This is a genomic window from Anaeromicrobium sediminis, assembly GCF_002270055.1.
Lineage (GTDB): Bacteria > Bacillota > Clostridia > Peptostreptococcales > Thermotaleaceae > Anaeromicrobium > Anaeromicrobium sediminis.
This window is the reverse complement of record NZ_NIBG01000009.1, coordinates 115,343-173,013: the sequence shown is the minus strand read 5'-3', so window position 1 is coordinate 173,013 and position 57,671 is coordinate 115,343. Positions and strand designations below refer to the sequence as shown.

Genomic DNA, 57,671 nt, shown 5'->3' with positions numbered 1-57,671 from the left:
ACAGAAATAAAATACGGTGAAATAAAAAGAATATGCCTTGAAGATAGTGAAGCCACTAGAAAATTTTACTTTGTTTATCATAAATCTAAATTTCTTTCTCCTACAGCTCAAAAATTTAAAGATTTCATATTAAAAAACAGCGTAAATTAAAACAGCATGGATTAAATCCATGCTGTTTAATTTATGCCTTTAAAAAGGCTTTATATGCTTTATATGCCATATATATATCCATTTTACTAGCAAGTTCCACAGGAGCATGCATGCTTAAAAGGGGCACTCCACAATCTATAACTTCTGCTCCACAATTAGCTAGTATATAGGCTATGGTTCCACCACCACCTTGATCCACCTTTCCAAGTTCTCCTACTTGCCATACTATTTCATTTTCATCAAATAATTTGCTTATTTCATGGATAAATTCTGCACTGGCATCATTAGACCCAGATTTACCCCTTGCACCAGTGTATTTACATACTAATACACCCTTACCAAGATAAGCCACATTCCTTTTGTCTACCACATCTGGATAGTTAGGATCAAAGGCACAACTCACATCGGCAGATAATACTTTTGAATTTCCAAAACTTCTTCGAATTTTAATATCTGTTAGTTTTTCATCTTTTAAAGCTATTAATTCTGCAATAATATTTTCAAAGAATCTAGACTGCATTCCCGTATTTCCCATGCTTCCTACTTCTTCTTTATCCACAAATAAGGCCACTGCCGTATTAGTTGGATTTTTAACCTGTAAAATAGCTTCTAAGGATGTATAAGCACATACTCTATCATCCTGTCCATAAGAGCCTATAATAGATCTATCTAGTCCAACTTCCCTAGCATCTATTGCTGGTACTGCTTCTATTTCTGCTGTTAAAAAATCCTTTTCTTCAATATTATATTTTTCCTTCAATATCTTTAATACATTATACTTTATAGGATCTTTTATATCCTTATCATTAAATGGTATACTTCCTATTATAATATTTAAACCTTCTCCTGTGATTGCTTCTGCCAACTTTTTTTCATTTTGATTTTTAGATAAGTGAGGCAATAAATCTGATATGTAAAATACAGGGTCATCCTTATCCTTACCTATATTTATTTCTATTTTTTCTCCACTATTTTTTATTACAATACCATGTAGAGCTAATGGTATTGCAGTCCATTGATATTTTTTGATTCCTCCATAATAGTGAGTCTTTAAAAGAGCCATGTTCCCATCTTCATATAAAGGATATTGTTTTAAGTCTAATCTTGGAGAATCAATATGAGAACCTACTATATTCATGCCCTTTTCTAAAGGTTCACTGCCCATTACCATAAGTACAGCAGATTTTTCCTTGTAATTTACATAAATTTTACTTCCTTGTACTAGTTTTTTCTTCTTACTTAAAAACTGATCTATATGTACAAATCCATTTTCCTCTGCAGCTTTTATTATTTCTTTTACACATTCCCTTTCAGTTTTACCGTTATTAAGGAACTCTATATACCTTTTGTTTAATTGTTCAAGGTCCTCTTTCTCCTTTTCCTCAATACACTTCCAACCATTTTTAAATTCAAACCCTAAGTTTAGTGTCAATGAAACCACTCCTCTTTATATTGGTTTTATATTGTTTTTATATGCATAGATTGCAGCTTGAGTCCTATCATTTACTTCTAACTTCTTAAATATATTAGATACATGGTTCTTAACTGTTTTTTCACTAATAAATAAATCCTTTGCAATCTCTTTATTATTCTTACCATCTGCTATTAATTCTAAAACCTCATATTCTCTTCTTGTTAATTTATTTTTCTTACTTTCTTCATATTTTTTATCATTTTCTTTAAAATGAATAACCTTTGCTAAAGAAGGGTGAACATAATTATACCCTTTAGATACATCTCTTATAGCCTTAACTAATATGTCAGACTCAGTATCTTTAATCATATATCCAGAAGCACCCATGTTCATTGTTTGAAATAAATATTCCCTCTCTTCATGGAATGTAAGTATTATTACTTTAGAATCAAGTCCCATATCCTTTAATCTTCTCAGTGCTTGAATACCATTCATCTTAGGCATATTAATATCTAATAATACTACATCTGGCTTTAATTTTTGAACTTTTGATACAGCATCCTCTCCATCAACAGCTAGCCCAATAACATTCATATCATTTTCTAACTCAATAATTTGTTTTAAGCCTTCACGCATAAGAGCATGGTCATCTGCTATTAAAATATTTGTTTTAGTTTTCATTAAATGCGTCACACTCCTTGTTTATTGGTACACAAACTTTTATACTAGTTCCAATTCCTACACTACTACGTATATTAATTTTTCCATTTAATAGTTCTACTCTCTCTTGCATTATAAATAGTCCAAAGCCGCCATCTTTCTTATGTTTATTAGCCTCAAGCTTTTCCTTTATATTAAATCCATCTCCATCATCAGTAATTATCAAATTAATCACCTGATCTGTAAATTCGATTTTAACCACTGCATTTTGAGCATTCGAATGTTTTCTTATATTATTCAAAGCTTCTTGTACTATTCTAAAAACTACTAATTGAACAGTAGAATTCACTTCAATAGTATCACCCATATATATAAAATTTAAATCCACAGGAGAATCCTGTTTATACTTTAATATGAACTGTTCTAAAGTAGGAACTAGTCCTAAATCATCTAGTGCCATAGGCCTTAGGTCATATATAATTTTTCTAATATCCTTTAAGGAATTTCTAACTACATCTTTTAAATTATTTATCTCTCCCTTAGCCTTTTCCCTGTCTCTATCCATAAGTTTATTGCATATTTCCGCTTTTATAACTGCATTTGCCATAGACTGGGCTGGTCCATCATGAATTTCTCTAGCTATTCTTTGCCTTTCATCCTCTTGAGCCTTTATTACTTTTACAGCTATTGCTTGTTTATATTCCACATCTTCTAAGTGTTCAACTACATCTTGTAAATTGTCCGATAAACATGACATGGCTAAGCCTACTTTTGATATTAATTGGTCTGCTTTATTGGCGATTTCTTTTGTGGCCTTTAATCTTTGTTCAAGATTAGTTCTTTCTTGTATAAGTTCTTGTTCTTCTTTCCTTTTAACATAAATTTCCACCTGTAGGTTTTTGGCTTCTTCATAAGTTTTCTTTATGTCATCTTCAGTATATTCCCTAAAGTTTTTACTTACATATAAGAGCCTTTTTCTACTATTCTTCTCTGCTACTTCTAGGCCATCCACCTCTTTTATAACTTTCATTGCCTTATGTTTTACATTCTCTAGTTCATTTTCAATATTCTTACATTCGGTTCTTACAGCTTCTGCTATATCAAAAATTTTATTTCTTCCATCTTCAATAGAACCTATTGTCTGTTTAATTATTTGATTCATCTTTTTTGCGCTAAAGCTAGTTACATCCATACAAGCACCTCTATTTTACTCTTTTAGACAAATATTCTACAAATTCTATTCTATCATATATACTTTAGTTATTTAGGACCATTTTATCAAAGAATTGTGTGCTTACCTACAATATAGGTATTTTAACATGGGACCTTTGTAGGAATTTTTGTTTTTGGGGGTAGAATTATACTTTGAAATTCACTCATTTGTCCATGTAATTATGGTTTATTATGTAATCAAACCCAACAAATGTAAAATTATCCTTTAAAAATAAATAACAGAAATGGATAAACCATTTCTGTTACTCATTAACTTTATAATCACTTATCTTCCATGTAGAATTTTCTTTTTTAAGTAAGATTTCATATTCTATATTCTCTATATATGTTCCATTTTGTCCTTCCATTGTCCATACTGCACATATTATAGCCCTTATTGTATCTTCTTTTCTATCCATTTTTTTTATTTCTTTTATTTCCACATCAATTACTTTGTCTATGTCAGTAGGATTTTTTGTTAGCTGAATAAATGCATTTACATCATACTCAAGTAGTGGATTTGTAACATATTGTTTTAACTCCTCTACCCAGTTTGACTTGTCCACATTAGAATCATATATATTGTTCCAAACTTTTAACCTAGATTTAAACAAAGACTCCATCAATACCTTTTCTTCTGAATTGTAATCTATGGCCTTTGCATTAATAGTGTTATTATTGAACTGTACAATTATAGCAATAATAACTAAAAAAAACAATAAAGCCTTTTTCATCTGCATCCCCCCATAACTTGTATACACTAGGAATTATACACTATATATGGGGTAATATTTTAGCTTATACTGTTGTCAAATCATATTTCTTCTCAACATTTAATACTATATTTTTTTTAAATAGTATTAAAAAATACATTATTCACTTCTAATTTCTCCTATTTTAGCTTTTTCATCTTCTGTCAGAATAAATTCTAAGTCTAATAATATAACTATTTTGTCTTCTAATTTTCCCACTCCCATAATATATCTCTTATCAATTCCTGCTATTAACTCTGGGGCTGGTTCAATATTTTCTTCACTGATTCTTATAACTTGAGAAGCCTCATCTACCATAAAACCAACTTGCCTATCTTGAATGTTTATTACGATTACCCTTGTATCGTTAGTAACCATAGTATTTCCAGTCTTCAATCTCTTTTTCAAGTTTACAATTGGAACAATCTCGCCTCTTAAATTAATAATTCCTTCAATAAAGTTTAGTGCATTAGGTACCTTTACTGTTTCCTTGTATTCTATTATTTCTTTTACATTCATTATATCTACACCATATGACTCGTTGTCTAACTTAAATATTACATATTGTTTCTCCGCCATCTTTCTACCTCCGTTGACATTTTTTTATCTACTTTTTTCCTATTCTACAAAGGCTTCCTTTTTCCTCCTATAAATTTTAAAAAAGTATTGATTATAAAATATAATCAATACTTTTTTAATAATTCACATTAATCTACTATTTCAATATTCTCTAATTGCTGTCTAAAATTCTTTTTGAAGGCCTTTATATATTCTTCTCTTAATTTTTTTTGTTCTATCTTTTCATCTTCCGTTAGACCTTCACCTTTAGACTTCTTTGATAAAGCATTAATTCTATCTATCATTTCCTTAGTTATCATCATTTTTCCTCCCTAGACTATACTTACTTATACAAGTCTACTAAATTCTTTATTATAAATCAAATTATCTTTTTTTCTTCCTAGCTCCCTGATTTTTTCCCCTTGTAGTATTTTTTCCTCTTTTATTTCTATTATTTTCATTTTTCCTTTTATTTCCTTGATTTGCCCTATTTCCTTTATATGATTTCCTATCTTCCCTTGGTCGAATCAAACACTTTGGGCCATGACCTATTAGATCTAATCTACCTGCCTTTTCTAAGGCTTCTTTTACTAATTCATAGTTTCTAGGATTTCTATATTGTAACAATGCCCTTTGCATTGCCTTTTCCCTTCTATCTTTAGGAACATATACTTTTTTCATATTTCGTGGGTCAAATCCTGTGTAAAACATGCAAGTGGATAAAGTTCCTGGAGTTGGATAAAAATCTTGTACTTGCTCAGGTTGATATTTTATATCCCTTAAATATTCAGCCATCTCTATTGCCGCCTTTAAGTCACTACCTGGATGGGATGACATTAAATATGGCACTAAAAACTGTTTTTTTCCTAACTTATCGTTTATTTTATAATATTTGTCTACAAATTTGTCATACACATTTCTTCCTGGCTTGCCCATTAATTTCAATACCCTTGGAGATACGTGTTCCGGTGCAACCTTTAACTGTCCACTTACATGATGCTCGCATAATTCTTTTAAGAATTTATCCTTCTTATCAGCCATTATATAATCATATCTAAGGCCTGATCTTACAAATACTTTTTTAACACCCTCAAGACTTCTCAATTTTCTAAGTAGTTCTAAATATTCATCATGGTCCACTTTTAAATTATTACAAGGGTTAGGAAATAAGCATTGCTTACTTTTGCATGTACCATGTTTCTTCTGCTTCTCACAAGCCTGATGCCTAAAGTTAGCTGTAGGCCCACCTACATCATGTATATATCCTTTAAAGTCTTTATCACTTATTATACTTTGTGCTTCTTCTATTATGGACACTTGACTCCTAGGCTGAATTACTCTTCCTTGATGAAAAGTAAGCGCACAGAAGGAGCAACTTCCAAAACAACCTCTTTCACTTATAAGGCTAAATTTCACTTCCTTAATGGCTGGTATACCACCATCCTTTTCATATATAGGATGATAGGTTCTCATGTATGGATAACTAAATACCTTGTCTAGATTTTCCTGATTTAGAGGTTCAGTAGGTGGATTTTGAACGATATATTCGTCCTTATGCTTTTGTACTATAGTCTTACCCCTTATATGGTCTTGTTCTTCATATTGAACCTTAAATGCCTCTCCATACTTCATTTTATCTTCAGAGACATCTTCAAAGGATGGTATTTTTATATAGTCATATACATTTTCTAATGTATCAGTTTTGTATACAGTTCCTCGTATATGGTTAATGTGTTTTATATTCACTCCACTACTTAAGTATTCTGCCAATTCTAATACTTGATTTTCTCCCATTCCATATATTAATAAGTCCGCTTCACTATCATAAAGCATTGATCTTCTTACCTTATCATCCCAATAATCATAATGGGCAAATCTTCTTAAACTTGCCTCTATTCCTCCTAATATTATAGGAACTTTTTTATATGCTCTTTTCACCATATTTGTATATACAATAGTGGCTCTATCAGGCCTTAATCCCATTTTACCACCTGGAGAATATAAGTCCTTATCTCTTCTTCTTTTACTTACACTATAGTGATTAACCATAGAATCTATATTACCAGCTGTAATTAAAAATCCAAGACGAGGTCTTCCCAATTTCTTAAAGTCATCTATTTTTTTCCAATCCGGTTGAGCTATTATACCAACTTTATACCCTGCACCTTCCAGAGTTCTCCCAATTACAGGACCTCCAAAACTAGGATGATCTACATAAGCATCTCCCGTAACTATTATAAAGTCCAAGTAATCCCAACCTCTTTTTTTCATATCTTCTTTACTTATTGGTAAAAATTCATTTTTTGTCATAATTCACACTCTTTCACAGTTTATGTAAATATAGGTATATTTCTTCCAAACTCAACAAACTCTAGCCACTTACAAGGGAATATGACTGAAGTAAGTTCATATACATTCAAGTTGGAAGTAGTTTATCTCTATATATAGTTTAATAATACTACACTATTTTATCAGAATTTTGTTTAATAGCAACTCAAAAATTACTAAAAAAGACCTCATCCGAGGTCTTTTTTTAACTAAAAGTATTAGTTAATTGGTTTTTAATGTCTTCAGGTGTACATCCATCAGCACTTATAACAGGTGCCTTAGTGGTGGTATTTTGCATTCCTAAAAAGTTATTACTCTGCCCTGTAACTACTACTGCATCTAGATTTCTTATGTCACTATTATTGTTTTCAAATTCAACTACATCATATCCTTCATTAGATAAAAAGGTCTTCACATTTTGTAAAGACTTTTCAACGCCAACTCTCTTCATAGTTAAAAGCCTCCATTTTCATAAATATAACTATACAAAAATAGTATTCCTTATCTATGAAATATTTATACTATTACTTTATGGACTTAACACTTTCTCTTTCTATTAAGTCATGGGGAAGTTCAACTATATTGCAATCTAACTCTTCTTCATTTATTTTCTTTATTATCATTCTAATGGCAACAGCACCAATATCATATATAGGCTGATGTATTGTGGTTAATTTAGGTCTATATATGGAAGATAGTTCAATATCATTAAAACCTACAACAGATACGTCATTAGGCACATTATATCCATTATCAAACAGAGCATTTATGGCACCAATGGCCATTACATCATTTGACGCAAATATGGCAGTAGGCACATTTTTGCCTTCTATTAGTTTTTCAGTTAATTCATATCCCTTTTCAATTTTATATTCTCCTTCGTATACAATATTTTCATTTAATGGGATATCATTATCTTCTAAGGCCTTTTTATATCCTTCATAAATTCTCAAGCTAAATGCATCATGTCCTTGCCTTCTCATAAGGGCTATTTCTTTATGTCCCTTATTAATTAAATACTCTGTAATCTCATAGGCTGCTTTAAAATTATCTATGGATACGGAAGGAATTTCAAGCTTATCAGTATTTCTATTTATTAATACAACGGGAGTATCTATGTTTGATATATACTTAATAAGTTTCTCATCTAATTCCCATGTCATAAAAACAATACCTTCCACTTGCTTAGCCTTTAATAGATTTAAATATCTTAACTCTTGTTCTTGATCTCCGTATGTACTACATAATAAGATATCATAATTATACATTCTTCCAATTTCTTCTATTCCACTTAGTATTTCATTTATAAAGGTGTTAGAAATATCAGGTACTACTACACCAATCAATTGGCTCTTTTTCATTACTAAACTTCTTGCTATGGGATTAGGCATATATCCAGTTTCTTCAATTATCTGCATTACCTTTTGTCTAATCTCATTGCTTACAGGTTTAGATCCATTTATAACTCTAGACACTGTAGAAATGGAAACACCTGCTTGTTTTGCTATATCTTTTATGGTTATACTCATTTTATTCACTCCATTTTTATTATATTTATTTCAAGAAGCAAAAATAAATAATTAGATTCTTAATAGGTCCTTCTCATGAAATTTACTAGTTCTACATTTAATTTAAATTTCCTTCTTATTTTTACTTTTTTTTAAAGGATTTTTATTTTTTTTGTAGAATATACTAACCAATAGCGTTTTAGAAATGAGGAAATTTAATATGAAACTCAATTGTATCATAAAAAAACTCAAAAATGAATCTGTATCTATTATGATAGTTCCCCATTCTGGAGAAAATGTTAAGCAAATTAAATTTAAAAAATCTTTTTTATACACTTTTCTAGGTTGCTCATTCATATCCTTTATTATAATTTGTGCATCATTGGCATTTTTAATAAGTGGTAATGCTTCTTTATATAAAAATTTAGCCGCCAAAGAGAAGATGATTAGTAATCTAACTGTTGAAAACAGTGCTCAAGCTGAGGAAATTGCTGAACTTAGGGATAAAACAAAATTAATTAGTGAAAAACTAGAAGCTTTAAATAAATTAGAAGAGCAAATTCGATCAATGGTGGGATTAAAAAAAAACATTGATTCCATAAAACCAAGAGAAGTTTCAAGATCTATGGTATCTAGAATTAACTTAGATTCCACAGATGAAGAATTAGACTCTCAAATATTTTCACTATCTAATAGTATGGATCATAAGAATGATAATTTACAAAAATTAATCACGGATGTAAATGACAGATTAGAATTTTTAAAGTGTAAACCTGACAAATGGCCTACTTACGGAAAAATCACTTCAAAATTTGGCTATAGAATATCTCCATTAACAAATAGACGACAATTTCATAAGGGTCTTGATATAGCCAACAAAACAGGTACAAACATCCTATCTGCAGCTGATGGTATTGTTGTTTTCTCAGACAGAATGTCTGGCTATGGAAACACTCTCATTATATCTCATGGATATGGTTATAGGACTGTATATGCTCATAATAAAAGTAATTTAGTAAAGGTTGGGCAAAAGGTGACCAAAGGACAGTTAATAGCAAAAATGGGAAATACAGGTCGTAGCACTGGACCTCATGTACACTTTGAAGTTCATTATAATGGTAAAAGAATTAATCCTATTAAAATTTTAAGTAGCAAATAATTTTCAGGTCTACATATGAGAATTTTAATTTTATAAAAAAACACATGGGGATAAAATACTTTAGAATAAATGGAGGTTTAGTATGTTTGGAAAAAATACTAGTTCAGAAAATACTAATGGAAATATCAATACTTTAATTGGTCAAGGTTCCAAATTTGAAGGAAAGTTAAATGCCCAAGGTACCGTAAGAATAGATGGAGAATTTTTTGGTGATATAGTTATAAATGGAAATCTAATCTTAGGAGTTGAAGGTAAGATTACAGGAAATATACAAGCGGATAATGTTATAGTTTCTGGTTCTGTAAATGGGAATATTACTACAAGAGAACAACTTAAGATAAATTCATCTGGTAAAGTTACAGGTGACTTAAAAGTAGATAGCCTGGTAATAGAAGACAAAGCTATTTTCGATGGAAAATGTAGTATGAAAACTCCTTCTACGCAAGTTATTCCTATAGAAAAAACTGCTGAGAAAAAATAATTTTAAGGGAGAGTCTAAACTTAGTCTCTCCCTTTTTTACTTACTATGGAATTACCACTTCTATTGCCTTTGGAATTGTTAATATGGTAGCTGGTAACTTTTCACCCTTTTCCCCATCTAAATCTAATATTATCTCTTCATCCTTAGACGTAGGTGCTATTCTTATTTTGTTAGATTGAAGATACATAATTTTAGGATGGTTTATATGCTCTCCTGCAATTACTTGCAAAAACAATGTGACAAAATCTTTTATATCACATTTTTCTATTATGCATACATCAAGTAATCCATCATCTGTTTTTGCCATGGGAGCAACCTTCTTAAACCCACCAACCATAGGTGTATTAGATACTATAAACATAAAAATTTCTTTTTTTTCTTTTTTTTCTTCATACTCTATCTCTACTTCTATACTATTAAAAAGGTTCTTAGGAATTTCCTTCACACCTTCTACGTAATAGGCATACTTGCCAAATGTAGTTTTAAAATCTGATGATGCTTTGTAGCCTACATCTGTAAACATTCCACCGGCAGCCACATTTAAGAAATACTTTTCTCCAACCTTTCCCACATCAATTTTTGCCGTATTCATATTCTTAATCATTTCTATAAAAGATTCCACATCATTAGATATTTTGTACCAATTGGCAAAATCATTCACCGTTCCACTAGGAAGTATGGCAAGGGGAACATCTATATTATATTTTACCATTCCATTTATCACTTGATTTACAGTTCCATCTCCACCTACCGCCACTATTAAGTGAAACATTCCTTTAGGAATATTTTTTAACTCATTAAAAGTTTCTTCTTCATTTACCGTATAGTATATATCTACTTCTTTTATAATTTTATCCAATACTAATCTTCCAATTATCCTATCAAGGCTTTTTTGAACTATCTGTTTACCTGATGAAGGATTTATAATGAATTTTACATTCATAGGCTCACCTCACCTTATATTTTTTAGAACATACCTAAAAGGCTTCTTCAAAAGTAGAATATTCTACATTTAATAATTTAGCTGTTTTTTTATCTAATAAAAATCCATCATACATACATAAACCGCTTCTTAGCCCCCTATTATTAAACATACTTTTTTTCAATCCCTCATTTGCCACATACTTAATATAAGGTTCTATGGTTTCTCCTAATAGCTTCGATGCAGTAGCAGGTACTATTCCTGGCAAATTTGAAATAGCACAATGAATAACTCCATCTTCCATATAAGTAGGTTCCTTGTGACTAGTTTTCTTAATGGATTCTATGGCTCCATTTACATCACAGGCCATATCTATTATAACACTCTTTCTTTTCATATTCTTTAACATTCTCTTTTCTATTATATGTTCCTTTTGTTGTCCTTTTAAATCAATAGTATTTATTATAATATCCGCTTTTTTTATTACTTTATGTATGTTTTCTTTCTTCAATTTTAAGCAAGTTATACTTGACATTCTATCCTTAATATATTCTAATCTACTCACACTTCTATTTAAAACAGTTACATTGCAGCCTAGTCCATAAGCTGTCTTAGCAGCTGCATAGGCTCCACTGGCTGCACCTAATATAACTACTTCCGTATGAGGAGATCCCAAAGTATCTCCTAATAGTATTCCCATTCCTCCATAATTACTTTGCAAAAATTTCCCTGCAAATAATAGGGCTATTTTTCCAGCTAAGGTACTCATGTGATTTTTTATTATTGCTTCTCCCTCTATACTTTTAATATTTTCATAGGCAATGGCTGTGACCTTTTTATTTAGCATATTCTCTACAAATTTAGGATTTTTATAAGGTAATATGAAAGAAAATAATATATGCTCTTTTCCTATATATTCTTGCTCTAATAAGGATGGTATTTTCACCTTTACTATTAAGGTACTTTTATTATAAAGTTCTTTTATATCTTCTACTATTTCAGCTCCGGACTCTTTGTATATATTATCACTTATTCCCGCATATATGCCAGCATTCTTCATCACATAAACTTTATGGCCCGCAGCTACTAGTTTATTAACTTCACTATTAGTAATTGAAACTCTTCCCTCTCCAATACCCGACTCTTTTGGAATTCCAATTCTCATAAAAAGTCCCCCTTTAAAGGCTTTTTATTATCCTATGCCCTAAGGAGGAATAATATTAGGTATAAGAAAAAAATCAACAAGTCCTATTAGGAAATGTTTTTTTCACTATTCCTTATAATAATGGAGTATAGGAATCCCTTATATGTTCCTTATTGTATCCTTTGATTATGTTAGCCAATATCCTAATACCCTCTTCTATTTGTTCAGGATATACGGCTGCTATACTTAATCTAAAATAACTATTCTCATTTACTATAGGAAAAAATATATTTCCTGGTATTATTAGTACATTTTTTTTCACTGCTTTGTCATATATATCATCAGAGTTTAATCCCTCTGGTAGTTTGAACCAAAAGTTTAAACCTCCATTTGGAATATTGTATTCTAAACCTGATTCGCTAAAGTACTTACTAATACTTTTGCACATAACTTCAAATCTTATTTTATATATTTTCTCCATATGGTGTATATGATCTCTCCAAATATCTCTCCTTAAGTACAAATCAAATACCCTTTGATTTAAACCAGAAGTGGAAATGTCGGATGTATGTTTGGCTCTTAATATTTTATGATACACCCTTGGAGGCATGACTAAGAATCCAAGGCGCAGTCCAGGCATGAAAATCTTAGAAAAACTCTTTATATATATTACTAAACCATCCTTATCTAAACTCTTTAATGTGCCATTTTCCTTTTTATTAAATACTAAATCACTTAAATAATCGTCTTCTACTATTAATACATTATATTTTTTAGCTATTTCTAATATTTTCTTCTTCTTTTCTAAAGAGTAGCTATACCCTGTAGGATTCTGAAAATTGGGCATTAAATAAATCAATTTTGGCTTATTGACCCTAACTGATTCTTCTAATTTTTTTATATCTATACCATCTTCTAAAATAGGAATAGATATTATTTGGGCTCCCCTTGATCTAAATGTTCCAATTGCGCCTGTATACGTGGGACTTTCTACAATTACCCTGTCATTATATTCCACTAGGGCCTTTGCTATTACATCTATCCCCTGCTGAGCTCCTGATATTATTTGTACATTTTCAGGTTTAGTTTCAATATTGTAATTTTTCAGATATTTAGTCAAAGACTCCCTTAATGGAAAATATCCTTGACTTTCTTGATATCCAAAAACTTCACCCTTGTCCCTATCTAATACTTCATTTAGCAACACCTTAAAGGCTTCCACTGGAAATAAATCCGGTGTAGGCGTTGCACTAGCAAAACTTATCATATCTTTTCTAATCTGTATTTGCCCTTGGTCCATTAACTTCAGATCATCTTTAGCAGGATATTTTTCTAATATTACATCTTCATTATCATATTCAAGTCTAGGAGATACAAATGTACCACTTCCTATTTTTTTATATACATAACCCTCTTTTTCTAACAATCTATATGCATTTACTACAGTACTATTATTCACTTCCAATCGACCTGCTAATGATCTTATAGGTGGTAACTTATAATGATCCTTTAGTTCCCCTCTTATTATAATATCCCTAATTAGGTTAAATAATTGAACATATAAATGTTGAGGTTTTCTTTTGTCTAAAGTGTTCTTGTTGAATTTTTCCATAAGACCCTCCTAAAAACAACTTTATCCGATGACTAACAATTCTAATCCTCCATCCGAATTAAGTTTTACTTTATACTTACCTCTAATTTTACTTAAGTTATTTAGTAATTTTCATTCTTCCTTTTATATTAATTAGTCTTTCCTTTTAAAGTTCCTTTCTTTATATTTGCAACGATTTCAAAATTATGGAAACTGCCCATAGAGCGAAAATCTTTGCCTTTTATGGTGACTTAACCATTTTCCCATTAATAATGTTCATTAAACTCTTATAAACACTACATATATTATAATTATACAAAAACTCCGTTTTAGAAGTCTAGTTAAATCCTCCTATTTTTGAATAAAATTCTATATGGAATTTCATTTTTTTATATTTCTGTACATTTTTCGTCAAATTTCTACACAGGGGTTTCAATATGCATAAGACCTTTTTATTTAAACTATTTAAACAAAAGAAAATACAGTTTAAAAAACTGTATTTAAAATGTTAAGAAAGTCTAATATTTATTTATACATTTATATGTATCCTTAATGAATAGAAACATAATTTTGTCCGTATTCTAATTGACTTATAAAATTCTTTAAAAATTTCTTAGTTACTTTATTGTCTTTAAGACTTATATTTTTTAAATAATCATCCTCTATTTGAATTATTTCATCAGTTTCATTGTTTTGTGCATATTCAATATAATATTTTATGTTCTTATTATAAGTTTTACTACATACATTAAATCCCTTTTCAATTAACTTTTCTTCTATGATTCTTCTTTCCTTTTCATTTTTCTCAGTAGTTAATATCATATAATCATACTTTTGTCTTTCCACCCTTATCCCATCCTCACTTTTATATTTTATCGCTTTAAAGTACTAAAGTTATTTATATAATAATAGTATTCTTCCTTTCTGTCAACTATATTTTAAAATTTTATTCTTTCAATTTTTACTCTTTTATCGTTACGACATTTTTCACAATAAAATAAATGTACACAAATATTGCTACTCGCTCCATCTACCTTACTTGTCAATTCAATAGGCAAATATGGGCTATATTCATCTAAAAAATCTGTTATTGGCCCTTTATCCACCATAACACTTTCACACTTTTCACATCTGCACAAATATTTAGTTAGACCATTACATAAAGGACATACCAATTCCAATTCATATACCTCCTTATATCATTTCTCTTTTTTAATATTCTACACCTATTCATTATTTATTCTACTTATCTGAGACTCATATTTTAACTTGTAAAGAATATGATTATTATAGGTTTAAAAAATTTAGTATGAGAAAATTAAACCCAGATTATTCATAGCAAATTCAAACTTTCTATGAATAATCTGGGTTAAAGGAGGTTATCCATGAAAAAAAATTCTTTTCTTTACGGCACACTTCTATTAGTAGTTGTAAATTTCATAGTAAGATTTTTGGGCTTCTTTTATAAAGTAGTTCTTTCTCGTATGATAGGGGCAGAAGGCGTAGGCTTATTTCATTTAGTTTTTCCCGTTTTGATGATATGCATTACTTTCACCACTGCGGGACTACCTGTGGCCGTATCAAAATTGGTAGCCCATCATATGTCTTTAGGTAACAAAAAAAGTAGCTATAGGGTCTTAGCATTAGCTACTATAACAGGTGTTATTATAAGCACTTTTTTTGCTTTTCTCTTATTTAAAAATGCCAGATTTATAAGTGATAAATTATTAAAGTCCCCAGATTCTTACTATAGCTTATTAGGAATTTGTCCTTCTATTGTTCTAATTACTTTATCCTCCATATTCAGAGGATACTACTATGGCATAAAAGAAATGAAGCCTGCAGGAACTTCTCAGGTGTTAGAGCAACTTTTTAGAATTACATTCGTTATCGGTACATTATATCTATTAGGTCCTGTTGAAACAAAGTATGCTGCTCTGGTAGCTGTAATTGGTATTTCAGTGGGGGAATTAACAGGATTTATATGGTTAGTCTATAATTTTAAAAAAACAACAAGATTAAGAAGAAACTATTCTCCTCTAATGAATAGACCTCTGTTTTATATAGGTGATATGCTAATAATAGCTACTCCCATAACAATTACTCGATTAATAGCAGTCCTTATGCAATCATTAAACGCCCTATTAATACCTCAAAAGCTTCAGCTTGCTGGTTATTCTTATGTGGAAGCTATGAAAGTTTTTGGTAAAATTACAGGAATGGCCTTTCCTCTATTATTTTTACCATTTATAGTAACATCTGCTTTAGTAATAAATATTATCCCTAACGTGTCTCAGGAAATGGCTTATAAAAATCTTGATAATATTAGGTTAAAATCAGGTTTAGCTATGAAAATGACTTTATTCGTATCAATTCCACTCTTTGCTTTGTTTTTAACTTTCTCAGAGCCTATTTGTACAGTAATATACAATGAACATGACGTATCCTTCTATCTATCTTTTTTATCTTATACTGTTATACTTTGGAGTCTTCATCATACGGCAGCGGGAGTACTTCATGGTATGGGTAAGCAGGTAGTTACTACTATTAATTACTTAATAGGAATTAGCTTTCAGCTATTTTGTACTTTTTATTTAGTACCTAATCCACGTTATGGTATTAAAGGATTCCTATATGGATTTTTAATATCCTCTGTAATAATATGTACTTTAAATGTCATATCTTTAAAATTTTTCATAAAAAAAATGTCTATTAAATTTATTAACGACATTTTAAAACCTATAATATGTACTTGTTTAATGATTACATGTGTAAAATTTGCATATTCTAACTTACAAATGGGCCTTGTTCTTAATACAACAATAAGTATTTTATTTGGATTTTTAGTATACATGGCTTCCATATTAATTACTGGTAGTGTAAAAATCAGTACTTTAAAATATGTCTTTACAAAAAAATAAGTCCCAGAATGCCGTTTTGCTTTATAATTCACACCCGCGTCTCAACCAAGTGGGTACCTGCCTCTTATTTCTGAAGTCCTATTTAAAGGCATTTCATAGATAAGAGAACCCGAGCTCCCGGATGTTATTTGTCGGTTGAATTATGAAGCTTATACGCACATTCCAGGTACGTTTAATTATATTATACAATATTACAATACAGTTTTAAAGGGAATGGAATTGAAAACTTATAATTTATAATTATTTTTAGTAATTTAATAATATTTTATTCTCCTAAACTGTATTTTGACCTATCTTTCTTGAAAAAATCTCACATTTTTTACTACTATATTTACAGTTCCATCACCATTTCTCTTAATTTCAATTTTAGAGTCATCTTCAAAATCTTCATATTCTCCTTTAATTTCAATACCTGTATTTGTCTTCATAACCCTTCTTTTCATCTTCTTCTCTACCCAATTTTTGTCTATGTCAAATCCATGTATCTCTATTCCTTCATTATTCATATGTTGTATAAAGTGATCCTTTTTATCCCTATCATCACCTAATACGGTTCTTGCAAATCCATCTAGATCTACTTCTGCTGCGTTTTTAAGAATACTTATGGTTCCCTCTCTTACTTCTTGGGCCTTTTCTATGTCTTCTCTTAAATTTTTTCTTGTCCATTTTTCAGCTGCACTTTTAAATATTTTTGTCTTGTCCCTACTGTCTAATATCATATTGCAATTTAAAAAGTCATTTATAAAAAATTGTGCTACACCTGCGTCATCTTCTTTATTGAACATTTGCTTATCCAAAACTATTAAATCATATTCAGCATCTTCATCATATCTTTTTATAAAAGCACATTTCTGTATCTTTTGATTTAGTCCTGGGAGACCTATAGCCTGAGGCATTATGGATATTTTAAATTTTTCCTCCACAAATTCCACATGATGTATAAAAGATGTGCTGTAATCCAGCTTAAGAACAGCTACATATTCATTATCTTCAAAGGAATATAGGGCTATAACCAAATCACAAGAAGATATATTATTATTACTTTTCATTACTTTAAAAAGTTGCTTTGCAATCCTTTGAGAGTTTTCTACAAAAGTATCACCATCATCAAATATCTCCTCACAAGAATTTAATACTACTTGATTTCCTGACCTAAAATTAGCTTTCTTATTAGTTTCATCTTGTAGGCACTTTATAATATGTTTCTCTAAAAATTCATGGATAACCTCATCTATTTCCTGCTCGTAATCCGTTAAAATTGGCATATCAGAATTATTATCTAACACATGAATTATTGCTTTTTTTATTAAAATAGAATCTGTATTTCTCATTGTCTATTACTCCTTTGTTCAATTATTTAACTCTAGTATTTAACCCTAGATTTTTAAGTCTAAAATCTATTATACTATATAAGTTCATCTTCTTTAAGTAGTTTCACTACTTTATTATTTTCTAAACAAATTTGAAAAACTCCTCTTTTTTCAAGAGGAGTTTTTCATTATTTTAACTTTTTATTTAATTTATCTAACATATCCTTAGTCATGGAAGATAAGTCATATTTAGGATTAAATCCCCATTCTTCTTTTGCACAGCTGGCATCTAAAGAATTTGGCCAAGATTCTGCTATGGCCTGCTTCACTGGATCAACCTTATATTCCATTTGGAAGTTTGGTACATGCTTTTTAATCTCATTATATATTCCCTCTGGATCAAATTGCATTGCTGTAATATTAAATGCATTTCTATGCTTTAATTTAGATGGATCCGCTTCCATAAGCTTTACAATTGCATCTAATGCATCGGGCATATACATCATATCCATATAAGTTCCCTTTTGTATATTACACTCAAATTTTTTGTTCTTTATAGCATCATAATAAATGTGTACTGCATAATCAGTAGTTCCTCCACCAGGTAATGCCGCATGGGAAATTAGACCAGGATATCTCACCCCACGTGTATCTACTCCGTACTTTTTGTGATAATAGTCGCACAATATTTCTCCACTAACCTTAGTCACTCCATACATGGTAGTTGGTCTTTGAATAGTATCCTGTGGAGTATGATCTTGAGGAGTTGATGGACCAAAGGCAGCAATAGAACTTGGGGTAAATACAACGCATTTGTTTTCTCTTGCCACTTCTAATACATTAAACAATCCTCCCATATTTATTGTCCAGGCCAGGGTAGGATTACCTTCAGCCACTGCTGATAATAGGGATGCTAAATGAATAATAGTATCTGCCTTGTATTTCTTTACTACCTCTCCAATCTTTCGTCCATCTGTAACATCTATTATTTCAAATGGTCCTGAGTTTACTATTTTAGAATCTTTCGAAGGTTTAATGTCACTAGCAACAATGTTATCCTTTCCATAATTATTCCTGAGCATGCTTACCAATTCAGTGCCAATTTGTCCAGAAGCGCCCGTTACCAATATTCTTTTCATCATATCTTCCTCCTAGTACAGAAATGGGTATATTACTATCATATTCAGATACAGCTTATTTTGAAATACATAAAAAACTTTCCAAAGCCTGTATTCACACCACCTACACCTCATAGATTTTGGTGTTTCGTTTCTAGTATAGTTTTTGTATCCTAAGCAGATTTTATAGGAAGATTTATTTAATATGATAAAAAATATTGATTAATTAACTAATAAGCTAAATTTATTCTAACCAATCTACATTGCCTCTTATGTAAGGTCTAATAGGATGTTTTTCTGCAAAATTTTTCAATACTTCCTTTTTAGCCCAATCTTCTTTTAAATTGTCCACTAAGTTACTTGGTATATTATCTGCAAATGGACAATTAGCTAGGCAAATACCACAGTCCGTTCCTAAAGCCCTCCACCTTCTATAGCATTCTTCAGCGTTAATCTTCCATCTTTCAATTCCATCTATTGTTTCCATTTGTCCTTTAGGTATGGATCTACCTGGACAAGTTTTAGAGCAACGTCCACAGACTTTACAAAATTCAATTAAACCAAACTCTTCCTTAGGATCTTCTATTAATTCTAAATCTGTAGTTACGACTCCCAGCCTAACTCTAGCTCCATATTCTTTGGTTATTAAAAGTCCATGTCTTCCAATTTGCCCAAGGCCTGCATCCCTTGCCACTAATGGCGCAATCACTAAATAATTCCCATCCATATGATTCCTTGCATCATATCCTAATTCTCTTATATAGTGACTAAGTATCATTCCTATTATGGCTCCATCCACATATCCTTTAGTTACTCCTATGGATTCAGATAATTGGGGACTACGAAAAATCATGTCCTTTTCCATCTCTACGGCAAATACAATTCCATATTTATGTTTCTTCTCAATTTCTTCCCCATAGTTTTCTGGTTCTCTTCCCCTATGAGAGTAATAATGTTCATCCTTAAGTTTAGTTATTCCTACTAACTTTCCATTATAATATTTAGCTAGTCCCTTTATAATCTTAGTCATTTTCTCCACATCATCTATTTTCTTCTTATTAGGATTCACTTCTCCTTCAGAATATTTTTTTATATTTCCTAAAAATCTAAAAGTAGCATCCACAATTGGAGAAGTAATAGGATTGTACATGGCACTTCCTTCCCCTCCCATTGGTGGTAATTCTCTTATTTCCGTGTCTATTTCCAGCTTATGTGGATTTTTCCTATAGTAATCTTCATATTCTTTAGATCCTATCTCATAGGCCATTCTAGCAAACATAGTATCTCTTTCATCTATCTTTTTCACCAAATCACTCCTTTTTTATTCCATATATACATTTAAACTTATAATTAAGTTATAATAAGATTGACAACCATCTAGACTAGGAGGTATTTTATGAGCAACATAACCATTCAAGAATTGTACAACAGTATATCACACAAATTATTAGATGATTCTTTTTTAAATAAATTTTCACTAAATAGAGATTTTGTCAAAAACCACATAGAGTCTAATCATTTCTTTTTAGAATTAAGCAGAATAGTTTCTAAAAAAGATTATTCCTGCAAAGGAACTTTAAACCTATGTAAAAACATGTTAATAGATTTATGTATAGAACATGTGCCTAATAACTGGCTTGAATACCTGTACGAATTTTGTCTATCAAAATCCTTCCCCCATGCAGTGAATATAACCCTCAATCCAAAACTAGATAGGGCCTCTTATATTTACCTTGAAGTTTTAAGAATTATATCACAATTTCAAAAGAAATCCAACGATAACACATGGCAGAGTAAGTACCCTCTAAACTTCCTATCTAGGAGTGAAATAAGGTCCCTAGAAGATAGTAGTGAATATATGAAATTTATAAAATCATTTAATAGGCAATATGTATATGAACTTATGAAATTAAATCAGGAAGTTAAAGGATTTAGTACTATAGATCATATTTGTGGAGTTCATTATCTTGCCATGTATATTGCAAGACAAGTATATAACTCTCCCCTATCAATTGATTTAGGAAGGGTATCTGGTTCTACTGCCGGTCATGATATAGGTAAATTTGGATGTACTAATCAGGAACAAAGAAGAGTTCCTTATTTACACTATTATTACACGGATTTATGGTTTAATAAGAACAATATAGAATATATAAGAAATATTGCCACTAACCATTCCGTTTGGGACTTAGAACTTGAAAACCTATCTATTGAATCTCTAATTTTAATATATTGTGACTTTAGGGTTAAAAATATTAGCACACCAGAGGGATATAAGATGGGGATTACATCCCTATCAGATGCCTTTGATGTAATACTTAATAAGTTAGATAATGTGGATGAGGAAAAACAAAAAAGATATACAAAGGTTTATAACAAGTTGAAAGATTTTGAAGACTTTTTGTTAGATTTAAACATAAGTATAGACATTAATAAAGATGTGCCACATATGAAAAAAGATAAAACATATTATTCCCTATTGCAGGGAAAAGAAATTATTGATAATGTTAAGTATTTATCCATATATCATAATATAGAGGTAATGCATCTCCTTAGGACAGAAACCTCTCTAGACTTAATATTACAGTCTGCAAGAAGTGAAAAAAATGGTCAAACTATAAGGGAGTATTTAAGTGTTTTTGAAGAATATTCCACATACTTAACTCAAAATCAAAAACTTATCACTTTAAAGTTTTTATATGAGCTCTTAACTCATCCTGACGATGATATTAGGAAACACAGTTCCGAAATCATAGGTAAACTAATAGCCATATATGATAATGAATATAGAAAAGAATTACCTGAGAATGTAAGTATATCTATAGATAATATCACTAGTAAGGAACTTCTTCATAAATATATACAATTGTTCCTATATCCTAGCCATAAAATAATTGCTAAACACCAAGGATGGATAGGAGAATTATTAAGTACTATGATTGGTTCCTTCTTTGAAAATCACAAGAGGAAGGATTTTAAAATATTAAACCTAAATACTATTGACTATATATGTACTTTGGCTCAGTTTTATGATAAGGAAGCCCATGATAATAATAGGCTCTTTTATTTAATTGACACTATTAAGCATATTCCTTTCAATGAAAATGACTCCTATTATGAAAGTTTCTTTTATTTCCTAATTGATATGTGCCATTCAAAGGAAATATTTTTGAGAATAAGTGGATTAAACAGTTTAATTTACATAATAGATTCAGATTATATTAAAGGAGTTTTTATTGAAAAAATAGAAAAATTAATTAAGGATTATTCATACAAAAACAATTCTATTGCGGAAGATTATCTTCTTGTTAAAATAAATAAAAAACTAAATATTAATAAGGAAGATCATTATTTGAAATTAAGCCAGAGTGATTTATCATCTATTTCACTTAAAAACTTAAAGTCCGCTACTAATCCTATAGTTAAAAAAGTTCAAATAGAAATTTTATTAGAAAATGCACTAACTAGTAGTGAACATGAAAAATTCAAGGTAGCCCTTCATTATTGTAATCTTTTAAAGGTAAGTTCTCACAATCATGTAAGAAGGGAAGCAGGTCTTGCTATTTTAAAGTTAATCCACTGCCTATCTTATGAAAATAGAAATGAAATTGTAGTTGAGCTAGTAGGAGCATTAGAACTTACAGGATATCAGTTTGCTAAATACATACCTAATTATCTAGGAGAAATAATTTTAACTTTAAGACCTAATGAATTAGACGAATTTATTAAAGAATTCAGTTTTAAAATCAAAACATCTAACGATACTATAAGTTCCTTATTGCTAAAGACAGTTGGAGTTGCCGTTGCAAATTATTCAATTTATAGAAACCAGTTTGCCCAAGATGATGAATGTCACAATAAACGCTTTATGAACATGTTAGGCCTTTTGTTAAATGGTCTTGTTCATTATTCACCAAAGGTAGAACAAATGGCTTTAGGGGTTATAGGTAGGTCCATATTCGCTTCTAATAAAATTAATTTAGAAGAAAAAAATAATATATTTAAGCTTATAGCTAAAAAAATATTGAACTTAGTAAGCAAAGAAAAAAATAATTCCCTATTGTTTTTATCTAATGCAGCATCCTTACATCATATATATAAATTTATTTCTGATTACATATTTAATAAGGGAGACTATTGCCTAACATGGCCTCAGAAAATTGCATTTTTTCCTGGCACCTTTGATCCCTTTTCCCTTAGCCATAAAATGATTGTAACTTCTGTAAGGGATTTAGGTTTTGAAGTTTATTTAGCCATAGATGAATTTTCTTGGTCTAAGCAAACCCTTCCTCATAAATTACGAAAAAATATAATAAATATGTCCATAGCAAGTGAACTGGATATATATACATATCCAGAAGAATTTCCAACAAACATAGCTAATGAGGAAAATTTAAGAATCTTGAGGGACAATTTCCCATACTCTGATGTAAACATTGTAGTTGGAAGTGATGTTATTATGAATGCTTCTGCTTATAATAAGGAAAAGACAAAGGATTCTATACACTCATTTTCCCATATTGTATTTGATAGAAATAACCTATTATCTACAAAGGAATCTAATGGAAAACTTCAAACTATAACAGATAAATTATCTGCCCAGTGTACTGTATTAACATTATCTGCCCCCTTTGAAGAAATTAGTTCTACTCAGATAAGAAGCTATATAGATGAAAATAGGGATATTTCCAGTTTAATAGATCCATTAGCCCAAAGATATATATATGAAAATGGTTTCTATAGAAGTGAGCCACAATTTAAGAGCCCCACTGAAAAATTGTCCTTTAAAGTTCAACTAATTGAAAACTTTGACATAGATTCAATAAATGAATTATCCTCTTTATTTAGGGATCACTACGAAGAATCTCGATCCACATTAGTGGATTTTTGTAACAAACCTTCTGCTAGAATATTGATTTTAAGGGACTTACATAATAATGGCCAAATTCTAGGTTTTTCTATGCATCATTGGACTAGATTAAATTCCTTATACAATGATTTGAAAAATATTAAAGTGTCTGAATATGTGCGTGAAAACTCTAGTGGAAGAATATTGATTTTAGATGGCATATTTATAAATGTTGCGAAAAACAAAGAGGAATTAGAACAGATAATATTAACAGAAACCCTATCCTTTTGTATTTCAAAGGATTATGAATATGCTGTATACAATAACATGCTACCCCAGTATAGTTCTAATACACTACAGGAGATTTTATCTTTACAGGGTTTTAAAAGATTAGATTTTAGTAATGAATCTAACCCAGTGTATGTAACTAGCATGAATTCTCCAACTACTTTATATCTAGATATTGAAACTGTAATGAAGGAACCCTTTAAAAGTAATACCTATGTAAAAAAGGCCATACTAGAATCTAGGAAGAAAATACAAAAGGCCCTAACAGAATTATATCCTGGTAATTTAGTTTTATCATTTAATAAACAAATTTTACATGAGAGATTAATTAGAAAAATATGTGCACAAAACAATGTTCCAACCATGCCCTTTGTTCCTAAAAAACTTGGGAAGGCCATGTGTGTATCCTTTGGTAACATGTTAAATAGAAGTATAATACCAAATACTGTAACTAAATCTATGCACACAGAGAAAATGTTTTTTCCACATATGAATGATTTTAAAATAGGTCCTTTTCCCCATTACAATAATCTTGATACACAAGTAAAAATGATAAAGGCCTTTAATAGACCCGTTATATTAATAGATGATATTCTTCATAAGGGTTATAGAAATAATGTTATTCATCCCCTACTTCAAAAACATGAAGTGAAAGTAGAAAAAACTATTGTGGGCCTATTATCTGCCCGGGGCAAGGAACTTATGGATAGACAAGGAAGGGATATAGATTGTGCCTATTATATACCAAAATTAAAAGCATGGTTTAATGAAAGTTATCTTCTTCCATTCTTTGGAGGAGATACTCTGTGGCGTGGTGAAACTCCAAGGAGAAACTTAATACCTTCTGTAAATCTAATATTACCCTATACATCACCAACATATATTGATAAAGCTTCTAATAAGTCCATATATAATTTATCAAAAACTTGTATCGAAGCTTCTATAAATATATTATCGTCCATAGAAAATGAATATCATAATATTAACGAAAGAAAATTAACATTAGAATCTTTAGGTGAAGTATTCGTGGCACCCCGTTGTCCAGACCAAGGTCGTGGAATGCATTATGATTTAAACTTAAATCCATCCCACTACCTGCTAAATGACTTAGATCGCTTAAGTAGGCTAAAACAAATATTAATAGAAAAGTAGGGATTAAAATGTATTATTACAAACTTAATGACAAATTATTATTTTCTCAAAGCATGTATGAAAACTTAGAAAATTGTACTTTAGAAGAAATAATTAATTGTAATGAGGTTATATATTATTTAATAGATAGAGATCCTAAGTCCTTTAGGGATTCCTATTGTGTATCCCATATTGATTTGCTCTTTTTTAAAAGGGAAGGTATAAATTTAATAGATAATTGCCGAATTCCTATGGTTACCCACAAATGGATAGAAGATAAAATAAATAATAATAAAATTTGTGCTATAAACACAGCATACCCAAATTGGAAAGAATTACTTGCATCTAAACCTAACAAGAAATTTAGAATAAACATAGTTGGATTAGGAGATGTAGGTGGAACTCTAGGTATAGGTCTTCGTCTCCTTGGTGGAGATATAATAGATAAAATAGGTCTTTATAATATAGATTCTAATGCCTTAAATAGATGGAATTATGAATTAAATCAAATATACTCCATAGATAAAAATCAATTTCCTCCTGTGGAAATGATAAACGAAGATAACTTATTTGATTGTGACCTATTTGCCTTTTGCGCTTCTGCCTTTGTTCCTAAGGTAGGCTCTAATGTGGGTGACGTGCGCATGGTTCAGTTTGAAAAAAACGCAAAAATATTATCCCATTATGCCAAATTAGCTCGCAAAAGAAATTATAAAGGAATATTTGCTGTAGTATCAGACCCAGTAGACCTATTATGTAAAGTTGCCTTCTTAGAGAGTAATAAGGACTCTAACAATATTTTAGATTATAAAGGCCTATTCCCTAGCCAAATAAGGGGATATGGTTTAGGAGTAATGCACGCTCGTGCCCTTTATTATTCTAAAGAGAATCCCAAAACTCTTAATTATGTGGATGAAGGTCGTGCTTATGGTCCCCATGGAAATGGTCTAATCATAGCTAATAGTATATGTAATTATGATGAAGATCTATCCTTAGAGTTAACTAAAAAGGCAAAGGAAGCAAACTTAGATGTTAGAGGTACAGGATTTAAACCATTCATAGCACCTGCCCTTTCTTCTGGAGCATTATCATTACTTGCCACATTACGTGGAGATTGGAACCATAGTGCCACTTTCATGGGTGGAGTTTTTATGGGTGCTAAAAACAGATTAACATCTAGTGGTGTAGAAATAGAAAGGGTTAAACTTCCTGGGAAATTATACACAAGGCTTGTTAATACCTATGAAGAACTGGTAAATATAATATGATAGACGTATATATTTTAGGCTCTAAGAATAGATCATCTATTTTAAATAATATGGTATCAAATAGTACTAAAAACTTAAATCCTATATTAATAGACAAAATAAGTGAACTATCTAATTTACAAGGAAAACAAATACTATTTGCCATAGAATTAAATAATATTGGAGTTTGCTATGACACTCTAAAAACAATAGAGTATTTACAAAGTCTAGGGAGAGAAAGTCTTCTTAACTGTACAGGTGCCATTTTAATCCATGGTCCTAATGATTTGTATACTAAAAATTTTAGCAGAGAAATAATTTTTTTAGCCAATTCATTAGGCTGTGCTTTTATAGGACATCCCCTAGTGGAAGCCACAGGTAATCTAAAAAACTTTTTAACCTGGCAAAAGACTATGGATATGGATTTAGAAGAAATATGTTATACTCTATCTGAAAAACTTGTAGCTAGATTAATGAGTGTCACAGAAGAAAAGATAGAAAACCCTAATATTTTAGCTCTACATTCTAGTTCCTATGAAACATCTAATACTCTATCTTTGTGGAATCTAGTTAAAAAACATTTACCTAACTTTACAGAGTTTCATGTGGAAAATGGAACTATATTAGATTGTTCAGGTTGCTCATTTAAAACTTGTATGCACTATAGCGAGAAAAATAGTTGTTTCTATGGTGGAGTCATGGTTGAAGAAATATATCCTGCCATTGAAAAGGCCCATACCATACTCTTTTTATGTCCTAATTACAACGATGCTATCTCGGCAAATTTATCTGCTGTTATCAATAGATTAACAGCCCTTTATAGAAAACAATCCTTTTATGAAAAGAACTTATTTTCTATAGTGGTATCAGGAAACTCCGGCAGTGATATTTTGGCTAAACAGCTAATCGATGCCCTTAATATTAATAAGGGCTTTAGATTGCCACCATATTTTTGCCTTATGAGTACGGCCAATGAACCTAGAAGTATTTTAAAATATGATAATATAGAAACCATATCAAATGACTTTTCTAATCACATATTAAAAGAAAGCAAAAGACAGATTTTTCATAATTAAAAATTGCCATGACAAACAAACCTTTTGTAAAACTTGATTTTACTAAGGTTTGTTTGTTTTTATTCATTTACTATTTTTCCTATACATTATTTTGCTGCCTTATATACCATCCTTTGATGATTTTGACTAGGCATTCCAGTGTTATGAGAGATACTATTTGACAAATATAAGTCAAAATGGCCTGTAACATTATTATTTGGGATTGTATCGTGAGCATGAGGCATACCAGCTAAGGATCCTGCTATATTCATACCATCTTTAAATATTACAACAGCCCTAGGTCTCCATGTCCAGGTGTTAAATAAACGCCTCATAATTGTTGTATCATGGGGAGTTAATGGTTCAATGTCAGAATGATTATATCCTCCCATCATTTTAACTCGAAATTGCAAGCCCGTATCCACATCCGTAATGGTAAATACATCTCCCCTTTTCAGTAAATATTGTCCTTCTCTAAACCAATCCACAACTTTCCCCCTTCTTTCAGGAACAGCAGACTCTCCTGGAGTAATTGTATAATTCCTTGGTGCATATGTTGAAATGGAAATAGTTTGTCCCGCATTAAGGAATTGATTTGGATCCATATAATTATATTTTAAAATCTTATCAGGAGATGTTCCTAATTTTTTTGCAATGCCATTTACAGTATCACCAGCAAGTACCCTATATGTATCCACCTTAGGCTTAGTTTCTTCATAATATATGGTTGTGTTTGGTTCTGTAGTAGCATCAGTAGGAATTAATAGTTTTTGACCAGTTTCAATCATATCAGTTGTTAAATTATTTCTATTCTTAATTTCATCTATTGGTACACTAAATTTGTTTCCAATTTTCCAAAGACTATCACCTGCTTGTACCGTATAGGTTTTGGCAGCTTCTCCTGGTGTTCCTCTTGTTAAAACAACTGACCTAGTCGTATTATCCCATCCCACATTAAATCCTAATATTTCACTTATGAAACGAGCAGGAACCACTACTCTACCATCTATAATATAATGGGGTGCCATGTCAATGGATTTTCCATTAAGTGTAGCTTTACTGGCCCCAACAACAAATGAAAATTTCAAATTATCCTTATTAACGCCAACAGTTTTGCTTTTTCCATCCCACCAAACACTTCCACCTGCTGATTCAATAAATTCGCTTAAAGGAACATATGCTCTGTTATTAATTATGACAGGACTTTGATGATAATTTTGAATTTTATTATCCAATGTGATATTAACTCTTTTTAGATTATTTATATTTTCTTTAACAATGGTATTACTTGCAAGAGCTGTCACTGATGTGAAGGGAATTGAAACAAGTAATAGGGAACCAACAACTAATTTAACTTTTGCTATTTTAAGATTTGAAAAATTTCTTTTTATATATCTATGTACAGTTTCATATAGGGATTCATTATTTTCATTGTTGTCATGGTGAAACTCACTAGCAAACTCAGCTAGGGTTGTACTAGGGTTTAATTCTAAAATAATGTTATATCCATTTTCAGTTAATTCTAGTTTATGGCCTGTGAATATATTCATAGCAAAACCTCCATAAAAAACTAGCTAATCTTTTTTAAAATCTAAAGATTTTCCGTAAAGTTAAGGTTACAAAACTTCCTCCCACTACAAATCCTAAAACTTCTTCTATCATAACTATCACTTTAGTTAGACTGTTGTTTGGAAAAAATTTTCCCCATCCCCTAATTAACATATTAGAATTATTAAAATATATTATATCTACAACTTCACTCATATTCACATTGGTTCTACTCTTTAAAATTACACCATTATGAGCTATTTCAGTAAAGGGACATAACATTAAAATAAAAAATATTATGTGTAATATGAAAAATAGCCTAATTATTTTTTGTGGATATTCTCCATATCCACAAAAATAGTCTAAAAACCAAGAGATAAATTTTTTGCCCTTTAATTTTTCCCTGTTATATAAATATATGCTCTTACTAAGATCATCATGGTCATTCATATTTTTACAGATTTTAATTCTATCCAATAGAATATTTTGATAAAAATATTTATAATTGTTTTGTTTTTCCTCAGACAAATCATTGTAAAAGTAAAATATACATTCACTAAATTTTAATATAATATAAGGATTTTCTATCTTCATATTTTCATAATGTATTTTATTTTTTATAATTATATTTTTAAGAAAATATAGTTCCCTTTCACTAGTTTCTACTCGGAAATCTTTGTAATAGTTATTCTTTAGATAAGTATACCAATCTACTATTATTCCAAAGTTTTCTTGAAAACCATCTTTTTCAATCATATGTAGAAACTTTTTTTCCATGTAGGAAAAAAGTTCTTTATTTAAATGAACTCTTTCTTCTTTTTTAATATTTTCTAATACACTCAATTTAACTAATGTACTAATAGATTTTTTTAGGCTTTCAAAATAATTAAAATGAGTTTTATTTTCATGTACTAAATAAAATTCCTTCCACAATTCATATATGTTATAATCTCTTTTTATTGTCAGATAATGCTTTAGTTTAATAATATAATTTTCAAATTCCCTATTGTCCATTAAAAAAGATATTTGCTCCTTGTGCATCCACTTTTTTACCTGCTATTAAAGTAGCCACATTCTCACCTTTTCCTTCCACCTTTCTGGCTACTTCATTATTATTTAGTCCTATTTCTTTCCCTAACTTACTCTTATTATTTACTAGCTCCTTAAAATCCACATTCTTTTCATTCATAATTTTCACCTCATATTTTTAAAATTTATTTCCTAAATATATTCTTTGTGATTTTTTAATAAATATTAATATATAATCACATTAAGCTGTTGAATAATTAAACCCTATTGCATTATGATTGGTACGAGCATAGTATGTAATATAATAAACTTTAAGAGGTGTTGATTGTGCCTGATTCGTGTAGAGAGTTACAATGCGATTTTGTATTCATCGTAACTATATCCATATTCTTTCTTATAGTGGCTCTTATCTTAGTTAATTGTTGGAGCTAAAAAACACAGTTTTTGAAAAACTGTGTTTTTTAATAGGATTATTTATATTATTTTCATTCATTTTATCTCATTTTCACTATTTCCTCGGAAATGGAAATAATTTATAAGTTCATTTTATAAAACATACAATATTCTTTTAAATATATATTTTTCTTAATGTCTCTATATTTTATCTAAAAGTCCTATAACCTTTTCATCAATCTCTACCTTATCTTTATCAAGTTTATCTAAAACTTGCTGTAATAATTGTTTATAGTTTTTTACCCATGAGTCTATAATAATTCCGTTTTCATAAGGAGAACTTTTTATTTGAATAAATGTTCTATATTTTGCAAGACTAGGGCATATTCGTACATATTTTATTTGATTCCAAAGCAATTTTTCTCTCTTAAATAAACTTTTCTTTGTTAAACCATCAATTTCTATTATATACGTCACTAAAAATTCATCTATTATTCCATATATTCCTACACAAAACAATATGACTAAAAGTACTCTTATTATTGGCTCATGTATACTCTTGAATAACCATATATTAGTACATAGAAATAGAGCCCCTAATGTAGGATATATCTTTTTAAACTTAAATTTATTCAATATTTTTCACTCCTAATAAACATTAAATATATTAACAACTTGCCTTGTTGTACATAAATAACGCATTTATTTATAGTGTTGCTATATACTAAGAATAGATACACTATGAAATTGAAATATAGAAGTGGAGGAATACAATATGAAGTCTACTATAGAAATTAGAAAGATTAGTTTTGGTTCATTTATCAAACTATTCTTATTTGTTTTTTTCTCTTTAGGAATAACAATAGGTATTTTACTGTTTATAATGAGCCTGTTTGGAGGAAATGTTTATGCCAATATAGGTCCACTTCGTCTTACAGGAATAATGGCAGGAGTTACAAATATATTTTTAGTGCCACTTTTAACAATATTAATTTCTATAATATATTCATTAACAGCATATATACCTTTTAAACTTATAAACAGTTATATATTCAAGGGTATAAAATTAACAGGAGATTTTACTTTTATAGAGGAAAATAAAAATGATACTGATCAATTAGAAGAATAATTTATATAAAAACACTGCCATTATCATATTAAATATTACAGTATAAATATATCATTTCCATAATTATCCACATCGTTCCCTTGTATCCATCTAAGAAATAGGAACTCCTTTCTAACAGTAGTTAAGAAAACACAGTTTTTGAAAAACTGTGTTTTTTAATAGGATTATTTATATTTTTTTCATTCATTTTACCTTATTTTCACTATTTCCTCGGAAAAGAAATTAATTTATTTCTTAGATAAGACTGTCTTTATTGCATCTGCTAATAATTCATCAGACACTTTAGACACTGCCTGTTGCCTTTTATTTTTCTTTTCCTCTATTTCCTTCAGCTCATTTATATGTATTTCTTTGTCTTTTTTCACTTTTTTCTTTTTTCTAAAAAAGAACATATTATCCCTCCTAAATGATCTATCCTGTAAAGTACTCACACTTTTTCCCTGTAGATCTATATACGAGTATAGAGGGTAATTGATTAGATTTAATCCCATAGAGTTTACACCCATTAGGAAATTTATTATTCCATGTTATATAGTAATGTTTACATTTTTTACAGTAGATTCTTTGATTATCCATAAAATTAGTTTACCCTCACTTTAAATATATGTTATTAAAATACTAAGGTAGTTACATATTAATATTTTACATATATATAAAGCTTTTTTCAATAGGCTAGACTTATGTCATTGTCTAGAGATAAATTATAATAAGTTAATCTTTTCTTTTATGAAAACCATATAGAAATTTCCCTTTCAGCAGATTCTTTCGAATCGGAAGCGTGTACTACATTTTCAGTAGCAGAATTTGCAAAATCACCTCTTATTGTACCCATTTCTGCATCTAACGGATTTGTTTTCCCATGCATTTTTCTAATTATTTCTATTACATTATTACCTTCAATTATCATAACCAATACTTTGCCCCTTGTCATATAGGAAATCAATTCACCATAAAAGGACTTTTCCCTATGTTCAGCATAATGCTTTTCAAGAATTTCTCTATCTGCTTTTATCATCTTGCAATCCGTTATTTTAAACCCTTTATTCTCATATCTGCTAATTATTTCACCCATCAAACCTCTTTCAATACCATCAGGCTTTATAATAACTAATGTCTTTTCCAATATTTGCCCTCCTTCTCCGTTTTAGTATATAATACCCTATTTAATACTTTTTAAAATATTTTTTATTCATATACTTTTTTAGTTTGCCATAAAAAAGTAGAAAGCTTCTTATTAAGAACTTTCTACTTCCAAAATTTTTATTAAGTTTTTTAATATTTCTAACTTATAGTAACTTCATCCACTTTATATTTTTCTATTTTTTCATCAAAGATATGGATTCCTAAACCCGATTGATCATTAATTTTAATTGAGCCTTTTCCTATACTCATTGAATAATCTGTTATGTCTTCTTTTAAACGCAGGGGCGAAAAATAGGCATGGCCAAATTTCCAAAGGTTATTTGATGAGGCACCCAAATGCAAGCTTGCAGCTTGAGTTATACCTTCTTCTATCATTGAATTCATCATACAAGAAATACCGAATGTTTTTGCCAAATCCATTATTTCTTTCGCTTTATAGATCCCACCATGTTTACAAACTTTTATGCTAAATACATCTACAGCTTTCTTTTCAATAAGTGCTTTTGCATCATTTATTGTAAATAAACTCTCGTCTGCAGATAAAGGAATAGAAATATTTTGTCTTATTTTTACCATACCAGCAATATCCCAATAAGGTACTGGTTGTTCAAATAATGAAATACTGTATTCTTCTACAAGTTTGGCAAATCTTATGGCTGAATGGGTATCCCAACCTTGATTGGCATCAACAATTAATGAACATTCTCTTCCTACTGCATTTCTTATGGCTTTAACTCTTTCTATATCATCAGAAATGCTTAATGCTCCAACTTTTATCATAATTGATCTATAGCCTTGTTCTTTCACTTTTATTGCTTCTTCAGCATTTTTTTCAGGTAAATCACTGCCCAAAGACCACATAATTGGTATTTCTTCTCGCAGCCTTCCACCTAATAAACTATGAATAGGTAAATTTGCATATTTTCCTATTATGTCATAGCATGCAATATCTATTGCAGCTTTGGCCAAATAATTTCCTTTTACAACTTGATCCATTCTTTTATGGATATTGGCAATATTTAAAGGATTTAGTCCTAAAATAGCAGGACATATATATTTTTCAAGTATCATTTTAATCGTTTCTGGAGTTTCCTCTGTAAAGAGTTGAAGGGGATCTGTTTCTCCTATCCCCCATATACCTTTGTCAGTGACGATTCTAACTATTATGGGTTCTGTATTTTTAATTGTTCCCACTACTTTTGAGAGACTATATGGTTTCTTTAATGGTACTTTAATATGCTTAACACTAACTTTTAATATTTTCATCCAAATGCACCTCACACCTATTATTTGCGTAGGACAATTAAACAGGTTTATATCCTATAATATTTTTATTCTTTTAATTCATAAATATGAAGTTTTTTTACCTGTATTTAAGAAATTCAAAGTCAAAATATATGAAAATGTAAAACAAGTAAGGCCTGTTATTCTATCACATCAAAAGGCTCGTCTACATAATATATAGCGAAAAAAGGAGGCGAAACTTTATGGCAAAAAGAAAAATTGAGGTTGCTACATTTACAGTTGACAAACTAAGAGTAACAAAATTTGAATGTTCAGACCCAAAACAGCAAAGTGATAAAAATGTAGCAGTATTATTAGCAATGCTTATGGATGATGGATATTGGCTTACTCATCTTATTCATGGAAACGAAGAGCATGCTTATAAGTACGTTATGGTTAAGAGCGATGAATAACTTTGTGTTTTAAGATAAGTTCTTATCCACTATGGCATTAATTAATAGATTGGTAAATAATTGAATATTTTATGATTTAGTTATGTATTAGCCCAGTTTGTGTAGATATATATATTTCCTCATAAATTGGGCTATTATCATCATAATGGAGAAGTATGCTTAAAATCTTATTGATTTTCAAACTCTTTCTGTCAATTCTCTTGACTTATAATCAAGTAAAAATCTTATAATTCTGTAAACATAAAAAAACACACCTTTTCATAGTTTTCTCAAACTAAATAAAAAGTGTGTTTATCATTAAAACTCAAATATGAATTATGTTATCATTTAAAATCCACCAAACCGTTTCAACATCTACTCTTCAGGCATATCCCAGTTGTGGTAAATTTGTTGAACGTCATCATCATCCTCAAGCATATCTATAAGCTTATTCATAGCTTTTGTTTGCTCTTCACTATCTAGTTTAGTCATAGTCTGAGGAATCATACTTACATCTGCTTCTAAAAAGTTATATCCAGCAGCTTCTAATGCATCCTTTACTTCGTAAAAATCTTCCGCCGCTGTTAGTACTTCATAAATACTTTCATCGTCTACTAGGAAATCTTCAGCTCCAGCTTCTAATGCAGCTTCCATTAGTGCATCCTCGTCTACTCCCTCTTTTTCAATTAGGATTTGACCCTTTCTGTCAAACATGAATGATACACAACCTGGAGTTCCTAGATTTCCTCCATTTTTATCGAAGTAATACTTCATGTTACTTCCTGTTCTATTTCTATTATCAGTTAAAGTCTCCACTATTACGGCTATACCGTTTATACCATAACCTTCATAGGAAATTCTTTCAAAGTTATCTCCGTCATTTCCACCTACACCCTTTTTTACAGCTCTTTTTATATTATCATTTGGCATATTGATGGCTCTAGCCTTATCTATGGCATTTTTTAAAGAAGCATTATATTCTGGGTCTCCCCCACCTTCTCTTGCTGCAACTGTTATAAATCTTGCATACTTTGTAAATATTTTTGCTCTTTTAGCATCCTGCTTATTTTTTCTATTTTCAATAGTACCGTGTCTACCCACGAAAAATCACTCCCTACATCTTATGTAACATTGTAATTTTACCATAAATAAAAAAAGTAGTAAACGTTATAAAAGGCTAAAACAAAATGTTTTAGCCTTTTAAGTCATACTTAAGCTTGTACTTGTTTCTTAACTCTATTTTTTTGTCCAACCCACGCTAGTATTACTAATGCTAGACCAACTCCATTATATACTAAGTTAGTCATTACTAATAGTATACCACCAACGCCTAATACAAATCTTTCCCAAGTTTTACAATGGGTAAGTGAGTATCCACTCACACCTCCACCAATGGCAAACATACCTAATAATGCTGTTGATAAAGAAATTATTAAAGTAACTGCCTTTGAACCTAATATTAAAGATTCTGGAGTAAATACTAATACTAATGATGGTGATGTTGCAAATACATATGGCACCAGATATGCGGCAAAGGCCAGCATGGATGCCTGAACCCCCGTTTTAAACGGATTAGATCCGGCAATACCAGCACCTGCAAAGGCTGCTAATGCAACAGGTGGTGTAATATCTGCAATAATACCGAAGTAGAACACGAATAAATGTGCTGCTAATACTGGAACTCCAACAGCTATTAATGCAGGAGCTGCAATAGTAGCTTGTACTATATAGTTAGCAGTAGTAGGCATACCCATACCTAATACTATAGATGCTATCATAGTAAAGAACATGGTTAAGAAAATGTTTCCTTGAGATAAAGCAACAATACCATTTGCAAACTTAATTCCAAGTCCAGTTAATGTTACTACCCCAACTATTATACCTGCACTTGCACAAGCCATAACAACAGCTAAAGCACTTTTTGCACCCTCTTCTAAACCTTCTACTAATTCTTTAAAACCAAAGTTTATATTCTCATCTAAGTGTGAGTTTATAAATCCAATTATTATAGTTGATAAAATACCCATTAATGCTGCTCTCATAGGTGTATATCCCTTAACAAGTAAGAACACTATAGCAAATATAGGAGTTGCTAAGAACCATTTTTCTTTTAATAGTCTCTTTAAGTTAGGTATTCTTTCTTTTGGTAGACCTTCTAATCCATTTTTCTTAGCTTCTAAGTGAACCATAATGAATATACCAACGAAATAAAGTAATGCTGGTATTGATGCACCTAGAGCTATTGTTACATATGGAAGGTCTGTAAACTCAGTCATGATAAATGCAGCTGCACCCATTATAGGTGGCATTAACTGTCCTCCAGTAGAAGCTGCTGCTTCAACGGCTGCGGCAAATTCACTTCTATATCCAATACTTTTCATAAGTGGAATTGTTACTGATCCTGTACCTACTGTATTCGCAACGGAACTTCCTGAGATTGTTCCCTGTGATGCACTTGCTACTATGGCAGCCTTAGCTGGCCCACCAGTAGCTCCACCTGCAATGGCTAAAGCCAAATCAGTTAACCAGTCTCCTATACCGGTTTTCTTTAAATAAGATGCAAATAATAAGAATAAGAATATAAATGTAGATGATACCATTATAGGTATACCCAATATAGACTCTGTACTTATCCATGCATAAGTTGATATTCTTTGAATAGAGTATCCTCCATGGGATAAGAATCCTGGGAAATATTGACCAAAATATGCATATATTAAGAATGTTCCCGATACACTTATTAATACGGGGCCTGCTACCCTTCTTGTACCTTCAATTATCAATGCAATTGCAACCAAGGATACTATCATATCCATTTGATTATAAGCTCCTGCTCTATATAAAAGGTTCTCAAAGTTCACAATGTGGTATCCCACAACACCTACTGATAATACTATAAATATAAAATCATACCATTTAACCTTATTTGTCTTATCGTTCTTTGACATAGGATATAATAAATAAATAACTACTAATCCAAATCCAACGTGAATACTTCTTTGTAATGTAGGTGGTAATAATCCAAATGTAGCAGTATATACCTGCCATAAACTCCAAATGACAGTAATCACGAAAACTAAAGTCTTATTTAAGCCACTTAACTTTCTGTAAGAAAATTCTCTGTCGAACTTGGCCATCAATTCTTCTTGCTTCGCTTCATCTAATGTCTTGTTCACATTTGTATCTTTCATCTACCTTACTCCCTCCTTAGCCATATATTTTATAAGGTTCATTTTTTTGACCCTTATTTTTACAAATCCTCCTGGTCTGTATAATTGCCTCAAATATACTACATTGTTTTTAATACATATTATATGATCTGCTATTACCTCTCCTATAACTACAGGTACCTCATCAAATTCCATATTGTAGTTATATACCCTTATATAATTGTCTTTATACTCCCATTTGGTGTCATAATCAGGTCTTGCGGGTAAGTTAGCACTAAAAGTGTCGAATTTCATTTCACTTATAGCAATTTTCAGATTATTTTGTATTTCGTACTTCTCTATGACCGGCCTTTTACTTACAGAATGAATCCAATTCACCTCAAAGGTTCGTCCTGTTTTTACAGGAATCCTAAGTAGTATTTTCCCATTATCCACTCCCTTATCAGCCACAAATACTTCTAATACTGTCATGTTATAGCTAAAGAGAATCAACGCCAAAAGTGCAAGAATCAAAAAAGTTTTTTTCATTTTTCTCTTCCTCTTATTAAGGCCGAAATAGTTATCACTATCTCGGCCTAATATGTGAAATATTTTACTTAACTCCAACCTCTTCGTAGTACTTCGCAGCACCTGGATGTACTGGAGTAGTTACTCCTGCTAAAGCATTTTTAACATTAATTTGCTTACCTCTAGCATGTCCTTTAGCTATTTCTTCAGTATTTTCGTACATTTGTTTAGTTAAGTTGTACACCATTTCTTCTGGTAAATCTTCCTTAACATATAATACAGCTTGTAAAGTCACTGTTGTAGCATCTGTATCTTGTCCATTATATTCTCCACCAGTAATTGTAAATGGTGCAGCAAATGGAACTGTTTCTTGTAACTTAGCAAACTCGTCACCCTTAATTTCTAATACTTTTACAGGGTTAGTAGTAGCAATTTCTAATACAGCTGAAGATGGGAAAGATACAACAGCAAATGCAGCATCAATGTTACCATCTTTTAATCCTGCAACAGCATCAGAAAAACTTCCTGGCTTTGCAGTGAAATCCTTAGGAGTAATTCCATGAGCCTCTAATATTGGCATTGCAGTTGCAAAAGTTCCACTACCTGGAGGTCCTGGGTTAATAGCCTTTCCTTTTAAATCTGCAATAGAGTTAATTCCTGAATCCTTAAGAGTGATACAGTGAATAACTTCTGGGTATACAACACCGATTGCCTTAAAGTTCTTAATAGCTTTTCCACCAAAACTTTTTCCTTCACCTTTGAAAGCGTTATCAGCTATATTGTTCATAGCTAATACTAAATCAACTTCTCCTGCAGATACTCTATTGATGTTTTCAACAGAGGCACCAGCTGGCTGGATAGTTACATTTACCCCTTCAACTTTGTCATTCCATACATTAGCAATGGCTCCACCTAGTGGGTAATAAGTACCTGATGTTCCACCTGTAGCAAAAGCTAATTCCATTTTTCCTCCATCTGCTGGAGCTTCTGTTTTAGTTTCATCCTTTGGTGCTTCTTCTTTCTGTCCGCAACCAACTAGTCCTAATGATAAAACTAGGACTAAAACAAGAAGTAGCGCTAAGCTTTTTCTCACTTTTATTCCCCCTTCACTCATTCTTGCAAAACCCTTTTAAAGGATTTCGCTCAGATAGTTGCAATAATTAAACTCTTTTAAAAACATTAAATTTTGTGCAACTTTCTAATACAGATTATATAGTATTTAACAAAATTAGTCAAGAAATACAAATAACACGTAGCAAATATACATATTCACTGCGTGTTATTACTTTTTTCCTATTTTTCTTTTTAAAAAAACATACTATCCTCAATAACAATTTTTATTTTATCCCCTATTCTTATTTTGTCAGAATTGTTCGCATTTTGCACCACAAGCTTTATTTTTGTCGCATTTTGCAATTTTATGCTACATATTTCCATATTTCCCTTATATGTAATCTCTTTAACAACACCTTCATTATAGGGCCCCTTTGTAGCACATATATTTATTTTTTCAGGTCTTATTGCAAAAGTATATGCTTGTCCTACTTTCAAGTTCTTATTAGAATTAATATACAACATCTGTCCATCTACGTCTATTTCACAAAACTCTTTTTTAACATTTCTAACCACGCCCTTAAAAACATTTGCCTCTCCTATGAATTTAGCCACAAATAGATCTTTAGGCTGTTCATATACCTCTACGGGAGTTCCCTTTTGAATAATCACACCATCTTTCATTACCATTATTTCATCAGAAAGTTTAAGAGCTTCTTCCTGATCATGGGTAATAAAAAGAGTGGTTATATTAGTCTTTTTTTGTATTTCCTTTAGTTCCTCTTGCATCCCTATTCTCAATTCTTTATCAAGGGCATTTAAAGATTCATCTAACAATAAAAGATCAGGTTTCATTATAAGAGCTCTCCCTAATGCCACTCGTTGCCTTTGTCCTCCTGATAATTCATCTACTCTTCTATTTACAAACTCCTTTAATTTCACAACGGATATTATCTCTTCAAGTTGCTGACTCTTTTCATGGTTCGAGACCCTTTTATTTTTAAGACCATATAGTATATTTTCCTTAACAGATAAATGGGGAAACAATGCATAATTTTGAAAGACCAAAGCAATATTCCTCTTATATATGGGCATATTAGTTATTTCATTATTCTTTAAGTAGATTTTCCCCTCATGAACTTTCTCTATTCCACTTATTATCTTCAGTAAGGTTGTTTTTCCGCAGCCTGATGGCCCTAATATGGACACAAAACTACCCCTTTTAATATTCATAGATATATTTTTTAATACTAAATTTCCATCATAATATTTACTTACATTTTCAACTTTAAAATATGACATTTATGTTCTCCTATATTACTTTTTCCACAATCTCAATGCCATTTGACTCCATCATATAAAGAGACATTAAGTATAATAAATCTCCATCATGATAAGTCACATCTAAATCGTAAGTTTCTACGCAATTTTTAGGTACAATTATTCTGTTCTTTAAATTTTTCTCATTATGATAAGCTTTAAGAGTCAATGCCAATTGCATTACACATATATCAGTACAATCTCCTACAATTATGTAATTTTTAATTCCCTCATTCTCCCTTAGCCATTTGGCAAACTGCTCATTTACAAAGGCGTTTGTGGAATTTTTACATATGACTTCACTATTATTATCTATGTATCCTTTAAGCTCATCTACAATTTCTGCCTCTTGGGTACCCACCAAACAATGGGTTGGATATGTTTCAAGTTCTAGGGATTCATGGGTATGGGTATCCTTTATAAATATCTTTTTATAATTTTTCCCCTTATTTAACAACTCCTCAATAGGACTTAATATTTTACTAATTCTATCTGAAAATAAATTACCTTCTTTTACAAATCCATTTATCACATCTACCACCATAATAACGGTACAATCTTCTTTTAATTCTTTCAAATGAATCGGTTCTAGTTCCTTGTACTTTTCATTTATTTTATTTAAGCTATCAATCATTTTTCCCATTGTCCTCTACTCCTTTAGTAAGTATAATAATTATATATAGTATAATTTCCTAAATAATCCTATTTAATTATACTACAAATGACACTATTTATATGTATTGATAATTTCCTATAAAGTATATTTTTCCTTAAAAGGTGATGATTTATAATATGAAAGACAAATTAAACTTATTAAAACATATATCCCATGACATAAGAGAATCAGGAGGAAGAATTTTTTTCGTAGGGGGTTATGTGAGGGACTACATAATGAAAAAGGAGCCAAAGGACATAGATACAGAAACCTATGGAATTTCTTTGGAAAAATTATATAGTATTTTAGGTAAATATGGAAAGGTTTCTCAAGTTGGCAAATCCTTTGGCGTATTAATTTTAAAAGATGTTGATTTTGCCTTACCAAGAAAAGAAACTAAAGTTTCTAAGGGCCATAAGGGTTTTCATATAGATACGGATCCTTATTTATCATACTTCCAAGCCAGCACTCGTAGGGATTTTACCATGAATGCCATTTTAATGGATGTTATTACAAATGAAATAATTGATCCCCATAATGGAAGAGCTCATATTAAAGAAAAAATAATAAAACATATTAATCCTTCTACCTTTATAGAAGATCCCCTAAGGGTTTATAGAGCAATACAATTTGCATCACGATTTAATTTTAAAATTCATAAGGATACTATTGATTTATGTAAAAAAATGGACTTATCGAGTCTTCCTTCAGAAAGAATATATGAAGAATTTAAAAAGTTTTTACTTTTTTCAGATACTCCATCCATAAGTCTTAAGTATATGAAAGAAATGAATATGCTTAAATATTTTCCCGAATTGAAGGCTCTAGTAAATTGTCCTCAAGATAAAATCCATCATCCTGAAGGAGATGTTTTTAATCATACATTATTAGTCCTAGACAAGGCTGCATCTTTAAAAGAAGGAAGTTCTGATCCTTTAACTTATATGCTAGGAGCCCTATGTCATGATTTTGGAAAACCCTCCACAACGGAGATGGTAAATGGTAGGATCATATCCCACAATCATGATCGAGAAGGAGTAATTCCTGCTAGCACTTTTTTGCCACGTCTTACTAATGAGAAAAAGATTATAGAAAAGGTATGCTTATTAATAAAAAATCATATGAAGCCCTTTCAATTTTATCAAGCGAGGGATACAATTTCAGATAAAGCCTTTAGAAAACTATCTAAAGAACTTTTTCCTTCAGGAGGAATTAATGAATTGCTACTCTTAGCCAGAGCTGATCATACCTGCCGCTCTACACCAGACAAGGAAGATGAATTTTCTCATATAATAGACTTTTTTAAAAATAAAATAAATAATATGAACTTAGATAAAAAGTTCATTCCGTTAGTAAAGGGACAAGATTTAATAAATTTAGGTTTAAAACCTTCTAAGGAATTTTCCATAATCTTAAAGAGAGCAGAGTCCTTCCAGTTAGAAGGTTTCTCTAAGGTTGAAATAATTTCAAAACTAAAAAGTGAATTTAAATTATAAAAGGATGGCTACGCCATCCTTTCTTCTATTCTTTTTCCATATTGTTTTTCTTCATATCTTTTTCAATTTCTTCTTTTATTATTTTATCCCATTTATCCACATATGAGTAGATAGCCCACTCTGCCATTACAACTTTCTCATCTTCCTTCTTATCTATTACAACCATTGGATTTTTAGAAAGATCTATTTCTTCAATTTTATACATGTATATCTTTTTATCACTTATTATTATGGCCACATCCCTATTAGGAGATGTAAAGGCATCTATGGCATCAGGAACTTTTTTCTCCACTTCCAACCAACTTATATGGAATTTATCATAATTGACTAATTTTTTCGAAGGAAACTTATCCACTTCAAAATCGAAATAGTCCCTTCTACTATCATTGTAGTAAGTTCTTCCCTTCATAGCCCAATGTCCCTTTTGTCTATATAACATAAAATTATCTTCCCTAAGATTTTTGTCTAAACTATCGTAAATACCCTTATGCAAAGAGTTCAATAGTCTTTTAAAACCTACAGAATAATCTTCTTTTAGTTTGTTTCCGCCCACATCAGAAACCTTTATTCCAACCCCTTCATGGACTGCATCTATAGGAATTACTTTAAATCTCATTTCATTAGTTTCATTGTCCCTATATTCTATACCCATATATTCACTGGCAGCAAAAACTATTTTCTTTTCCTTATTCCATTCATAATCTTCTTCCCTTATTACATCTTCTTCATTCTTTATAGGGTAGGCATATATGAGATTAGGAATTTCATATTCATCCTCTGTCAATCCTACTTTCCAAAAGCCTGTTTTTCTTGGTACAAACAAGGAATTCATTTCCAAAATAGGATTTGGCTTATTCTCTTTAGTACTTATCCATATGGTCTTGTATTCCTTAGAATCAGACCTCATGCCTATTAATACTCCCGTTTTAGAAATCTTTTTATCCATAGGAGCTTTTATAGATTCCAATTCCTGCTCATTGCTCATTTTCTTCACATTAAAAAAGATATAATCTACAAAAAACACCAAATCATTATCATCTATTTTAATGAATTCAGCAAATAATTTACCATTATAAGTTATATCTATTATTTCAACTTCATTTTTACTTATACCCAGACTTTTAGGGCTTACCTTATAAGTATTTGAAAAATATTTTTCAGAATTCACTCTTTTAACTTTGTAAGAAGGATTCTTACATATTTCATCTCCTATTTGAACCTTATCTTCACTAAATATTATCTTATTATTAATCCATCTATTTAAATTATTTTCAACATTTAAATCATTCAATATGAGTCTATAATCCTTTATGTTCCAACTTCCCTTAACAGGTATGGCTTTATTATTAGGAGCCACCACATTATCAGCTTTTTCTATTTTTAAATCCATACAACCAGAAAGTAATATGACTAAAATTATAACTACAAAAATTTTATGCTTCATCCTTCTTCTCCCCTATAGGTAATTGAATATGGACCCTCGTTCCATTATTTATCTCACTTTCTATATATAATTGTCCTCCATGAATTTTAACTATCTCGTCACATATGGACAAACCTATTCCATTCTTAGATTTACTGTTTTTACCTTTATAGAACTTTTCCTTAACTTTTGGCAAATCTTCCTCACATATGCCACAACCATTATCTTCTATTAATATATGCACATAACTTTTCTCTTTTTTAGCCGTAAGTTTTACTAAACCATTTTCATCCACAAACTTAAAGGCATTATCTAAAATATTTATTAAAACTTGTTTTATTTTATTTTTATCCACATTAACTATAGCAAGGGGCTTTTCATATTCTACTAAGAACTCAATATTTTTCCTATATGCAATGGAGCTCATATGGGTTTTTATATATTCAATAATTTGTTCCATATGGATATTCTCCCTCTTAATGGTCACTTGCCCTGATAAAAGTTTAGAAAAATCCAACAGCTCCTCTACCATCTCCGTAAGTCTTTCACTTTCCTTCTCTATAATGTGTAACCCCTCTTTTATGCTCTCCTCATCCTTGACTATTCCATTATTTAAAAGTACTGCCCATCCTTTTATTCCAGTTAAAGGAGTTCTGATTTCATGGGATACAGATGAAATAAAATCATTTTTCAATCTTTCCTTTTTCAATATTTCTCCAGCCATATAATTTAGAGTATTTGAAAGTTTTCCAATTTCATCATTATAAAAGATTTTTGCCCTAGTTTCAAAATCTCCCTCACTCATTTTTTCTGCACTTTTAGTTAACTCTTTTATAGGTTCTATTATGGTATTTGATAAAAACAAACTGACTATTGCACCAATTACCATTACAAGTACACCAATGCCTATAAATATAAAGGATATGTTTTTAATAATTAAGTCTACCCACTTTAGGGATGTTACAAAACGTAGTACTCCTACTATTTCATTCCCTGATTTTAGAGGGTGTGATATGGCCATTACTTTATTTGAATCATAATGAACACTACCTATATATTTTCCTATTTCTCCACTAAGTGCTTTTTCAAAATCAGCAGAATTCATAGATTGATTATATGCCACCCCTATTGAATCCATAAGGACTTTCCCTTTAGAATCTATAATTTGTACTTGGGCATCCGTTTGATGCCAAAATACATCCACATCATCTAACACATTTTCTTCTAGTGATTTGGAACTGAAATATTTTTCATATAAACTAGCTGAAACCTTGATTTGATTAACAAGTATGTCTTCCACATTTCCATAGTAGTATTTTCTAACCAGTCCTATTAATAATATTTCAAATATTATTACGGTCACAATAATTACTATCATGAAATTGCTAACCATTCTTCTTTTAATACTATCTTTAGCCATCCTATTTATCCTTTCCACCTATAACCGGTACCCCAGACAGTTTCAATATATTCTGGCTCAGATGAAGTATCTTCAACCTTTTTTCGCAGCCTTCTAATGTGCACATCCACATTTTTTGACTCACCTACAAACTCCCACCCCCATACATCTTTCAATAATTCCTCTCTACTAAAAGCCTTTTTAGGATTTTGTATAAATATTTTCATTAATTCATACTCTTTAGGGGTTAGATCTAACTCTACATTATTTTTATATACCTTTTTAGAGTATATATCTATTTTAAAAGGTGGACTTTCTATTATATTATCCCCCGTATAAACTTCTTTTTTACTTCTTCTTAATAAAGCCTTAACCCTTAAAATCAACTCAGTTGGATTGAAAGGCTTTACCATATAGTCATCTGCACCATTTTCTAGTCCATTTATTTTGTCAACATCTTGACTTTTAGCTGTCAACATGATTATTCCAATATCCGGATATTTTTTCCTCAATTGATCACATACCTGAAATCCATCTATTCCTGGTAACATTACATCTAACAAAACCACATCTGGCTTTTCTTCTTCTACTTTTTCTAATGCATCTTCACCTGTTGGCACATCCCTTACTTGAAATCCACTACATTTAAATGTAACTCTCAAAACAGAAGATATGCTACTATCATCCTCTACTATAAGTATCTTTTCCATATAACTCCTCCCAAGATTCCTATTTCAATATTAAATATTATATCATCATAATCTATATTTTTCCCGTCTAATGATTATTTGTAACTAAATCGATATCTTTTTTATAGGTTATTAAATAAGTAAAATTTTAAGTAAAAATATGCTTATTATTAAAAAGAAAATTAAATTTATTAAATTTTTATTCTTTAGAATACCATATATAAGTACAAGAGTACTTATGGCAGGAAATAAAAAATAATAATACATCCATCTTTGTACATCTGAATTCTTGTACCAAAAAAGTAAGTTTTCTTCATATATATTCATGCCAAAATATCCAGTAAAAAAGGAAGGAATTACAAAAGCTCCTCCTATTATGGTGAGAATATATAGGACCTTATTAGTTCTTTGATCTGCCATGAGTCTAGCATATTCATGCATCTCATCTATTTCCTTTTTTAAATTCATTATATCCTTTTCAATTTTCATAGCCCATTCTATTTTAGAATAAATTTCATTCCCCTGTTCCTTTGGTGTTACTTCTCTAAAATACATTCTATTAATAAATTGTAGGTAATCACTATATAATCTACTTATTTTTTTTATCAAATCGTCTTTTTTCATCATGGATATGGTTGCAACCTCATTTGAAAACTTCAATACGGAAGCCCTTTGTGCTAAAGCTAAACAAACTATATCATAGTATATGGTCTTTAAATCTTCTATCAATTTCCACGGATTCAAAAAAATTTCTTCTAGTTTATCCAGTTCATTAGATATTAAAACTAATGAATTTTCAGTTATTCCGTATAGACTTCCCTTTTTTATCCATCTATCATAGGTATGTTCCTTAATAAAGGGTCTAATATATTTTGAACTTTGGTATTTAGGAGCGTTATTATTTATGGCAATGAAATTATACCAATACAAATCTCCTTCATATTTGTATTTCCCCCTTTGATGCATCTTAAATTTTTCAATCAATTCATCACTTCCATACCAACATATGACAAACATTCTATCATCAATTATGGGAGTTATGTGCACTTTTCTTCCTTTATATAGGTTTTTCTGTGCCTTAAATTTTTCTCCTAATAATTTTAGTATTATACTAGGCACTTTGTATTTATTTTTTATAACACTTTCAAACTCTTCCTTTATATTGTATTTTTCAAATTGAATTTCTATCCTATCAGCTAGTAATATTTCTTTTGCCCTATCTATAGGTAAAAAAGGAGGATATATTCGTCTTCCATAGTCATTTATCTTTAAAATATCTTCTTTGTTACTATATTTTTTATTTATTAAATAAAAGGATATTATCCCAATTCCCGTCTTATACACTTTCAATCGTATCTTATCAATAGATAAAGCATACTTAAAAATCTCATCTTTTTTTCTTACACAAATATTGTATTTCCCATTCTTTTCCTTGTACTTATAATTAAAGACCATTTGTTCAGCATACTTTTTATGAGAAGGCTCATATCTACAAAACATGGCATCCTTACCATGGTCAAAAAAATACATTAATTCATTATATCCGTCTTCATTATCTCCATTATGCATTTCGTATTGCCATTTATCAGAAAGGTCTTTCATAAATAACTTTAAATCAGATTCTTTATTTAAGTCAAATTTACTTCGATTCATGATTTTCCAAGAAAATGGAAACATAAATATATGCAAGCTTTTAATTTCTTCCTTCTTCATATTAAATTCCTTTCTATCTTATCCTTTACTAATTATTTATTATTCCCACAAGAACTTTTCTATATAAAGGATTTACAAATAATTTGTTGAATATTATCTATATAAAGGAGGTAAAAATATGTATTTTTTAACCTATTTACATAAAGACGAAAAAAATTATGGAATGCTAAATAAAAATAAAGATAAAATAATTCCCCTAAGCGAAATTTTCAAATCAAAAACTCTAAATGATTTTATTTGTACATTTAATGAATCTATACTAGAAGAGATAAATAACCTAATGGACTCCTCTAACTTAAACTCTATTCCTTTAAGTGAAGTGAAATTATTAGCTCCTATTCCCCATCCTAAAAGAAATATTTTTTGTTTAGGTAAAAACTATTTAGACCATGCAAAAGAAGTAGTAGGATTACCAGGAGCCGATGACAACATTCCTAAATTTCCTATATATTTTTCTAAAATAGCCAATCCAGCAATAGGACATTTGGATATCATTAAAAATCATAGTGAAATAACTAAGATGATTGATTATGAGGTAGAGTTAGGAGTAATAATAGGAAAAGATGGGATAAATATCAAAGAAGACGAGGCTGAAGAATATGTTTTTGGATACACCATAGTAAATGATGTGTCTGCTAGAAATTTACAGCGCAAACACACTCAATGGTTCAAGGGAAAGAGTTTAGAAACCTTCTGCCCAATGGGCCCCTATATTGTACATAAATCTCAAATACCATTTCCAGTAGAACTAGATATAAAATGTAGTGTAAATGGTGAACTTAGACAGAATTCTAACACTAAAAACATGATATTTAATATTGCCAATGTAATAAGTGACTTATCAAAGGGAATGGAATTAAAAGCAGGAGATATTATCATAACAGGCACCCCATCAGGTGTAGGTCTTGGATTCTCTCCTTTTAAATTCTTAAATTCAAAGGACAAAGTGGAATGTTATATTGAAAAAATTGGTACTTTAACAAATTTCATAGAATAAATATGTAAATAAAAAAGAGGCTTACGCCTCTTTTTATTGTTCTGCTACTACGCTACTTTTACTTTTTGCTATTACATCAGTAAGTTTTACTGATATTAATCCTATACACTGTCCTATTATAAGTCCTACTATTGTGCCCATAATATTAAAGTTAGTTGCAAAATAAGTAGAACATCCTATGAATGAAGCGGGTATTGATGAAAATGGCTTATACCTTGACATCCAGCAAATTATTGCCGAGCCCATACCATTAGCAATACCTAGTGCCAACTTCGTTCCTATAATAGGAGCTAGAAAGTCTCCGAATTTAACTGCTAATATTCCCCAAAATACACCACTTAAATTATTTATCAACGTTTTTTTAATTCCTGCTTCGTCTCCACCGGCAACAAAAAAGCTTGACCATCCGAAAAATCCAGCAAAAGTTATAAATCCTAGTGACATGCTACTCATAACCCAACAACCTGCTAAAATTCCAGATGCAATACCTATTGCAATAACTATGTTCATATGTCCACTCCTACTTCCTAGTATTTCTCTATTCCATTCTTAGTTACGATACCTTTAATTAATTTATTTGGAAGAATTTTTTCTTCTACTATTGTATATGAATCTAATAATATCTTTTCTGATACTTCTTTCTTTTGTAGATCATTGGCATATATGGTAGCTATGGCTTCACCAGTTTTTACATAATCACCAATTTTCTTCTTAAGCATAATTCCCACAGAAAGGTCAATTATACTTTCCTTTGTTTCTCTTCCTGCACCAAGTACTAATGCTGCTCTTCCCACATCATCAGCTTTAATTCCTTTTACATATCCAGATTCCTTAGCTAATACTTCTTCTACAATCTTTGGTGTTTCAAATTTTTCTGGATTATCCACATATGATGAGTCTCCACCTTGGGCCCCAACAAATTCTTTTAACTTTCCTAATGCAGTTTTAGAAGTTATAGTTTCTTCTAACATAGCTCTAGCTTCTTTAGGATCCTTAGCTTTTCCACCTAAAACTAGCATGTGAGATCCTAATGTTAGACAAAGTTCTGTTAAATCCTCAGGACCTTTTCCCATTAATGTATCAATAGCTTCCTTAACTTCTAATATATTTCCTACTGCATAACCTAGAGGTTGATCCATATCAGTAACTACACCAACTGTGTTTCTTTTCACATTAGTTCCTATATCAACCATTTCTTTAGCTAATTCAAAAGAAGCATCTTCTTCCTTCATAAAAGCGCCACTACCAGTTTTTACATCTAGTACAATGGCTTCTGCTCCAGAAGCTATTTTTTTGCTCATTATACTACTTGCAATTAATGAAAGGTTATCAACTGTGGCTGTTACATCCCTTAAAGCATATAATTTCTTATCTGCTGGTGCTAAGTTAGCCGTTTGGCCTCCAACTGCAATTTTATCTTTATTAACATTTTCCACGAACTTTTCAATTGGCATATCAACAGTAAATCCTGGAAAAGATTCTAATTTATCTATAGTTCCACCTGTGTGTCCAAGTCCACGGCCTGACATTTTAGCTACAGGTACTCCTGCTGCTGCAACCATAGGTCCTAATATTAATGTAGTTGTATCACCAACACCACCTGTACTGTGCTTATCTACTTTCACTCCATTAATACCTGATAAGTCTATGATTTCTCCACTATTTACCATAGCCATTGTTAAATCAGCAGTTTCTCTTTTATTCATCTTTTGAAAATATATTGCCATCATCATAGCTGAAACTTGATAATCAGGAATTTCTCCCTTTGTATAACCATCAACGAAGAAGTTTATTTCTTCTGTCGTAAGCTCAGAACCATTTCTTTTTTTCATTATCAAATCATACATTCTCATTTTATTCACCTGCCTTAAGAATTAGTATCCAGTACTTTCGTTCTTAGTTCCTTCTGCAATATTTACAGACGCACTAGCACCGATTCTACTAGCTCCAGCTTCAATAACAGCTTGTGCATCTTCCTTAGTTCTAACTCCACCTGAAGCTTTAACTCCCATTTCAGGACCTACAGTTTCTCTCATTAATTTAATATCTTCTACTGTTGCTCCACCTGTACTAAATCCTGTAGAAGTCTTTACAAAATCAGCTCCAGCTTCCTTAGACAACTCACATACCTTTACTTTTTCTTCGTCAGTTAATAGGCAAGCTTCTATAATAACCTTAACTAAAGCCTTTCCCTTAGCCGCATCTACTACAGCTTTTATGTCTCTAAGTACATAATCATAGTCCTTGTCTTTTAAAGCTCCAATGTTAATTACCATATCTATTTCTGTTGCTCCAAGTTCAATAGATCTCTTAGTTTCAAAAGCTTTTGATTCAATTTCCATTGCTCCTAAAGGAAAACCTACTACTGTAGTAACATCTACCCCAGTTCCCTCTAATTCTTTTGCAACTAATTTTGTGTAACAACTATTTACACATACTGAAGCAAATTTATACTTTTTAGCTTCTTCACAAACCTTTAGTACCTGCTCCTTTGTAGTGTCTGCTTTAAGAATTGTGTGATCAATATAAGATGCAATATTCATAATAAAATCCCTCCAACTTTCTAATTTTTATATAAATAGAATTTTAATTTTTACATAAATTATTATTTCTATTTAGTATTTGCATATACTATATTTAAAATCTTTAAATTTCTTTGTTACTTTTATCCAAACACATAATATATTTTATGTATTTTGTGCCTTGTGGTTAAGCTAATAATACTTCTAATAATTTATAAAATGATTAATTAGCTCGTTCTTCTTTAAATCAAATAAAATATAGCTTAAAAAAACCATATTTTTTCCTAAATCTGTTCCTATTACAATTATACTTTCATATAAAGGGGATTTTGACATAAGTTGGTAATTTTAGCAAAAATAAATAAAAACGTCCCTTAGATAAATTATTTCATTTATCTAAGGGACGAATATAATCCGTGTTATCACCCTTTTCATAGACATAAGTCTACTAACTGTTTATAGGCAGTCAACCTAAAATCCCCCTATGGAAGGATTGTCAATTTTTATTTTTTAACATGGCGAACCCTTTCCGAAATTGAAAAGGATAAATTAATAATAATATTTTTTTGTCAAGTAGTCAATACGTAAAATAAATTTTTTTGCACTTGCATTTTGTCGATATATGTCGTATACTTTTTTCTATCGGCCATTGGCCAGGAAAATGTTTTCGCTAATAAATGTACTAAAATCAACAAGAAGGAGTGTCGAAATTGGAAAAAATCATTAGTTTTTTAGGACTTGCAGTAATGGTTGGTCTAGCATACTTAATTTCTGAAAACAAAAAAGCTATCAATTGGAAATTAGTATTAACTGGTATTATTATGCAATTAGTTTTCGGAGTATTAATATTAACTTGGTCACCAGGACAAAAGTTATTTACTGTATTAAATGATCTAGTAACAAATCTATTGGAATTTACTAAACAAGGTACAGCTTTCTTATTTGGTGATTTACTTGACCCAAGTAAGTTTGGATTCATATTTGCACTACAAATATTACCAACTATAATATTCTTCTCAGCTTTAATGGCTGTATTGTATTATTTAGGCGTTATGGAAAAAATCATTACAGTTTTAGCAAGAGTAATGTCTAAAACTCTTGGAACTAGTGGTGCTGAATCTTTATCAGCAGCTGCTAACATTTTCGTTGGTCAAACGGAAGCACCTTTAGTTATTAGACCTTTCATAGCTACAATGACTAAATCAGAGCTTTTAACTGTTATGACTGGTGGTATGGCTACAGTTGCTGGTGGTGTTATGGCTGGTTATGTATCAATGGGAGTATCTGCAGGACACTTAATTGCAGCTAGTATCATGTCTGCTCCTGCAAGTTTAATAATCTCAAAGATTATAGTTCCTGAAACAGAAACACCTGTAACAAAGGGATCTGTAAAAATGGAATTAGAGCAACTTGATTCAAACATCATTGATGCAGCAGCAAGAGGAACTTCTGAAGGTCTTCAATTAGCATTAAATGTTGGAGCAATGTTATTATCATTCATCGCATTAGTTGCAGTTGTAAATGCCTTAGTTGGTTGGTTTGGTGGATTATTGGGTATGGATTACTTAAGTTTAGAATGGCTTTTAGGAAGATTATTCTATCCATTAGCATTAGTTATGGGTGTACCTTCTGTAGATGCATTACAAGCAGCAAGCTTATTAGGACAAAAGATCGTTATCAACGAATTCTTTGCTTATGCTAACTTAAGTACTTTAATTTCTGAAGGTGCATTACAACCAAGAACTGTAATTATCTTAACTTACGCTTTATGCGGATTTGCAAATTTCAGTTCTATAGGTATTCAAATTGGAGGTATTGGACCTCTAGCACCAGAAAGACGTTCTGACCTTGCAAAACTAGGTATGAAATCTTTAATTGGTGGAAGTTTAGCAGCATTTATGACAGCTACTGTAGCTGGTATATTAGTATAATAAATCAAAAACTCTCTGGATTAATCCAGAGAGTTTTTTTATAAATATATATCAGAGAATTCTATAGAAACCTTTTCCACCTTACTATCTTCTACCCACATATTCTTTTTTACTTCTTCATTAGTTTTAACTATTGGTAATTTAAATTCAAAAGTACTTCCTTCACCATATTTACTTTCTAGACAAATCTCTCCATTATGCAGTTCCACTAGGGATTTCACTAGGGATAATCCTATACCACTTCCCTCATTTCTTCTAGCTAAAGATTTATTAACTTGTCTAAATTTATCAAATATTATTTTTTGGCTTTCTTCCTTTATTCCAATACCCGTATCTTTTACTGAAATTAGTACAAACCCATCCGTTTCCTCCATAGTAACAATTATTCTATCACCCTTATTAGTGAACTTAATAGCATTTGATAATAAGTTTAATAATATTCGCTCTATCTTGTCCTGATCACAGGCTATTATGATCCCATCTATATAAGATCTATATTCTAAATTTAATTCCTTTAATTTTATAAAATCAGATATGGATAAGGTCACATCTTCAACTAGTTTTTCTATATTGCAATTTGTAAGATTTAAATCTGAAAACCCAGAATCAATCCTAGTAATATCAATTAAATTATTAACCAATCTAATTAACCTATAACAGTTTTGTTTCATTCTCTCTTTAAGATTCCATATTTTATCTAAACTTTTAGTTTCTCCCATGCTTTTAATATAAATTTCTGTAAGTTGTATTGCTCCTAATATGATGTTTATGGGAGTTCTAAGTTCATGGGATATATTTGAGAAAAATTCTGTTCTAATGGTTTCAAGCTCAACAGCTTCCCTTAAAAGTTTACTTTTTTCTTCCGCCTCCCTTTTTATACTTTCTAGATGTACTCTTTCTGTAATATCTCTACTACAACATATTACTTTTCCTTCTAAGCCCTCTTCACTAAGGGGGATACAACTAGATTCTACGAAAAATTCTTCTCCTTTTATGTCATTCATTTTAAACTTAATTCCTTTTACATTTTTACCTTCTGACAATTTGCTGCATGTATTATTACATTGTTCAAGATATGATGGATCTATTATATTGTTCATATTTAACTCTTTAACTTTACTCTTATTAACTTTTAATCTGCTTAAAAAAGCTGGATTTGCATCGATTATTTCTTTTGTGTTTAAATCATATAGGTATATGTAATCTGGACAAATATTAAAAAACTTCCTATACCTTTCTTCACTCTTTTTAAGGGCTTCCTCCACACTCTTACGCTTAGTTATATCTCTAATAAATATAATCAATTCTTCTGGATTAAATGGAATCAACCTTACTTCATAATAATATAATTGACCATTTATTTTAAGTGAAAATTCATCTTCCATTACGGTATTTTTTTTGAAATTTTCATCTATTTTCCTTTCCAATAATGTTCTGATTTCTACAGACGCTATATCTTCTATCCTTTTCCCTATTATATTATGATTCACATGCTCTCTAAAATCTTTTCCCACTCTACAATCTACTATTTCTTTTTCCCTATTAATTCTCATATATAGATCTGGAATAGCTTCAAATATTTTATTCATCTCTCTAGATTTTTGTCTTAAAATCTCCTTTGTTCTGTTTCTATGAGTTACATCTATACCAAAGGCCCAAGAGTTCCATCCTGATATTTTGACACTTTTTGATATATTAAACCACGCTATATTTTTTATGGTTCCATCTTTACAAGTTAAATCAAATTCCATATCCCTAAAATCTAATCTATCCTCGCTTACTGATATCTTAGCCTTTTCTCTATATTCCTCATCTGGATATACTTTTTCCCATATTTTAGGATTTCTAATGACTTCTTTTTTTGAATATCCTGTCACCTTTTCACATTCCTTATTCCATACTATAACATTACCATCTTTGTCTATTACATCCATAAGAATTGGCATATTCTCAAGTATAGCTTCTAATTTAGATTTATTTTTATTCATTTTTTTTCCGATTAATACATAATTTGTTATATCTTCACAAACACCCATCATTCTTATGATAGTATTTTTTTCATCAAATTCTTTTTTTAACTTAATTTTTAGATATACATATCTACCATTCACAACTATTTTTTTTCTTATATTTACCACCTTTTTAGAACTCTTTTTAAATCTCAATATATCCTTTTCTAATAAATCATTCATATATTTTTTTATATCTTCTTTTGCTAAAAGTTTTCCCTTTATTATTTCTATCATCTCGCTATTAAGTTTAACTACTCTTCCCTTTTCTATGATAAACACAGGAGTCGGTATACTTTCTACCATTTTTTCCAAAGTATTCATACTAGTCCCCTCTCTAACCACTTTTTGCCAAAATATCCTTAGTTTAAATTCTACTTTTTTTAGTAAAATCCTTTAAATAATGACATGAGTTTTTTACAAAAAAATACCATGGTATAATCCATGATATTTTTCAATTACTTTAATATTAACTTTAATGCCAAATCTTTTCCTTTGCTAACTATTCCTTCTTTTTTATCATACTCCTTTATTATATCTCCATTTGTAATTAGGATTGGTGTTACAATTTCTTTTTTATTCTCTTTTATATATTCTAAATCTACTTCCATCAGTAAATCTCCAACAGCTACCTTTTCTCCTACTTCTTTCATAGGTTTAAAGCCTTTTCCCTTTAATTGCACCGTATCTATTCCAATATGAATTAATACTTCTACCCCTTCTTTAGTCTCTAGACCTATGGCATGATATGTGGGAGCTATTTGTATAACAGTTCCTTCCACAGGAGATACTACTTGACTACTTGATGGTATTATGGCAATTCCATCACCTATTAATTTATCTGCAAAAACTTGATCTGGAACTTTCTCTATTTGAATTATTTCTCCATCCATGGGTGCATAAAGTAATACCTCTTTTTTCCTCTTAAAAAAGTTAAACATGTTAATCCTCCTATTCTTTGTCCCTTGACAATAAGCTTGCTGCATCTTCATCCAATATGTAAATTACATCTGGGTGTAACTGAAGAACAGAGGCAGGTAAATCAGGAGTTATTTTCCCTTTAATGCTCTTATAAACAGCTTCTGCCTTTTCAATTCCACTAGCTAGTAATAATATTTTTCTCGCTCTCATTATGGTCTTAATACCCATACTTATTGCTTTTTTAGGTACATCATCTATATTTTCAAAAAAACGTGAATTCACCTCTATAGTATCCTTATCTAGCTTCACCATATGGGTTAATGCCTCAAAGGTTAAATCTGGCTCGTTAAAACCAATATGTCCATTTCTACCAATACCTAATAACTGAAGGTCTATGCCCCCTGATTTTTCAATAGATTGCTCATATAAAACACATTCAGCTTCAATATCATGAGCCTCTCCATTTGGTATATGGATATTTTCTTTCAAAATATTTATATGACTAAATAAATTTTTATCCATAAAGTAATTATAGCTATTTATGTGATTTTTAGCTAATCCATAATATTCATCCAAATTATATGTTATTGTTTTACTAAAATCTACTACTCCTTCCTTATACATTTTTACTAGTGACTTATATGTTCCTAAAGGAGTAGATCCAGTAGCTAGGCCTAATACACTATTAGGTTTTAATATAACTTGACCACTAATTACATTAGCAGCTTTTTTACTTAATTCTTCATAATCCTTTACTATAATTATTCTCATAGGAACCTCCCCCTTTGTTAATATACTTTTTTTCCTCTTATAAAAGTGTTCTTAATCCTATAATTTTTATCCATTACAAATAAATCTGCATCTTTTCCTATATCTATGCTTCCCTTTTTATGATGAATGTTTAGAAGTTTAGCTGGGTTTATAGTGGCCATATTTATAACCTCATAAATTTCTAGATCAGTGTTATTAGCAATGTTTTCTACGGCCTTATTCATGGTCAATATACTTCCTGCTAATGTATTATCTTTTAATCTAGCCGATTCTTCATCCACATGGACCTTTTGACCTCCTAAGTCATAGACCCCTACTTCTAACCCTCCAGCTCTCATGGAATCTGTTATTAATATAATCTTATCTCTTCCCTTTATTT

General features: G+C 30.5%; 53 protein-coding genes and 1 other RNA gene (2 of these 54 running past the window's edge). 12 read left to right on the top strand and 42 right to left on the bottom strand.

The annotated features are described in order from the left end of the window. On the top strand, positions 1–150 hold the 3' portion of the coding sequence (locus tag CCE28_RS11895; protein WP_095133943.1) for a selenium metabolism-associated LysR family transcriptional regulator. Its footprint begins 747 nt before the window's first position; the window shows 150 of its 897 coding nt (coding positions 748–897); its start codon lies off the left edge, out of view; it ends in the stop codon at positions 148–150. A gap of 31 nt (positions 151–181) precedes the next feature. Here CCE28_RS11895 and CCE28_RS11890 read toward each other — a convergent pair whose 3' ends face one another. The 9 genes from CCE28_RS11890 to CCE28_RS11850 all read right to left on the bottom strand — a co-directional run bounded on the left by CCE28_RS11890 (position 182) and on the right by CCE28_RS11850 (position 8,603). Further along, positions 182–1,582, bottom strand: coding sequence for an aminopeptidase (locus CCE28_RS11890; RefSeq protein WP_207652894.1), 1,401 nt, complete (start codon positions 1,580–1,582; stop codon positions 182–184). A 15-nt stretch (positions 1,583–1,597) separates the two neighbouring features. Further along, positions 1,598–2,245, bottom strand: coding sequence for a response regulator (locus tag CCE28_RS11885; RefSeq protein ID WP_095133941.1), 648 nt, complete (start codon positions 2,243–2,245; stop codon positions 1,598–1,600). After that, complete coding sequence (locus tag CCE28_RS11880; RefSeq protein ID WP_242972971.1) at positions 2,235–3,386, bottom strand: sensor histidine kinase; 1,152 nt, start codon at positions 3,384–3,386, stop codon at positions 2,235–2,237. The genes CCE28_RS11885 and CCE28_RS11880 overlap by 11 nt, the downstream gene beginning before the upstream one ends. Positions 3,387–3,699: 313 nt before the next feature. Next, on the bottom strand, positions 3,700–4,170 hold the full coding sequence (locus CCE28_RS11875; RefSeq protein WP_095133939.1) for a hypothetical protein: 471 nt from the start codon (positions 4,168–4,170) through the stop codon (positions 3,700–3,702). Positions 4,171–4,308: 138 nt separating this feature from the next. Then, positions 4,309–4,767, bottom strand: coding sequence for a chemotaxis protein CheW (locus CCE28_RS11870; protein ID WP_095133938.1), 459 nt, complete (start codon positions 4,765–4,767; stop codon positions 4,309–4,311). Positions 4,768–4,895: 128 nt separating this feature from the next. Then, positions 4,896–5,066 carry a DUF896 domain-containing protein gene (locus CCE28_RS11865; RefSeq protein WP_095133937.1) on the bottom strand — a complete coding sequence of 57 codons (171 nt, stop codon included), beginning with the start codon at positions 5,064–5,066 and terminating at the stop codon, positions 4,896–4,898. A gap of 64 nt (positions 5,067–5,130) precedes the next feature. Then, positions 5,131–7,056, bottom strand: coding sequence for a YgiQ family radical SAM protein (locus CCE28_RS11860; protein ID WP_095133936.1), 1,926 nt, complete (start codon positions 7,054–7,056; stop codon positions 5,131–5,133). A gap of 223 nt (positions 7,057–7,279) precedes the next feature. Continuing rightward, entirely contained in the window at positions 7,280–7,525 is a 246-nt protein-coding gene (locus tag CCE28_RS11855) for a YkuS family protein (protein WP_095133935.1), read from the bottom strand. Between the two features lie 73 nt (positions 7,526–7,598). Beyond that, the gene (locus CCE28_RS11850; protein ID WP_095133934.1) at positions 7,599–8,603 is read right to left on the bottom strand and encodes a LacI family DNA-binding transcriptional regulator; all 1,005 of its coding nucleotides are present in this window, start codon (positions 8,601–8,603) and stop codon (positions 7,599–7,601) included. Positions 8,604–8,802: 199 nt separating this feature from the next. Between CCE28_RS11850 and CCE28_RS11845 the strand changes: the two genes are divergently transcribed. After that, a complete protein-coding gene (locus CCE28_RS11845; RefSeq protein ID WP_176461792.1) occupies positions 8,803–9,741 on the top strand; it encodes a M23 family metallopeptidase in 939 nt (312 codons plus the stop codon). Positions 9,742–9,823: 82 nt separating this feature from the next. Then, positions 9,824–10,222: a bactofilin family protein gene (locus tag CCE28_RS11840; protein ID WP_095133932.1), complete on the top strand. Its 399-nt coding sequence runs from the start codon at positions 9,824–9,826 to the stop codon at positions 10,220–10,222. 43 nt (positions 10,223–10,265) lie between these two features. Here the strand turns inward: CCE28_RS11840 and CCE28_RS11835 are convergent, their stop codons facing one another. From CCE28_RS11835 to CCE28_RS11815, 5 genes are all read right to left on the bottom strand, one after another. Then, positions 10,266–11,165 carry a diacylglycerol/lipid kinase family protein gene (locus CCE28_RS11835; protein WP_095133931.1) on the bottom strand — a complete coding sequence of 300 codons (900 nt, stop codon included), beginning with the start codon at positions 11,163–11,165 and terminating at the stop codon, positions 10,266–10,268. A gap of 34 nt (positions 11,166–11,199) precedes the next feature. Then, positions 11,200–12,309, bottom strand: coding sequence for an NAD(P)-dependent oxidoreductase (locus CCE28_RS11830; protein WP_095133930.1), 1,110 nt, complete (start codon positions 12,307–12,309; stop codon positions 11,200–11,202). A 112-nt stretch (positions 12,310–12,421) separates the two neighbouring features. Then, complete coding sequence (pdxR, locus tag CCE28_RS11825) at positions 12,422–13,900, bottom strand: MocR-like pyridoxine biosynthesis transcription factor PdxR (protein WP_095133929.1); 1,479 nt, start codon at positions 13,898–13,900, stop codon at positions 12,422–12,424. A gap of 528 nt (positions 13,901–14,428) precedes the next feature. After that, positions 14,429–14,725, bottom strand: a complete 297-nt coding sequence (locus tag CCE28_RS11820; protein WP_095133928.1) for a hypothetical protein — start codon at positions 14,723–14,725, stop codon at positions 14,429–14,431. Between the two features lie 92 nt (positions 14,726–14,817). Further along, positions 14,818–15,060 (bottom strand): hypothetical protein, encoded by a 243-nt coding sequence (locus CCE28_RS11815; RefSeq protein ID WP_095133927.1) that lies wholly within the window; start codon positions 15,058–15,060, stop codon positions 14,818–14,820. Positions 15,061–15,264: 204 nt separating this feature from the next. Here CCE28_RS11815 and spoVB point away from each other — a divergent pair, with 204 nt between their 5' ends. Beyond that, complete coding sequence (gene spoVB / locus CCE28_RS11810) at positions 15,265–16,800, top strand: stage V sporulation protein B (RefSeq protein WP_095133926.1); 1,536 nt, start codon at positions 15,265–15,267, stop codon at positions 16,798–16,800. Here the strand turns inward: spoVB and ssrS are convergent. The 4 genes from ssrS to CCE28_RS11790 all read right to left on the bottom strand — a co-directional run bounded on the left by ssrS (position 16,797) and on the right by CCE28_RS11790 (position 20,534). Next, positions 16,797–16,972, bottom strand: a non-coding RNA gene (gene ssrS / locus CCE28_RS11805) — 6S RNA. The two genes, spoVB and ssrS, sit on opposite strands and share 4 nt — an antisense overlap. Positions 16,973–17,090: 118 nt before the next feature. Further along, positions 17,091–18,131 (bottom strand): nucleoid-associated protein, encoded by a 1,041-nt coding sequence (locus tag CCE28_RS11800; protein WP_095133925.1) that lies wholly within the window; start codon positions 18,129–18,131, stop codon positions 17,091–17,093. A 167-nt stretch (positions 18,132–18,298) separates the two neighbouring features. Beyond that, positions 18,299–19,249: an L-threonine 3-dehydrogenase gene (locus CCE28_RS11795; RefSeq protein WP_207652893.1), complete on the bottom strand. Its 951-nt coding sequence runs from the start codon at positions 19,247–19,249 to the stop codon at positions 18,299–18,301. Between the two features lie 223 nt (positions 19,250–19,472). Next, positions 19,473–20,534, bottom strand: coding sequence for a 4Fe-4S dicluster domain-containing protein (locus CCE28_RS11790; RefSeq protein WP_095133923.1), 1,062 nt, complete (start codon positions 20,532–20,534; stop codon positions 19,473–19,475). Positions 20,535–20,624: 90 nt separating this feature from the next. Here CCE28_RS11790 and CCE28_RS11785 point away from each other — a divergent pair, with 90 nt between their 5' ends. Genes CCE28_RS11785 through CCE28_RS11775 form a run of 3 tightly spaced genes read left to right on the top strand, consistent with a single transcriptional unit; the run spans position 20,625 to position 27,819 of the window. Continuing rightward, on the top strand, positions 20,625–25,517 hold the full coding sequence (locus tag CCE28_RS11785; protein WP_095133922.1) for a cytidyltransferase: 4,893 nt from the start codon (positions 20,625–20,627) through the stop codon (positions 25,515–25,517). An 8-nt stretch (positions 25,518–25,525) separates the two neighbouring features. Continuing rightward, a complete protein-coding gene (locus tag CCE28_RS11780; protein ID WP_095133921.1) occupies positions 25,526–26,764 on the top strand; it encodes a lactate/malate family dehydrogenase in 1,239 nt (412 codons plus the stop codon). Then, the gene (locus CCE28_RS11775; protein WP_095133920.1) at positions 26,761–27,819 is read left to right on the top strand and encodes an NAD(P)H-dependent oxidoreductase; all 1,059 of its coding nucleotides are present in this window, start codon (positions 26,761–26,763) and stop codon (positions 27,817–27,819) included. The genes CCE28_RS11780 and CCE28_RS11775 overlap by 4 nt, the downstream gene beginning before the upstream one ends. Positions 27,820–27,905: 86 nt before the next feature. Here the strand turns inward: CCE28_RS11775 and CCE28_RS11770 are convergent, their stop codons facing one another. The 4 genes from CCE28_RS11770 to CCE28_RS11755 form a co-directional block, all read right to left on the bottom strand. Then, the gene (locus CCE28_RS11770) at positions 27,906–29,348 is read right to left on the bottom strand and encodes a stalk domain-containing protein (RefSeq protein ID WP_095133919.1); all 1,443 of its coding nucleotides are present in this window, start codon (positions 29,346–29,348) and stop codon (positions 27,906–27,908) included. A gap of 34 nt (positions 29,349–29,382) precedes the next feature. Then, complete coding sequence (locus tag CCE28_RS11765; RefSeq protein ID WP_095133918.1) at positions 29,383–30,360, bottom strand: hypothetical protein; 978 nt, start codon at positions 30,358–30,360, stop codon at positions 29,383–29,385. Continuing rightward, on the bottom strand, positions 30,350–30,535 hold the full coding sequence (locus CCE28_RS11760; RefSeq protein WP_095133917.1) for a hypothetical protein: 186 nt from the start codon (positions 30,533–30,535) through the stop codon (positions 30,350–30,352). The genes CCE28_RS11765 and CCE28_RS11760 overlap by 11 nt, the downstream gene beginning before the upstream one ends. Before the next feature lie 434 nt (positions 30,536–30,969). Further along, positions 30,970–31,404, bottom strand: coding sequence for a hypothetical protein (locus tag CCE28_RS11755; protein WP_095133916.1), 435 nt, complete (start codon positions 31,402–31,404; stop codon positions 30,970–30,972). A 139-nt stretch (positions 31,405–31,543) separates the two neighbouring features. Between CCE28_RS11755 and CCE28_RS11750 the strand changes: the two genes are divergently transcribed. Beyond that, positions 31,544–31,897: a hypothetical protein gene (locus tag CCE28_RS11750; protein ID WP_095133915.1), complete on the top strand. Its 354-nt coding sequence runs from the start codon at positions 31,544–31,546 to the stop codon at positions 31,895–31,897. Positions 31,898–32,124: 227 nt separating this feature from the next. On the opposite strand, the gene CCE28_RS22265 is transcribed toward CCE28_RS11750, so the two are convergent. From CCE28_RS22265 to CCE28_RS11735, 3 genes are all read right to left on the bottom strand, one after another. Beyond that, complete coding sequence (locus tag CCE28_RS22265) at positions 32,125–32,289, bottom strand: hypothetical protein (RefSeq protein ID WP_176461791.1); 165 nt, start codon at positions 32,287–32,289, stop codon at positions 32,125–32,127. A gap of 332 nt (positions 32,290–32,621) precedes the next feature. Next, on the bottom strand, positions 32,622–33,020 hold the full coding sequence (gene ndk / locus CCE28_RS11740) for a nucleoside-diphosphate kinase (RefSeq protein ID WP_095133913.1): 399 nt from the start codon (positions 33,018–33,020) through the stop codon (positions 32,622–32,624). A gap of 158 nt (positions 33,021–33,178) precedes the next feature. Beyond that, positions 33,179–34,306 (bottom strand): mandelate racemase/muconate lactonizing enzyme family protein, encoded by a 1,128-nt coding sequence (locus tag CCE28_RS11735; protein WP_095133912.1) that lies wholly within the window; start codon positions 34,304–34,306, stop codon positions 33,179–33,181. Between the two features lie 221 nt (positions 34,307–34,527). Between CCE28_RS11735 and CCE28_RS11730 the strand changes: the two genes are divergently transcribed. Next, on the top strand, positions 34,528–34,737 hold the full coding sequence (locus CCE28_RS11730; RefSeq protein WP_095133911.1) for a hypothetical protein: 210 nt from the start codon (positions 34,528–34,530) through the stop codon (positions 34,735–34,737). Between the two features lie 354 nt (positions 34,738–35,091). Here the strand turns inward: CCE28_RS11730 and CCE28_RS11725 are convergent, their stop codons facing one another. From CCE28_RS11725 to CCE28_RS11700, 6 genes are all read right to left on the bottom strand, one after another. Then, positions 35,092–35,817 (bottom strand): YebC/PmpR family DNA-binding transcriptional regulator, encoded by a 726-nt coding sequence (locus CCE28_RS11725; RefSeq protein ID WP_095133910.1) that lies wholly within the window; start codon positions 35,815–35,817, stop codon positions 35,092–35,094. A gap of 110 nt (positions 35,818–35,927) precedes the next feature. Then, positions 35,928–37,907: a TRAP transporter permease gene (locus CCE28_RS11720; RefSeq protein WP_095133909.1), complete on the bottom strand. Its 1,980-nt coding sequence runs from the start codon at positions 37,905–37,907 to the stop codon at positions 35,928–35,930. After that, positions 37,908–38,414, bottom strand: a complete 507-nt coding sequence (locus tag CCE28_RS11715; protein WP_095133908.1) for a DUF1850 domain-containing protein — start codon at positions 38,412–38,414, stop codon at positions 37,908–37,910. 64 nt (positions 38,415–38,478) lie between these two features. After that, positions 38,479–39,486, bottom strand: coding sequence for a TAXI family TRAP transporter solute-binding subunit (locus CCE28_RS11710; protein WP_176461790.1), 1,008 nt, complete (start codon positions 39,484–39,486; stop codon positions 38,479–38,481). Positions 39,487–39,698: 212 nt separating this feature from the next. Next, entirely contained in the window at positions 39,699–40,748 is a 1,050-nt protein-coding gene (locus CCE28_RS11705; RefSeq protein ID WP_095133906.1) for an ABC transporter ATP-binding protein, read from the bottom strand. A gap of 10 nt (positions 40,749–40,758) precedes the next feature. Then, the gene (locus CCE28_RS11700) at positions 40,759–41,409 is read right to left on the bottom strand and encodes an isochorismatase family cysteine hydrolase (RefSeq protein ID WP_095133905.1); all 651 of its coding nucleotides are present in this window, start codon (positions 41,407–41,409) and stop codon (positions 40,759–40,761) included. Positions 41,410–41,558: 149 nt separating this feature from the next. On the opposite strand from CCE28_RS11700, the gene CCE28_RS11695 reads away from it, so the two are divergent. After that, the gene (locus tag CCE28_RS11695) at positions 41,559–42,917 is read left to right on the top strand and encodes a CCA tRNA nucleotidyltransferase (RefSeq protein ID WP_176461789.1); all 1,359 of its coding nucleotides are present in this window, start codon (positions 41,559–41,561) and stop codon (positions 42,915–42,917) included. 25 nt (positions 42,918–42,942) lie between these two features. Here CCE28_RS11695 and CCE28_RS11690 read toward each other — a convergent pair whose 3' ends face one another. From CCE28_RS11690 to CCE28_RS11675, 4 genes are all read right to left on the bottom strand, one after another. Beyond that, complete coding sequence (locus CCE28_RS11690) at positions 42,943–44,361, bottom strand: hypothetical protein (protein WP_095133903.1); 1,419 nt, start codon at positions 44,359–44,361, stop codon at positions 42,943–42,945. Beyond that, complete coding sequence (locus tag CCE28_RS11685) at positions 44,351–45,760, bottom strand: ATP-binding protein (RefSeq protein ID WP_095133902.1); 1,410 nt, start codon at positions 45,758–45,760, stop codon at positions 44,351–44,353. Before CCE28_RS11685 ends, CCE28_RS11690 begins: the two co-directional genes overlap by 11 nt. A 5-nt stretch (positions 45,761–45,765) precedes the next feature. Next, on the bottom strand, positions 45,766–46,449 hold the full coding sequence (locus CCE28_RS11680; protein ID WP_095133901.1) for a response regulator transcription factor: 684 nt from the start codon (positions 46,447–46,449) through the stop codon (positions 45,766–45,768). A gap of 111 nt (positions 46,450–46,560) precedes the next feature. Continuing rightward, a complete protein-coding gene (locus CCE28_RS11675; protein ID WP_095133900.1) occupies positions 46,561–48,141 on the bottom strand; it encodes a CorA family divalent cation transporter in 1,581 nt (526 codons plus the stop codon). A gap of 118 nt (positions 48,142–48,259) precedes the next feature. Between CCE28_RS11675 and CCE28_RS11670 the strand changes: the two genes are divergently transcribed. Continuing rightward, positions 48,260–49,138: a fumarylacetoacetate hydrolase family protein gene (locus CCE28_RS11670; protein ID WP_095133899.1), complete on the top strand. Its 879-nt coding sequence runs from the start codon at positions 48,260–48,262 to the stop codon at positions 49,136–49,138. A gap of 33 nt (positions 49,139–49,171) precedes the next feature. Here CCE28_RS11670 and CCE28_RS11665 read toward each other — a convergent pair whose 3' ends face one another. The 3 genes from CCE28_RS11665 to deoC are packed head-to-tail and all read right to left on the bottom strand — an operon-like array spanning position 49,172 to position 51,681. Further along, positions 49,172–49,648: a DUF1097 domain-containing protein gene (locus CCE28_RS11665; RefSeq protein ID WP_095133898.1), complete on the bottom strand. Its 477-nt coding sequence runs from the start codon at positions 49,646–49,648 to the stop codon at positions 49,172–49,174. A gap of 17 nt (positions 49,649–49,665) precedes the next feature. Next, complete coding sequence (locus tag CCE28_RS11660) at positions 49,666–50,991, bottom strand: pyrimidine-nucleoside phosphorylase (RefSeq protein WP_095133897.1); 1,326 nt, start codon at positions 50,989–50,991, stop codon at positions 49,666–49,668. Between the two features lie 21 nt (positions 50,992–51,012). Then, complete coding sequence (gene deoC / locus CCE28_RS11655; RefSeq protein ID WP_095133896.1) at positions 51,013–51,681, bottom strand: deoxyribose-phosphate aldolase; 669 nt, start codon at positions 51,679–51,681, stop codon at positions 51,013–51,015. 689 nt (positions 51,682–52,370) lie between these two features. Between deoC and CCE28_RS11650 the strand changes: the two genes are divergently transcribed. Further along, a complete protein-coding gene (locus CCE28_RS11650; protein ID WP_095133895.1) occupies positions 52,371–53,591 on the top strand; it encodes a NupC/NupG family nucleoside CNT transporter in 1,221 nt (406 codons plus the stop codon). Positions 53,592–53,629: 38 nt separating this feature from the next. Here the strand turns inward: CCE28_RS11650 and CCE28_RS11645 are convergent, their stop codons facing one another. The 4 genes from CCE28_RS11645 to nagA form a co-directional block, all read right to left on the bottom strand. Continuing rightward, positions 53,630–55,924 carry a PAS domain-containing sensor histidine kinase gene (locus tag CCE28_RS11645; protein ID WP_095133894.1) on the bottom strand — a complete coding sequence of 765 codons (2,295 nt, stop codon included), beginning with the start codon at positions 55,922–55,924 and terminating at the stop codon, positions 53,630–53,632. 134 nt (positions 55,925–56,058) lie between these two features. Continuing rightward, entirely contained in the window at positions 56,059–56,541 is a 483-nt protein-coding gene (locus CCE28_RS11640; RefSeq protein ID WP_095133893.1) for a PTS sugar transporter subunit IIA, read from the bottom strand. A 10-nt stretch (positions 56,542–56,551) separates the two neighbouring features. Then, a complete protein-coding gene (nagB, locus tag CCE28_RS11635; protein ID WP_095133892.1) occupies positions 56,552–57,292 on the bottom strand; it encodes a glucosamine-6-phosphate deaminase in 741 nt (246 codons plus the stop codon). A 17-nt stretch (positions 57,293–57,309) separates the two neighbouring features. Further along, positions 57,310–57,671: the 3' end of an N-acetylglucosamine-6-phosphate deacetylase gene (nagA, locus tag CCE28_RS11630; RefSeq protein ID WP_095133891.1), read on the bottom strand. 775 nt of this gene lie beyond the right edge of the window; 362 of the gene's 1,137 nt are visible here — the last part of the coding sequence; its start codon lies off the right edge, out of view; it ends in the stop codon at positions 57,310–57,312.

Excerpts from the sequence above, each read along its gene's own strand:
- nagB (WP_095133892.1), bottom strand. The coding sequence starts at position 57,292 with ATGAGAATAATTATAGTAAAGGATTATGAAGAATTAAGTAAAAAAGCT.
- CCE28_RS11780 (WP_095133921.1), top strand. The coding sequence starts at position 25,526 with ATGTATTATTACAAACTTAATGACAAATTATTATTTTCTCAAAGCATG.
- CCE28_RS11680 (WP_095133901.1), bottom strand. The coding sequence starts at position 46,449 with ATGGAAAAGATACTTATAGTAGAGGATGATAGTAGCATATCTTCTGTT.
- CCE28_RS11645 (WP_095133894.1), bottom strand. The coding sequence starts at position 55,924 with ATGAATACTTTGGAAAAAATGGTAGAAAGTATACCGACTCCTGTGTTT.
- CCE28_RS11800 (WP_095133925.1), bottom strand. The coding sequence starts at position 18,131 with ATGAGAAATACAGATTCTATTTTAATAAAAAAAGCAATAATTCATGTG.
- CCE28_RS11775 (WP_095133920.1), top strand. The coding sequence starts at position 26,761 with ATGATAGACGTATATATTTTAGGCTCTAAGAATAGATCATCTATTTTA.
- CCE28_RS11835 (WP_095133931.1), bottom strand. The coding sequence starts at position 11,165 with ATGAATGTAAAATTCATTATAAATCCTTCATCAGGTAAACAGATAGTT.
- CCE28_RS11690 (WP_095133903.1), bottom strand. The coding sequence starts at position 44,361 with ATGAAGCATAAAATTTTTGTAGTTATAATTTTAGTCATATTACTTTCT.
- CCE28_RS11760 (WP_095133917.1), bottom strand. The coding sequence starts at position 30,535 with ATGAATGAAAAGAATGTGGATTTTAAGGAGCTAGTAAATAATAAGAGT.
- CCE28_RS11845 (WP_176461792.1), top strand. The coding sequence starts at position 8,803 with ATGAAACTCAATTGTATCATAAAAAAACTCAAAAATGAATCTGTATCT.
- CCE28_RS11885 (WP_095133941.1), bottom strand. The coding sequence starts at position 2,245 with ATGAAAACTAAAACAAATATTTTAATAGCAGATGACCATGCTCTTATG.
- pdxR (WP_095133929.1), bottom strand. The coding sequence starts at position 13,900 with ATGGAAAAATTCAACAAGAACACTTTAGACAAAAGAAAACCTCAACAT.
- CCE28_RS11765 (WP_095133918.1), bottom strand. The coding sequence starts at position 30,360 with ATGGACAATAGGGAATTTGAAAATTATATTATTAAACTAAAGCATTAT.
- CCE28_RS11865 (WP_095133937.1), bottom strand. The coding sequence starts at position 5,066 with ATGATAACTAAGGAAATGATAGATAGAATTAATGCTTTATCAAAGAAG.
- CCE28_RS11675 (WP_095133900.1), bottom strand. The coding sequence starts at position 48,141 with ATGAAGAAGGAAGAAATTAAAAGCTTGCATATATTTATGTTTCCATTT.
- CCE28_RS11870 (WP_095133938.1), bottom strand. The coding sequence starts at position 4,767 with ATGGCGGAGAAACAATATGTAATATTTAAGTTAGACAACGAGTCATAT.
- CCE28_RS11875 (WP_095133939.1), bottom strand. The coding sequence starts at position 4,170 with ATGAAAAAGGCTTTATTGTTTTTTTTAGTTATTATTGCTATAATTGTA.
- CCE28_RS22265 (WP_176461791.1), bottom strand. The coding sequence starts at position 32,289 with ATGTTCTTTTTTAGAAAAAAGAAAAAAGTGAAAAAAGACAAAGAAATA.
- spoVB (WP_095133926.1), top strand. The coding sequence starts at position 15,265 with ATGAAAAAAAATTCTTTTCTTTACGGCACACTTCTATTAGTAGTTGTA.
- CCE28_RS11700 (WP_095133905.1), bottom strand. The coding sequence starts at position 41,409 with ATGGGAAAAATGATTGATAGCTTAAATAAAATAAATGAAAAGTACAAG.
- CCE28_RS11830 (WP_095133930.1), bottom strand. The coding sequence starts at position 12,309 with ATGAGAATTGGAATTCCAAAAGAGTCGGGTATTGGAGAGGGAAGAGTT.
- CCE28_RS11770 (WP_095133919.1), bottom strand. The coding sequence starts at position 29,348 with ATGAATATATTCACAGGCCATAAACTAGAATTAACTGAAAATGGATAT.
- CCE28_RS11720 (WP_095133909.1), bottom strand. The coding sequence starts at position 37,907 with ATGAAAGATACAAATGTGAACAAGACATTAGATGAAGCGAAGCAAGAA.
- CCE28_RS11795 (WP_207652893.1), bottom strand. The coding sequence starts at position 19,249 with ATGAAAAGAATATTGGTAACGGGCGCTTCTGGACAAATTGGCACTGAA.
- CCE28_RS11785 (WP_095133922.1), top strand. The coding sequence starts at position 20,625 with ATGAGCAACATAACCATTCAAGAATTGTACAACAGTATATCACACAAA.
- CCE28_RS11730 (WP_095133911.1), top strand. The coding sequence starts at position 34,528 with ATGGCAAAAAGAAAAATTGAGGTTGCTACATTTACAGTTGACAAACTA.
- CCE28_RS11695 (WP_176461789.1), top strand. The coding sequence starts at position 41,559 with ATGAAAGACAAATTAAACTTATTAAAACATATATCCCATGACATAAGA.
- CCE28_RS11850 (WP_095133934.1), bottom strand. The coding sequence starts at position 8,603 with ATGAGTATAACCATAAAAGATATAGCAAAACAAGCAGGTGTTTCCATT.
- CCE28_RS11640 (WP_095133893.1), bottom strand. The coding sequence starts at position 56,541 with ATGTTTAACTTTTTTAAGAGGAAAAAAGAGGTATTACTTTATGCACCC.
- CCE28_RS11840 (WP_095133932.1), top strand. The coding sequence starts at position 9,824 with ATGTTTGGAAAAAATACTAGTTCAGAAAATACTAATGGAAATATCAAT.
- CCE28_RS11705 (WP_095133906.1), bottom strand. The coding sequence starts at position 40,748 with ATGTCATATTTTAAAGTTGAAAATGTAAGTAAATATTATGATGGAAAT.
- CCE28_RS11855 (WP_095133935.1), bottom strand. The coding sequence starts at position 7,525 with ATGAAGAGAGTTGGCGTTGAAAAGTCTTTACAAAATGTGAAGACCTTT.
- CCE28_RS11670 (WP_095133899.1), top strand. The coding sequence starts at position 48,260 with ATGTATTTTTTAACCTATTTACATAAAGACGAAAAAAATTATGGAATG.
- deoC (WP_095133896.1), bottom strand. The coding sequence starts at position 51,681 with ATGAATATTGCATCTTATATTGATCACACAATTCTTAAAGCAGACACT.
- CCE28_RS11685 (WP_095133902.1), bottom strand. The coding sequence starts at position 45,760 with ATGGCTAAAGATAGTATTAAAAGAAGAATGGTTAGCAATTTCATGATA.
- CCE28_RS11860 (WP_095133936.1), bottom strand. The coding sequence starts at position 7,056 with ATGACAAAAAATGAATTTTTACCAATAAGTAAAGAAGATATGAAAAAA.
- CCE28_RS11660 (WP_095133897.1), bottom strand. The coding sequence starts at position 50,991 with ATGAGAATGTATGATTTGATAATGAAAAAAAGAAATGGTTCTGAGCTT.
- CCE28_RS11735 (WP_095133912.1), bottom strand. The coding sequence starts at position 34,306 with ATGAAAATATTAAAAGTTAGTGTTAAGCATATTAAAGTACCATTAAAG.
- CCE28_RS11750 (WP_095133915.1), top strand. The coding sequence starts at position 31,544 with ATGAAGTCTACTATAGAAATTAGAAAGATTAGTTTTGGTTCATTTATC.
- CCE28_RS11665 (WP_095133898.1), bottom strand. The coding sequence starts at position 49,648 with ATGAACATAGTTATTGCAATAGGTATTGCATCTGGAATTTTAGCAGGT.
- CCE28_RS11715 (WP_095133908.1), bottom strand. The coding sequence starts at position 38,414 with ATGAAAAAAACTTTTTTGATTCTTGCACTTTTGGCGTTGATTCTCTTT.
- CCE28_RS11880 (WP_242972971.1), bottom strand. The coding sequence starts at position 3,386 with ATGAATCAAATAATTAAACAGACAATAGGTTCTATTGAAGATGGAAGA.